Here is a 57,392-nt window from a genome sequence, read left to right as displayed (position 1 = left end):
AGACGCCGACGAGCGACATCCTGTACGGCACGCCTCAGAGCGTCCCGTCGGTGGTCGGCATGACCGAGTCGCAGGCCAAGGCCGCGATCACCGCGGCAGGCTTCAGGGCTGAGGCGAGCACCGTGTACTCGACCATGTACTCCGTGGGCACGGTCGCCGCGCAGTCGCCCGGTTCGTACTCGAAGGCGCTCCCAGGGTCGACGATCACGTACTACCTCGCGACCGACCAGCTGCCGGACTGGTGGTACAACTGGCCCGCCGGATGGGACCCGACGGTCGCTCCAAGCGACTACTGGGGCTCCACGTGGCCGCCGGCGTCCTTCGCCACCGACCCGCCGGCGGGGTGGCCGCTCACCAATGACACGACCAAGGACAACAACGGCAACAACGGCACGGGCTCCACGAGCACGCCCGGTTCGACGTCCACCCCTAAGTCAGGGTGACCTGATGGGTGACGGCTCGTCCTCGCGCGGTGCCGCGGCCATGATCGGCCGCGGCACCGTCGCGCTCGCCGCCACCGGCGCGGCAGCGCTCGCGTGGGGCCTCATCGAGGCCCATCGCTACGTCCTGCGCCAGGTGGAGGTCCCCGTGCTGGCGCCAGGGGCGACCCCGCTCACCGTCCTGCACGTCTCCGACATCCACCTCACTCCGACCCAGCGCGACCGCATCGCATGGGTGCGCGACCTGGCGACCCTGGAACCCGACCTCGTGGTGGACACCGGCGACAACCTGGGACACGTCGACGCCGTGCCCCCGCTGCTCGAGGCTCTGACGCCGCTGCTCGCCCTGCCGGGAGCATTCGTCTTCGGCTCCAACGACTACTACGCGCCCAAGCCGCTCAACCCATTCCAGTACTTCGGGGGCCCGTCGCGCGTGCGCCACGACCGCGTCGAGCTGCCGCACGGGCGCCTGCGCGCCGCACTCAGCGAGGCGGGATGGGTGGACCTCACCAACACCCGCGGACGCGTGCACGCCGGCGGCAGGGACATCAGCCTCGTGGGCACGGACGACGCACACCTGAACCGCGACGTGATGCCGAGGCCCGAAGCCGACCATGCCGAGCTCCACGTCGGCGTCACGCATGCGCCGTACACCCGCGTGCTCGACGATCTGCGTACCGACGGATGCGACCTGATCCTCGCCGGTCACACCCACGGTGGGCAGGTCTGCGTCCCTGGGTACGGTGCGCTGGTCACCAACTGCGACCTGGACACGGGCCGAGTCAAGGGCCTGTCCGGTTGGCCGGGCGCGCGCCCGGACGAGCCCGGCAGCGAGTCCACCTGGCTCCATGTCTCCGCGGGGCTGGGGCATTCGCCGTATGCGCCCGTACGATTCGCATGCCGCCCTGAGGCGACGCTGCTCACGCTCGTTCCGCGCGCCTGAGACGACAGTCGGAGCGGATTTCTCAACACGGCCTGTCGTCGGCTATCCTGGGCAGGCTCAAATCACGGGGTGTGGCGCAGCTTGGTAGCGCGCCTCGTTCGGGACGAGGAGGTCGCAGGTTCAAATCCTGTCACCCCGACCGTGTGATGTCTCAGGACATCGTTGACAGATGTCTCTAGACATCGTTGACAGAGGCCCCTCCTTCGGGAGGGGCCTTCGTCGTTCCCCTGCGGTGGGGACGGATCCGCGAGCCTCACCTCCCGCGCACCGCCGGTCGCCCCTATGCTGAACGGGCTGAGCGAGGCCGGGGAGGACGCATGGCGGAGCCGGAGGTGGATCACTCTCCTGCAGGTTCACGGAACGAGGTCACGCGCCGTCACAACCTCTCCACCCTCCTGCGTTACGTGCATCACCACGGCGACACGTCTCGGGCAGACCTGACGCGCATCACGGGGCTCAACAGGTCGACCGTCGGAGTGCTCGTCGGGGAGCTCGTCGCGCTGGGCCTGGTGAAGGAACGCGAGCCGCACTGGGAGGAACCGCGTGCCGGCCGCCCCAGCCCCATGGTCCATGCCGACGCTGACGTCGTCGCGCTCGGGATCAACCCGGAGACCGACGGCGTGCGGATGGGCGTGATCGGGCTCGGGGGCGTGGTCCACGAGCTTCAGCAGCGTTCCGTCGATTCGCCCCCGACCCTTCCCACCATGATGAGCCTGGTAAGTGACATGGTCGCGTCGTCGGCGGCGCTCGTAGGCAGGCGTCTCGTGTGCGCGGGAGTCGCCGTGCCGGGACTGGTCGACGAGCACAGCCAGGTGGTCGCGGTGTCGCATCACCTGGGCTGGCGGAACGTGGCGGTCGCCGCCGCGCTCGAGGACGCGTTGGGCGTGCCGGCTGCTGCGGCGAACGACGCCAACGTGGGCGCGGTCGCGGAGGCGCTGTTCGGCGCGGGACGCGGTGAGCGGAACCTGGTCTACCTGAACGGCTCGGCCTCCGGCGTGGGAGCAGGCGTGATCATGGAGGGCCGGCTGCTGAGAGGAGAACGGAGCTTCGCGGGGGAGCTGGGGCATCTCACCGTCAGCCCCGGCGGCGCCGCGTGCGGCTGCGGCAGGCGCGGCTGCCTCGAGGCATACGTGTCCATGGCACGGATGCGCGCCGCGTCGGGGCGTCCCGACCTCGCGCTCGACGACCTGGACGCCCTGCTCGCAGACCCCGCTCTGCCCGTCCTCAGGGAGCTCGAGAGGCAGACCGAGCGGCTCGCGCAGGGCATCGCGACGATCGTCACGATCCTCGCGCCGCGCAGGGTGGTCCTGGGAGGCCTTCCCGGCGCGATCCTCACCGCGCGCGGGGAGGAGCTCGTTGCTCGCGTGGGCGCCCTGGCCATGCCGGACCTGGCCCTCGATGTACCGATCGTGCGCAACGAGCTGCGCGAGCACATGATGTCGGTGGGTGCAGCCGAGGTCGCATTCTCCGGGCTGCTGGAGGACCCTGCCGGTGCGCTCTCGGCACTGGCGGGCGTCGGGTTGTCCCACCGAGGGTCCGTCTCCCGCGCGACGGCGCGGCAGGTGTGAAGAGGGGCCGGATCCCGAAGGATCCGGCCCCTGATCGCAGAGGTGAGGCTCCGGCGGCTACGCCTTGGTCGCCAGCCGAGCCGCGACGAGCTCCGCGAGCTGCACGGCGTTGAGGGCAGCGCCCTTGCGCAGGTTGTCCCCGGACACGAACAGCGCGAGGCCGTGGTTGCCCTCGGCCGCACGGTCCTGGCGGATGCGGCCCACGAGCGACAGGTCACCGCCCGCTGCGTCGAGCGGAGTGGGAACCTCCTGGACCTTCACTCCCGGGGCGGAGGCGAGGATCTCGTACGCCTGCTCCGGTGTGATGTCCTTCGAGAACTCGGCGTTGATGGAGAGCGAGTGACCGGTGAACACCGGCACGCGCACGCAGGTACCGCTGACGCGAAGGCCCGGGAGGCCCAGGATCTTGCGCGACTCGTTGCGCAGCTTCTGCTCCTCGTCGGTCTCGTTCGAGCCGTCGTCCACCACGGAGCCGGCCATGGGGAGCACGTTGAACGCGATGGGCGCGACGTACTTCACGGGGGCAGGGAAGTCGACCGCGGAGCCGTCGTGAGCGAGCGCCTTCGCGCCGTCGACCACGGCAGCGGCCTGGCCGTGCAGCTCCTCGACGCCGGCGAGGCCCGAGCCGGACACGGCCTGGTAGCTGGAGACGACGAGGCGCTCCAGGCCGGCGGCCTCGTGCAGCGGCTTGAGGACGGGCATGGCGGCCATCGTGGTGCAGTTGGGGTTGGCGACGATGCCCTTGGGGATGTCGTCCAGCGCCTCGGGGTTGACCTCCGAGACGACGAGCGGCACCTCGGGGTCCTTGCGCCACGCGGACGAGTTGTCGATCACGATCGCGCCGGCAGCAGCGAACCGCGGGGCGTACTCCTTGGAGGCGCCGCCACCGGCCGAGAAGAGCGCGATGTCGATGCCGGAGTAGTCGCCCGACGCGACGTCCTCCACGACGATGTCGCGGCCGAGGTGGGGGAGCACCTTGCCCGCGGAGCGCGACGACGCGAAGAACCTCACGTCGGCCTGGGGGAAGCGCTCAGCCACGAGCTCACGCATGACGGCGCCCACCTGACCGGTAGCGCCCACGACTGCGAGGGAGAGTGTCATCGTCCGGTACCTCCGTAGACCACGGCCTCACCCTGGGTCGAGTCCAGGCCGAATGCGGTGTGGACCGCGCGAACAGCGTCGTCCACCAGCTCGGCGCGCGTGACGACCGAGATCCGGATGTCCGAGGTGGAGATCATCTCGATGTTGATGCCCGCGTCGCGCAGAGCCGAGAAGAACTTGGCGGACACGCCCGACGATGACCGCATCCCGGCACCGATGAGCGAGATCTTGCCGATCGTGTCGTCCACCACGAGCTCGCGGAAGCCGATCGCCTCGTGGTCCGCCTCGAGGGCGGCGCGTGCGGCGGCGACCTGCGCCGTGGGGAGCGTGAAGGAGATGTCGGTGACGCCCGTGTGCGTCGCGGACACGTTCTGCACGATCATGTCGATGTTGACATCCGCCGTCGCGACCGCCTCGAACAGGCGCGCAGCGGAACCCGGGATGTCGGGGACCCCGATGACCGTGATCTTGGCCTCGGAGACGTCGTGGGCGACGCCTGCGATGATCGGCTGCTCCATGGTTTCCTCACCTTCGGTTCCTTCGGGATGTCCCACCACCATGGTGCCTGTCAACCCTGAGAACGACGAGCGGACGTGGATCGGCACGTTGAAGCGGCGGGCGTACTCGACGCAGCGAGGCATCAGGACCTTGGCGCCTGAGGCGGCCATGTCGAGCATCTCCTCGTACGTGATGACGTCCAGCTTGCGCGCGGACGGGACGACGCGGGGGTCGGCGGAGAAGACGCCGTCCACGTCGGTGTAGATCTCGCACACGTCGGCCTCGAGCGCGGCGGCGAGCGCGACGGCCGTCGTGTCGGAGCCGCCGCGGCCCAGGGTCTGCACGTCCTGCGTCTCCTGGTTGAGGCCCTGGAAGCCGGCGACGATCGCGACGTCGCCGTCATCGAGGGTCTGGCGAAGGCGGCCGGGCGCCACGTCGATGATGCGAGCGCGGCCGTAGGCGCCAGACGTGATGACGCCCGCCTGCGGGCCGGTGAAGGACTGGGCGCCGACGCCCAGGTCGCGCACCGCCATCGCGAGCAGCGCCATCGAGATGCGCTCGCCGGCGGTGAGGAGGATGTCCATCTCTCGCGGGTGCTCGCGGCCGGAGACCTCGTTGGAGAGGTCGATCAGCTCGTCCGTCGTGTCGCCCATCGCAGACACGGTGACCACCACGTCGTGCCCGGCCTGGCGCGTCTCCGCGACGCGCTTCGCGACACGGCGGATGGCGTCGGCATCCGCGACGGAGGATCCTCCGTACTTCTGCACCACGAGGGACACAGCGCGCTCCTTCGACTCGATCGTGGGGTGCCACGCGCGCGTGCGTCGCGGCACCTCATTCTAGACGGACGCCCGGTGCCGCGAGCACGGGTCCAGAGGCCCCCGTCGGGCCACGCGGAAGCCTCCGCATCTCGGAGCGCACACCCAGGTTCCTCTCAGCGTTCTCCCAGGGTCGCGGACGTAACGTGAGGGCATGGACACGGCAACCGGATACGGCGCCAGCCGCATCGTGCGTGCATCGCAGGAAACACCTTTCCTCCATGCCAGAGCTGCGATGCCCGGTGCAGGCCGCGCCGAGCACCCCCACCTGGGTGCCGCGTCCTATGGCGAGGGCCGCTGGTTCCCGGCCCGTCGCCGCACCGCTCCCGGGACCGCCGCCGTGCCGAACCGCATGATGCGGTCGGCGGCGGTACCCGGGTGCCATAGCTGAACAGACCCCGGACCGTCGCACCCCCCCGAGGCGGATCCGGACCAGACCACAGGCTGACACCCCCCTGGGCCGCGTGGTCGCACGGTACGGCCGCGCGTTCGATCCCTTCGGCGCGCGGCCGTCGCCGTCTGCGCGGCGGCCGTCGCCGTCTGCGCGGCGGCCGTCGCCGTCTGCGCGGCGGCCGTCAGCTGACTCGCCGACGCCCCTCGAACGCCCGACCCAGCGTCACCTCGTCCGCGTATTCGAGGTCGCCGCCGACGGGCAGGCCTGACGCGAGCCGGGACACCACGACGCCCATGGGCAGAAGCATCCGTGAAAGGTAGGTGGCGGTCGCCTCGCCTTCGATGTTGGGGTCGGTGGCGATGATGACCTCCTGGATCCGGCCGTCTCCCAGGCGTCCCATGAGCTCGCGGATCCTGAGGTCGTCCGGGCCGATGCCGTTCATCGGATCGATCGCGCCGCCCAGCACGTGGTAGCGGCCTCGGTACTCCCGAGTGCGCTCGATCACGACGACGTCCTTGGGCTCCTCCACCACGCACAGCACGTCCTCGGCGCGCCGAGGGTCGGCGCAGATGCGGCACTGCTCGGACTCGGCGACGTTGCCGCAGGTGTCGCAGAAGCGCACGCGCTCCTTGACGGTGGTGATCGCGTCCGCGAGCCGTCTCACATCGGCCGCGTCGGCGGAGAGCAGGTGGAAGGCGATGCGCTGCGCGCTCTTGGGACCGATGCCGGGCAGGTGCCCCAGCTCGTCGATCAGATCCTGCACTGCGCCGTCGTACATGGGTTCAAGAGTAGGCGGCGGCGCTGACCGCGGCGTTCACCGACGCGTCGACGGACTTCCGACGTCAGCTCTCGACGATGCGGCCGCCGAGGAGCTTCGTGACGACATCGATGCCGGCGGTGCCGCCGTCGTCGGCCGACACGTCGTCGTCCGAGATGTCCTCGTAATCGTCCTGAGGCGCGCGCGGCGCGGGGGCCTGAGCGCTGGGCGCGGAGGGAGCGGTGGCTGCGCTCCGCGCGGACATGGACGGCGCGGTCGGGGCGGAGTCTGCGGGCGGCGCGGCGCTGATGCTCACGCCGTGCGCGCCCTCCACGCGGACCTTGAGGCCGAGCGTCTCGCGGACCGCCAGCGCGACGTTCTCCGCGTGCGGGCCGGTGGCGAAGCGTCCTGACAGTGCGGGCGAGTCGAAGGCGAGGTGGAGCACGCCGGCCTCGAGGCGCGCCACCTGGGCGCTCTGGCTGACCATGGCCCACGTGACCCGGTGGCGTTCGAGCGTGCCGAGCACCTCGGGCCAGCGCCGACGCACGAGCTCGGTGTCCTCGGCGCCGCCCGCGGCCGCGGGGACGGTCGAGGCAGGAGGCGCTGACGCAGGAGACGCTGACGCAGGAGGCGCTGAGGGTGCGGTGGCGGGAGCCTGTGACGCGGCGGGCGGTGCGGCGCTGACCGCGGGCCGCGACGGTGGTGCCACGGACTCGGCCCGCACGACGGGCGTGGCGGAGGTCACGGGCGGCGGCGCGTCGTCCCAGGGAGCGGGCTCCTCGTCCCACGGTGGCGGTTCTTGGGACGCTGCGGGTGCGGCTGCGGGTGCGGCTGCGGGGACGCGGTCAGCGGGAGGCGCAGTGGGCGCAGCCGCGGGGGCGCCAGCCGGAACGACGGCTGGCGCCGGACGGGTGGCAGGCCTCTCCGCGCTGGGACGCTCGCGCCCGGCTCGCACGGCCGCCATGGCCGCCTCGACACCGGAGGCGCCGGACGCACTGGAGCCCGCGGCAGACGTCGGGGGCTCGCCGGCGGCGGCGTGGATACCCGGTGCGGGGGCGACCGGCGACGCGGCAGGGGTGGTCGGCGACGGCGAGGTGACGGGCGCGTGGGCGGCGACGGCGGGCGTGGGCGCCTCGGCCGCAAGAAGCCGTGCGCACAGCAGCTCGAGATGGAGGCGCGGCGAGGTGGCACCGACCATGCGGGTGAGCGCCTCGTTGACGAGGTCGCCCGCGCGTGACGCGCGAGCGAGCCCCAGAGACCGGGCCTGCTCCTTCATGGCCTCGAGCTGATCGACGGGGATCTCGCCGAGAGCCTTCTCTCCAGACGGCCCCGCTGCGGCGAGCACCACGAGGTCGCGCAGACGCTCCAGCAGGTCCTCGACGAACCGGCGAGGCTCATGACCGGTGGAGATCACGCGGGACACCACGTCGAAGAGGCTGGCACCGTCTGCGGCGGCGATCGCGCCGACCGCGTCGTCCAGGAGTGTCGCGTCCGTGAAGCCCAGGAGGGAGATGGCCCGCTCGTAGGTGACGCCCTCAGGACCCGACCCCGCGATGAGCTGGTCGAGCACGGACAGCGAGTCGCGGACGGATCCGCCGCCTGCCCGCACCACCAGAGGCAGCACGCCCGACTCGACCGTCACGGACTCCGCCTCGCAGAGCCTTCCCAGGTAGTCGACCAGGACGGGGGGCGGTACCAGCCGGAACGGATAGTGGTGGGTGCGTGAGCGGATGGTGCCGATCACCTTGTCCGGCTCGGTGGTGGCGAAGATGAACCGGATGTGCGGAGGCGGCTCCTCGACGAGCTTCAGCAGGGCGTTGAAGCCCTGTGGCGTCACCATGTGCGCCTCGTCGAGGATGAAGATCTTGTAGCGGTCGCGCGCCGGAGCGAAGGCGGCGCGCTCGCGCAGCTCGCGGGCGTCGTCGACTCCGTTGTGGCTGGCCGCGTCGATCTCCACGACGTCGACCGATCCGGCCCCGCCGCGCGCGAGCTCGACGCAGGAGTCGCACGTGCCGCAGGGCGTGTCGGTGGGGCCAGCCGCGCAGTTGAGGCAGCGGGCCAGGATGCGCGCAGAGGTGGTCTTGCCGCACCCGCGGGGGCCGGAGAAGAGGTAGGCGTGGTTGACCTTGTCCGCCCGCAGCGCCTGCATGAGGGGCACGGTGACATGCTCCTGGCCGACGACGTCGGCGAACGAGTCGGGACGGTAGCGGCGGTACAGGGCGGTGCTCACGGGTATGAGCCTAACCGGCGGGCCTGACGCGTCGCTCCGGGGTCGCGACGGGTGGTGCGTGGGCGGGGATCATGCCGGCCTGGGGACGCCCGTGGCGGCGGCGAGGGGCGGGCATGGAAGGACCCCCCACGCACCCGCAAGAGCCCGCTTACCCTTGCTTCATTCCTGACCTGGGGGAGTTGGGCGGGATAGCGCCACGTGGGGGGTCTGCGCACAAGCCTATCGCGTCGGCGCCGGCCCTTTCATCCCCGGAGCTCCGGGGCGGAGGAGAGCGGGCGGCGCCGACGCGCGGCCGTCAGCCGAGCGAGATCGCGGTCCAGGAGACCGCGGGCAGGGTGACGGTGAGCGTGCCGTCGGACAACGCCGCGGTGCCGTTGGGGGACACCCCGACGCGCTCGGGCTCGGCGAGCGTGTTCTTCGCGTGCAGGTCCTCGTCCGCGAGCGTGTGCGTCTCGAGCAGGGCGACCTCGCCGAGCGCGCTGACGTCGACCGTGACGGTGACCGGCGCGTCCACCGACCGGTTGACCAGGAACACGGCTGCGTGCCCCGACTCGGCGTCGTGCGTCGCGACGGCGTCCACCAGCGGGACCTCGCCGTACTCCTTCGTGGAGTACCGCTCGACGTCCACGCGGACGTCGAGCGCGGTGCCGCGCGCCAGCCTCGAGGTGATCGAGAACGGGAAGAAGGTCGTCTGCCTCCACGCCGGCCCGCCGGGCTCCGTCATGATCGGAGCGATGACGTTCACCATCTGCGCGAGGGACGCGCTGGTGACCCGGTCGGCGTGCTTGAGCAGCGAGATCATGAGCGAGCCGAACACGACCGCGTCCGCCACGGAGTAGACGTCCTCGAGGAGGCGCGGGGCCACCGGCCAGTTGTCGATCCCCTCGATCTTGTCCACGCCCTCGAAGCGCGTGATGTACCAGACGTTCCACTCGTCGAACGAGATGTCGATGGTCTTCGACGACCCCTTCACGGCCTTGACATGGTCCGCGGTCGCCACGACCGTCTCGATGAACGCGTCCATGTCGACGGCCGATGCGAGGAACGATCCCAGGTCGCCGTCCCGCTCCTCGTAATACGCGTGGCAGGAGATGTAGTCGACGTCGTCGTACGCGTGCGTGAGGACCGTGCGCTCCCATTCGCCGAACGTCGGCATGTGCGCCGACGACGAGCCGCATGCGACGAGCCTCACCGAGGGGTCCATCTGCCGCATCGCCTTGGCGGTCTGCGAGGCGATCTTCCCGTAGTCCTCCGCCGATCGGTGCCCCAGCTGCCAGGGCCCGTCCATCTCGTTGCCCAGGCACCACATGCCCACCCCGAACGGTGCGGGATGACCGTTGTCGATCCGCTGCTGCGACAGGGTCGAGCCGCCGGCGATGTTGCAGTACTCGAGCAGGTCCAGCGCCTCGAGGGTGCCTCGGGTGCCGAGGTTCACCGCGAGCATCAGGTCCGACCCGATCTTGTCCAGCCAGGAGGCGAACTCGTGCAGCCCCACCTCGTTCGTCTCCGTCGAGTGCCACGCGAGGTCCAGCCGACGGGGACGTCCCTCACGGGGCCCCACCGAGTCCTCCCACCTGAAGCCGGAGACGAAGTTGCCCCCCGGGTATCGGACGGTGGACACGCCGAGCTCCTTCACGAGCTCGATGACGTCGGTGCGGAAGCCCTCGTCGTCCGCCGACGGGTGGCCGGGCTCGTAGATGCCGTCGTACACGTGGCGGCCCAGGTGCTCGACGAAGGATCCGAAGAGCCTCCTGTCGATGCGGCCGACGACGAACTGCGGGTTGACGGTGAGTCGAGCGGAGGTCATGACGCCTTCCTGAGGTGGTGGGAGAGGAGCGAGGGGACGACGTCGCGGCTCACTTGAGCGCACCGAGGGACAGGCCGCCCCTCCAGTAGCGCTGCATCGTGAGGAACGCGATGACGAGCGGGATGATCGAGACGAACGATCCGGTGACGATGAGGTTCCACACCTGCTCACCGCCCGAGCCCGCGTTGGACAGCGCCTGCCAGTTGTTGAGGCCGACGGTGACTGGCAGCAGGTTGGGATCGTTCAGCACCGCCAACGGGAGGAAGAAGTTGTTCCACGTGGCGACGACCGACAGCAGCAGGACGGTGACGATCGCGGGCTTGAGCAGCGGCAGCGCGACGCGCACGAAGGTGCGCAGCTCTCCCGCGCCGTCGACGCGCGCGGCGTCGAGCAGCTCGTCGGGCACGGCGTCCTGGGTGTACACGCGCATGAGGTACACGCCGATCGGGCTGAGCAGGCTCGGCAGGATCACGGCCCACCGTGTGTTCGTGAGGTGCATGTTGCTGAGCAGGATGAACGTGGGGATGACGAGCGCCGTGAGCGGCACCATCACGGCGCCGAGCAGCGTGGAGAACAGCGCGTTGCGGCCGGGGAAGCGGTACTTCGCGAACCCGTACCCTGCGAGGACCGCGACGAGGGTGGCGCCGATGCCGCCCGTGAGCGCGTACAGGAACGAGTTGCCCAGCCACGTCCAGTAGATGCCGTTCTGGTGCTCGAACAGGCCCTTGATGTTGTCGACCAGGGCGAACTCGTCGTTGAACCACAGCGGTCCGCCTGAGCCGACGAACAGGCCCGAGTTCGACTTGGTCGAGCCGACGATGAGCCACCACAGCGGTGTGAGGAAGTAGACGACGAGCACGATCAGGAAGAGGTGCGAGCCGACGTTTCGCTTGCGCCCGGCCGCGCGACGGGCGTCGCGCTCGCGGATCCTGTCGGGGGAGTCTGTCAGCAGCGCCATGTCACTTGAGTCCGCTCTGCTTGCGCGTGAGAAAGAGGAAGAGGTACGAGCCGATGAAGACCACGATCCCGAGCGCGAAGGAGATCGCGGCGGCGTAGTTGAACTGGCTGTACGAGAACGCCAGCGTGTAGGCGTACATGTTCGGGGTGTAGCTCACCGGGATCGCGCCCTGCGCGACGCCCCGCAGCACCTGCGGCTCCGTGAAGAACTGGAGGGTGCCGATGAGCGAGAAGATGACGACCATCACCATCGAGGACGAGATCATGGGCAGCTTGATGCGCAGCGCGACCTGCCACCCGTTGGCGCCGTCGACGCGGGCCGCCTCGTAGATGGACGAGTCGATGCCTCGCAGCGCCGCGTAGATGATGATCATGAAGTAGCCGGACCACTGCCACGTGACGATGTTCACCAGCGAGTAGAAGACGGTTCCCTGGGCCAGGAAGTCCGGGGGCGTGGCGCCGAACAGTCCGAAGATGTCGGTCGCGGGCCCGAACCGGGGGCTGTAGAGGAAGCCCCACATGATCGCGCCGATGACCACGGGGATGGCGTAGGGGATGAAGATCATGAGCCGCGAGAAGCGGGACAGCCAGGTGGTGAGGTTGTCGAGCACGAGCGCGGCCGAGATCGCGACGAGCATCTGCGCGGGGATCATCACGACGACGAACGCGGCGACGCGCTTGAGGCCGTCGAGGAACAGCGGGTCGGTGAACGCCTTGACGTAGTTGTCGAGCCCCGTGAAGGCGTTGCCCGAGGCGAGCGTGTTGGTGTGCAGGCTCATCCAGAAGGCGACGACCAGCGGCACGATCAGGAAGAGGATGAACACCAGGGTGAACGGCGCGACGAACAGCCAGCCCCACCATTGGCGGCGGTGCTCGATGCTCCGGTACTGCTTCGGCTGCTTGGTGGGCGTCGGCTCGGGCGGCGCGGGTGCCTGCTCCGGCTCTGTGAGGGTTGACATGGGTGCGCTTCTCCAGGGGTGGGCCGCGGCGGTCGGCGGAGAGGGTGCCGACCGCCGCGACGTCTGCTACTCGGTGACGGTGAAGCCCTGCTCGGTCGCGTACTGGACCAGGCTGGACTGCAGGTCGTCGAGCGCCTGGGAGGCGTCCTTCTGACCCTGGGTCATCGCGTAGACCTGCTCGGTCATCTGGTCGTACGCGTAGTTCTGGAAGGGGCTGAAGGTGAAGCCCTCGTAGCCTGCGGCGGCGTCGAGGAACACGTCCTTGTTGATCTGCTGCCCGCCGAAGAACGGGTACTCGAGGTTGGTGAAGTAGTCGGACTCGAGGATGGGCTTCCACAGGGGGAACAGCGCGCCCTGCTCGATGCCGATCTTCCATGCGTCCTCGGTGCCGAAGACCTCCTTGGCCACCTCGGCCGCGGCGGCGGGGTCCTTGGCCTGCGACGTGACCGCGAACGTCGAGCCGCCCCAGTTCACCTGGACGGGGTTGTCCGGGTCCCACTGGGGCAGGGGTGCGGCCTGCCACACGGCGTCCGTGTCTGCGTCGCTGAGGCCCGACAGGTAGCCGGGGCCCCACGCGGCCGCGAGGTAGATGGCGTACGAGCCGTCGACGAGCTTGGTGTTGTAGTCGGCGGTGAACGCGTCGTCGACGGCGACGAGCCCGTCGGCGGCCAGGTTCTGCCAGTAGGCGAGGACGTCCTTGGAGGCGTCGTCGTTGACGTGGATGCCGATCTGCGTGGGGTTGGCGTTGTCGTAGTCGAACGGCGTGTTGCCCACCTGGGCCAGCAGGGCCTGGATGTATGCGCGGCCGTTCGTGGGGAAGTCGGCGAGCACGCCTGCTGCGCCTGCGTCCTTGAGCGTCTGTGCCGCGGCCGCGAACTCGTCCCACGTGGTGGGGACCGCGATGCCGTACTGGTCCAGGATGTCCTTGCGGTACAGCATGCCCATGGGGCCGCCGTCGACCGGGATCGCGTAGACGGCGTCTCCCGAGGACACGTCCTTCCATGCGCCGTCCGTGTAGTCGCCCTTGACGTCGTCGGCTCCGTACTCGGTGAGGTCCACGAGCGCGTTGCGGATCGAGAAGGAGGAGAGCACCTCGGACTCGAGCATGATCACGTCGGGCGCTCCGGAGCCGGATTCGATCGCCGTGGAGAACTTGGTGTACTCGTCGTTGCCCTGGCCGGCGTTGGTCCAGCAGATCTGGACGTCGTCGTGGGTCTGGTTGAAGAGGTCGACGACCTGGTCGAAGGCGGGGTACCAGGCCCAGACGGACACCTGGGTGGCGTCGGGCTGGAGGATCTCGTTGGTGCATGTCTCGTTGGAGGAGGATCCTCCGCTCGAGCATGCCGTGAGGGTCGATGCGGCCAGTGCGAACGCACCGGCGGCGGCGAGATGGCTGCGCTTCATCTGTGCTTTTCCTTTCGCGGTGTCAGACACCCTTGTCAGCTGCGAAATGGCCTCGGCTCGCGCCGAGGTGCACAGACGCTCCTCGGTGAGCTCCGATCGTTACAACGTTGGAATCCAACGTTGTAACGACATGATGCACGGGCCTTGGGAGCATGTCAACGGATGAGGACGAATCGAGGAGGTCACGATTCGGTCAAGGTCCGGCGACCCTCCCGACGGGCCGGCCGCGCGAGCAGCGCGCGCCGGAGGCGTCGCGTCCATGGACCGCGGCAGGCCGGGCGCGCACGTCGCCGGTGGGGGACCGCAGGTGCTCAGCGGCGCGGCGCGGACTCCCGCTCGACGATCCTGAACTGCGCGAGGGTCAGCTCGGGCTCCGGCGCGCCCGCCCCCTCCGCGATGCGCTTGACGAGGGTCTCGACCGCCGTGGACGCGATCCACTCACGGCCCGGATCCACGGTCGTCAACGAGGGGATCGTGTACGCCGTCTCCTCGAGGTTGTCGAAGCCGATGACAGCGACATCCTGCGGCACGCGCAGACCCGCCTCCTGCAGCACGCGCATGGCTCCGAGCGCCAGGTTGTCGTTGAACGCGAACACCGCATCGAACGTCGCGCCGGACGCCAGCAGCTCCCGCATGACCATCGCGCCGTTCCAGCGATGCCACAGGCCCGTCGTCCCCACGAGGCGTCGGTCGAAGGGGATCCCGGCCTCCTCGAGTGCCTGCAGGTAGCCCTTCATCCTCAAGCCGGCGGAGCCGATCTCCTCGCCCTCATGGTGGCCGACGACCGCGATCCGCCTCCGCCCTGACGCGATCAGGTACTCCGTCGCGGCCTTCGCGGCCTCCGTGTTGCGCATCGTCACGTGATCGCAGCGCGCGCCGAACACCCGCTCGCCCAGCAGCACCAGGGGATAGTCGACCTCGAGATGGGCCCTGTCGTCGTTGTCCATGCCGAGCGGCGAGAAGATCAGCCCGTCGGTCATCTGCAGACGAGGGCTGGTCAGGAGCGCGAGCTCGCGCTGCCGATCGCCGCCCGTCTGCTCGACCAGCGTCACCAGCCCCGCCTTCTCCGCCGCGGTGATGACCGCGTCCGCGAGCTCCGCGAAGTAGCTCAGGCTGACCTCGGGGACCGCGAGCGCGATCGCGCCGGTGCGCCCCGAGCGCAGCGAGCGCGCGGTGAGGTTCGGCCGGTAGCCGAGCGCGTCGATCGCCGACTGCACCCTCGCGCGCGTCTCGGGCCGCACGTGAGGATGGTCGTTGATGACGTTGGAGACGGTCTTGATGGACACCTCTGCCATCTGAGCAACGTCGCGCAACGTCGCCGCCATCGTGCCCTCCTCCGTGCTGACAACGTTTCCCATAGTTGTACCGGAGATCTGCCCTCACAGCGCCGTTTTCGCCCCTGAGCATTGCTCGGGTATCATCGTCGGGCACTGGAGGATTCGCCTAGCGGCCTATGGCGCACGCCTGGAACGCGTGTTGGGTGCAAGCCCTCGGGGGTTCGAATCCCCCATCCTCCGCCAGTACGCGCCACATCACGTGGCGGCCCGATCCGTCGGCGAGAGTGGGGCACGTGAGCGAGAACAGGGGCGGCCGCCTCCGTACCCGCCGTGAGGTCGTGCGCCGTCACCGGCGCGAACGCCAGGTCGTGGTCTTCGGCCTCCTGCTCATCCTTCTCTCCGCGGTGTCCGTGGGCGCCGCCGCCGTCTACCGCGGCGAGGCCCAGGGGCCGTTCGACTCGACCTTCAAGACGTCGGCCGCAGACTTCTCGTCGGACATCACGCTGGTGTGCCCGCCGGCCTCGACCCTGCCGCTCGACCCGAGCACCGTCGTGGTCCGCGTGCTCAACGGCACCAGCACGTCCGGCCTCGCCGGAGATGTCGAGAGCGACCTGAGCGGCCGCAGCTACGTGACGGTGGGCGCTGCCAACTACGCGCTGACGTACGACGGCGTGGTGAAGATCCTCTTCGGGTCCGACGGGATCGCGGCGGCGTACACGCTGGCGCGCAACTTCGTGGAAGCCGAGCTCGTGCTCGACAACAGGACCGGACCGACGGTCGACGTCGTGGTGGGCACCGGCTACGACCCTGCCACGTCGCTGCGCAGCGCGTCCTCCGCCGAGCTGGACCCGGATCGGGACCTCTACACGGACGAACCGTGCCTGCCCTGGACGCAGATCGTGGCGCAGCAGGCGCCCCGCACCCTTCCTGACAACCCGCTCGCGACCGACGAGCCGACGACGAGCGCGACTCCCTCTCCCTCCGCCTCCTGAGACGCCGCCACCGCGCGGTCACCGCGCCTGATCGACGGGTCCGCGTGCGTATCCCTCACCAGCGGCGCTCGGCGGACGATTCTTCCTGACGACACCGTCTGGAAGGACACCCCCCATGAGCCCCTCCGCCCCGCTCGCCACCGCAGTCCCGCCCGCAGGCTCCTCCCGCGGCGGGAAGAGTCCCGTCGCACTCTTCAGGAACGCAGGGATCCGCGCCAAGATCATGTCGATCGTGACCGCCCTCGCGGTCGTCGCGCTGGTCGTGGCGATCGTGTCGATCTACGCCATGCAGCAGATCGCCGGCGACGCCCGCGCGCTCACCTCGCTCCAGAACGACGTGTCGTTCAACATCGGCGCGGTGCATCAGGAGGAGCTGAAGTCGCGCATGCTGATCGGCACCGCCGCCGCCATGCCGCTCGCCACCGACCAGGAGGTCGCGGACTGGCAGGCGAAGATGGCGGCCACCGATGGAGACCTGGACGCCGACGCCGCCGCCTACGAGGCCGGCATCGCGGAGCTGGGAGACATCACGGCCACGCTCGGCGGCGCCGACTGGGCGGCCTTCACCAGCGCCTGGGCCGACTGGAAGAACGAGCGCGACACGGCGATGCTGCCCGCTGCTGCGAGCGGTGACCGTGCCGCGTTCCAGGCGGCCTACGATGCCGCGTCCGCGCACCTCAACGACGCCATCGACGCGCTCGAGGCGGAGGAGACCCTCGTGGCGGACGCGTCGAGCGCGCTGTCGGCGAAGGCAGCGTCGGAGGCCACGTTCTACACGACGCTCGCGATCGTCGTGCTCGCGCTCGGCCTTGCGCTCGTGCTGAGCATCGCGCTGTTCGCGGCGGGCACGATCCGCACGCAGGTGCGCGACGTCCACAAGGTGGCGGAGGCGCTCGCGAAGGGCGATCTCACCGTGACGTCGGGCGCGGTGACCCGTGACGAGCTGGGCCGCATGGGCCAGGCGCTGGACGCCGCCACGCTCGCCCTGAGGCAGACCATGGAGAGCGTCGCCGAGTCCGCCACCCAGGTGGCAGGGGCCTCGGAGGAGCTGTCCGCCTCGAACCGCCAGGTGACCGCAGGCGCCGAGGAGATGACGGCGCAGGCCGACAAGGTCTCCGGGGCGGCCGACGAGGTCTCCCGGAACCTGGGCGACGTGTCGAAGGGCTCCGATGAGATGACCGCGTCGATCCGTGAGATCGCGCACTCCGCCTCCGAGGCGGCACGCGTTGCCGCGCAGGCTGCGACCGCGGCCGACGCCGCCAACTCGCAGATCGGGCGCCTGGGCGTCTCCAGCCAGGAGATCGGCAACGTCGTCAAGGTCATCACGAGCATCGCCGACCAGACGAACCTGCTGGCGCTCAACGCGACGATCGAGGCGGCGCGTGCCGGAGAGGCAGGTCGCGGGTTCGCGGTCGTCGCCGGCGAGGTGGGCGAGCTGGCGCGTGAGACCTCCCGTGCCACCGAGGACATCTCGAACCGGGTGCGCGCGATCCAGGCGGACGCCGAGGGGGCTGTCGCGGCAATCGAGGAGATCGGCCAGATCGTCGAGCGCATCAACGAGTTCCAGTCGACGATCGCCTCTGCCATCGAGGAGCAGACCGCCACGACGAACGAGATGGGACGTGGCGTGTCCGACGCCGCGAGCTCGTCCCACGACATCGCCACGAACATCAGCGGCGTGGCGCAGTCGGCATCGACCTCCGCCGCGGTGCTGAGCGAGATGCACGCGGCGGTCGTCGAGCTGGCGCAGCTCGCCCAGCGCATGCACGACAAGGTGGAGACCTTCACGTACTGACGGTGACGTTGCCGGAGGGGCGGGTCCTTGGGGCCCGCCCCTCCGCGCGTCCGAAGGCCCGCCTACGGCTCCATGACCAGGCGCCGCACCCGCGCGGTGCCTTCGCCCACGGCGACGGGTCCCCACCAGGAGCCCATGAACCAGCCTGGGCGGCCGGTCGCGAGCGGCGTGACGTCCACCGTGGCCAGCGCCTCCTCATCGACGAGGATGTCGAGCGTGTGGCCCCGCAGGCGCATCGTGAGCGTCACAGGCGCGGAGCCATGGGCGCGGTGCGCCACCTGCTGGGTCTCCGACTCGTCGACCGTGGTGACCCGAAGCTCGCCCTCGCGGTTCGTCGAGACCTCGACCATGGCGCTCTCCGACGTGCGCAGGAGCAGCCCCGCGCGCAGCTCCGCATCCCCAGGGGTGAGGGAGACGGTCGCGGTGAGGGTGCACTCGTCGGTGGGCACACGTCGGCCCAGGAAGGCCGTGCGACCCACCGCGGTGGGCTCGTCGGGGGTGGCGGTCAGGACGACGGCGTCGCCCTCGAGCGTCGCGAACTCCCCGGGATGCCACCGCACGCCGTTCCAGCCCGGGTCCAGGCGCGACCCCGCGAGGAGGTCGACCGGCGACGAGTCGCGCGCAGCCTGATCCGGCACCCCGTCCGCGGTCACCTGCCGGTGCACGCGGCCGCTGCCAGGAGCGATGACGAGCCGCCCGTCCTCCCACGTGGCGGGCACGAGCTGCGTCTGACGTCCGCACAGGCTGTTGGCTCCGTCGGGGAGGACGCGGGTCGCGAGCGCGACCACCCACCAACGCCCGTCGATCGCCTCGAAGGCGTCGGCGTGGCCGACGTTCTGGATCGCCTCCGCGGCGCCGAGGTGGCGATGCGTCAGACGGGGGTTGCCGGGGTCGCCCGCATACGGGCCCTCGATCGTGTCGGAGTACGCGACGCAGACGGCGTGATCGCGATCGGTGCCGCCTTCGGCCGCCACCAGCATCCAGCCGCCGTCGGGACGCCTGACGAGGTGCGGTCCCTCCGCCCAGCCTGCGCCCTGCAGCGCCCCGCGCCACAGCACGGTCGGCTCGCCGATCGGCAGCAGCGAGTCGGGGTCGAGCCGGGTGAGCCACACGTCGCATTGCCCGTCCCACAGGCCGTCGTCCTGGAGCGCGGTGCCGCACAGCCAGATGTCGTCGCCGTCGAAGGTGAGGGACGGGTCGATCCCGGGAAGACCAGGAAGCCAGGTGGGGTCGCTCCATGGACCGGCCGGGTCCGTCGCGGTGCACACGAAGTGGCCCGCTTCGCGCGGCTGCTCGCGGTCGCCGGGGACGTGGGTGCACACCACGTACCAGGTGCCTCGGTGGTGACGGATCGTCGGCGCGAAGAGGCCCTTCGAGCCGGCGATCCCCGTGAAGTCGATCTGTCCCGGACGGTCGATCACGTGGCCGATCAGCTCCCAGTCGACGAGGTTCGTCGACCGGTGGATCGGCAGTCCCGGGAGATGCTCGAAGGTGGACGTCACCAGGTGGTAGGCGCCGTCTACCACGCAGACGCTCGGGTCGGGATGACATCCGTCGAGGATCGGATTGGCGTACGTGCCCACGGAAGGGCTCCTCTCTGAGGTCGTGCCGACGGCTACTGCGGTGGGGCCGTCGTGTGGCGTGTCACAAGGCGTGTCGGAAGCAGCCGGTGAGGCTCCTGGAGCTCCTCGCCGCTCATGAGCGTGGCGAGCATCTGCACGGCCTCCTCGCCGAGCCGACGCATCGGCTGGCGCACCGTCGTGAGCGCAGGGCTCCATCGCGAGGCCTCGGGGACGTCGTCGAAGCCGACGATCGACAGGTCGCGTGGCACCGACAGCCCCAGCTCGCTCGCGACCTCGCCGATCGCGATCGCGGAGAGGTCGTTCGCCGCGAAGACCGCGGTCGGCCGGTCGAAGGACGTGAGGAGCTCGTGCGCCATGCGGCGCGCGGCCTCCTGGTCGTAGAAGCCGGTGCGCGTCAGCTGCGGCCTGAACGGGATCCCCGCGTCCGAGAGCGCCCGCCGGTAGCCCGCGTCGCGCGCGCGTGACGAGCGCAGGTCGGGGCGGCCCGCGACGAACCCGATGCGACGGTGGCCCAGCTCCACGAGGTAGCGGGTCGCGGTGACCGCCCCGCCGAAGCTGTCGGACTCGATCGTCGCCCCTTCCGCGGGTCCGGCGTGCGGATCGATGGCGACGATCGGGATCTCGGACGAGGGCACGTGGGCCGTGGGCGTCACCAGGATCGCGCCGTCGATCAGGTTGCTTCCGAGGCGTCGCAGCGACCGCGACTCCCAGCCTGACGACGCGGATCCGTAGGCGCCGGAGTAGGCGAGGATGTCGAGGTGGCGGCCGTGGGCCTCGGCGCTGATGCCCTTGAGGATCTCCGCGCTGAACGGCTCGAACTCGGCGACGAGCACGCCGATCACGCCGGTGCGGATCCCGCCCATGCGCCGTGCCGCGAGGCTCGACTCGTACCCCAGCTCCTCGACGATCCGCATGACGCGGTCCGCCGTGTCCGGGGCCACGCCGTAGCGGCCGTTGACAGCCTTCGACACGGTCGCGACGGACACTCCCGCCGCCGCGGCGATGTCCCTGATGGTCGGACCTGCGCTCATGAAGCCGACTGTAAAGCAACGAAAACAGTTTTCGAAACCGTTTGACACCCTATGGCGGCCTGCCAAGACTGTGCGGGACGACTCGACCGACCTTCGGGGGAGCAGTCACCGCAGCACACGCCGCCTGGCGGCACCGATACCGAAGTTCGCGCCAACGGCGGCGGCGAACGCTCAATGACGAGAGGTAGGCATCACACGATGAACAGGCGCACGATCTTGGCGGGCACGACCGCCCTGGTGACAGGAGCACTCCTGCTCACCGCCTGCTCCAGCGACCCAGGCACCGACGGTGCCTCCGGCGATGGAGCCGTCACCCTCACCCTGTGGCAGAACTCCACGACCGGCGACGGGATGCAGTACTGGCAGGACATGGCCGACGCGTTCCATGAGCAGTACCCGAACGTCACCGTCGAGGTGCAGTCGATCCAGAACGAGGACATGGACGGCAAGCTTCAGACCGCCCTGAACTCGGGCGACGCGCCCGACATCTTCATGGCGCGCGGCGGCGGCAAGCTCGCCGACGTCGTCACCGCCGGCCAGGTCATGGACCTCACCGACAAGCTCAGCGACGCCACGACCAGCGCGATGGGCGCCGCGATGTCCGCGTTCACGATCGACGGCAAGGTCTACGGCGTGCCGACCGCCGTGCTCCCCGAGGGCTTCTTCTACAGCCAGGACCTCTTCGACGCCGCCGGGATCACCTCGACGCCGACCACGCTGTCCGAGCTGTCGGACGACGTCACCGCGCTGAAGGCCAACGGCACCGATGCGATCGCCGTGGGCGCCAAGGACGCGTGGCCCGCCGCGCACTGGTACTACAACTTCGCGCTGCGCGAGTGCTCGCAGGACACCATGAACAAGGCCGCGAGCGACCGCACGTTCGACGACGACTGCTGGCTGCGCGCCGGCGAGGACCTCCAGACCTTCGCCGCCACGGAGCCGTTCAACAACGGCTTCCTCACCACCTCCGCGCAGCAGGGCGCCGGCTCGTCCGCCGGCCTCGTGGCCAACCACCAGGCCGCCATGGAGCTCATGGGCGCATGGGACCCGGGCGTCATCGCGTCGCTCACGCCCGACGAGCAGGCACTGCCTGACCTCGCATGGTTCCCCTTCCCCGAGATCGACGGCGGCGACGGCACCCCCGGCGCCATGATGTCCGGCGCTGACGGGTACTCCTGCTACGTGAACGCCCCCGCCGAGTGCGTGGACTTCCTGGACTTCATCGCGACGAAGGCCAACCAGGAGGCGTACGCCGCCGCGTTCCAGACCATCCCGGCGAGCTCCGAGGCTCAGGGCGCGGTCACGGACCCGGCGCTCACCAAGCTGCTTGAGGCCTACAAGAGCGCCCCGTACGTGATGCTGTGGCTCGACACGATGTACGGCCAGAACGTCGGCAACGCGCTCAACGTCGCCGTGGTGAACATGCTCGCCGGCTCGGGCACGCCGCAGGACATCGTGGACGCCGTCAACAGCGCGGCTCTCAAGGGCTGACCGGCACCACCACGATGACTCCCACCAACGACAGCGTCGTGCAGACGCAGGTCGCGAAGGCGGAGTCCGCACAGGGCGGGGGCGATGCCGTGGCATCGCCCTCGCCTGCCCGCGGGCACGCCAGGCGCCGATGGGCGCTGCGCACCGAGATCGCGTTCCTCGCCGGCCCTGCGCTCCTGGTGTTCCTCACCTTCGTGATCCTCCCCGTGATCATCGCCGCCTACTACGGGTTCTTCAGCTGGAGCGGCTACGGGCCTGCCACCGACTTCGTCGGGCTCAGGAACTACGTCGTCATCCTCCAGGACGAGGCGTTCCAGGCCGCGCTGCGCCACAACGCGATCATCGTGGTCCTGTCGCTCGTGATCCAGGGGCCCATCGCGTTGGGCCTCGCGCTGCTCCTCAACCGCAAGATGAGGTTCCAGTCCGGCCTTCGCGTCCTCATCTTCGCGCCGTACGTCATCTCCGAGGTGGTCGTCGGCACAGGGTGGAGCCTGATCCTCGCCTCCAACGGCGCCCTGAACGGTCTGCTCGACAAGCTCGGGCTCGCGGGGCTCCAACAGGACTGGCTCTCCAACCCGAGCCTCGCCATCTGGACCCTCATGGCGATCATCACCTGGAAGTACATCGGCTTCGCCGTGATCCTCTTCCTGGCGGGCCTCCAGGGAATCCCGGAGGAGATCCTCGAGGCCGCCGCGATCGACGGCGCCAGCTACTGGCAGATCCAGCGGCGGATCACCCTGCCGCTCATGGGCCCGACGCTGCGCATCTGGGCGTTCCTGTCGATCATCGGATCGCTGCAGCTGTTCGACCTCGTCTACATCGTCTGGGGTCAGTACGTGGCCGAGACCGCGGGGACGTCGACCATGGCGACCTACATGGTGTCCTCCGGACGCAACGCCGGCAGCTACGGGTACGGCAACGCCGTCGCCGTCGTGATCTTCCTCATCTCACTCGCCGTGGCGCTGCTCTACCAGCGCTTCGTGCTGCGTCGCGACACCGAGGGCGCCGTCACCGGAGGGAACGACAACTGATGTCCACATCCACGCTCACCCGGCCCGGCGCCCGGGCAGCCGTCCCGTCCAAGGGCGGCGACCGTCGTCCCAGGTACGGGATCTACTTCATCGCGCTGCTGCTGGTCGGCGTGATCGTCGCGCCGATCGCGTACATCATCATCGGCGGCTTCCGCTCCAACGCGGAGATCACGCAGGACCCCGCGGGGTTCCCCACGCAGTGGCGCATCGAGAACTACGCGAACGTGCTCGGATCCCCGGTCTTCTGGCGCGAGGTGGGGAACTCGACGATCGCCGCCGTCGCGACCACGCTGCTGGTCGTGGTGCTGGGAGTCATGGCCGCCTACGTGCTCGCCCGCTACCGGTTCAAGGGCCGCAACGCGCTGTTCTCGGTGTTCACCGCCGGGCTCATGTTCCCCATGACGGTCGCGATCACGCCGCTGTACATCCTTGTCAGAAGCCTGGGCCTCATGAACTCGCTGGCCGGCGTCGTGATCCCCCAGGTGGGCTTCCAGCTGTCCATGACGATCATCATCCTCGTGCCGTTCCTCAGGACGATCCCGACGGAGCTCGAGGAGGCGGCCTTCATGGACGGCTGCAGCCGGCTCGGGTTCTTCTGGCGGATGGTGATCCCGCTGTCGATGCCCGGCGTCGTCACGGTCGGCATCCTCGCCTTCATCGCCAGCTGGAACAGCTACATGCTGCCGCTGTTCATCCTCAACAGCGAGTCGAGCTACACCCTTCCGCTCGGCGTCCAGGCCTTCGCCTCGCAGTACTCGGTCGACACGGCGAAGGTCCTCGCCTTCACCTCGCTGTCGATGATCCCCGCACTTGTCTTCTTCAGCCTCTTCGAGCGCCGCATCGTCGGCGGCCTCACAGGAGCCGTGAAGGGATGACCCCCGCGGGACCGAGGTCTTCGCGCCGCACCAAGCCTAAGGACCAGCCTTGAACCACCAGCACGAACCCGTCGTGTCAGCGCGCGTCCGCGCGCTGATCGACACGATGACCACCGCCGAGAAGATCGCCCAGATCTCGGGCTACTGGGTGGATCGCGGTGACGAGATCGTCGCGCCGATGCAGGGCGAGATGGCGGACTCCGAGGCGTACACGGTGGCCACCGAGCACGGCATCGGCCACCTCACACGGGTCTACGGGACCCGACCTGTGGACCCGGTGCGGCGAGCCGAGTGGCTGTGGGCCGAGCAGCGCCGCCTGAAGCAGGAGACGCGCCTCGGCATCCCCGCCCTGGTCCATGAGGAGTGCCTCACCGGCCTCGCCGCGTGGAAGGCGGCCACCTACCCTGCGCCTCCCTCGTGGGGTGCCTCCTTCGACGACGCGCTCGTGGAGCGGATGGCGGGCGCGATCGGCAGGACGATGCGCGACCTGGGCATCCATCAGGGCCTCGCACCCGTGCTGGACGTGGTCCGCGACGCACGCTGGGGCCGGGTCGAGGAGTGCATCAGCGAGGACCCGTACCTGGTGGGCACGGTCGGCAGCGCATACGTCCGTGGCCTCCAGTCCGCCGGCGTCGTGGCCACGCTGAAGCACTTCGTCGGGTACTCGGGATCTCAGGCAGGGCGCAACCACGCGCCGGTGCACGCCGGCCCTCGCGAGCTCAACGACGTCTTCCTGGTGCCGTTCGAGATGGCGCTGCTGGACGGCGGCGCGCGGTCCGTCATGAACTCCTACGCGGAGATCGACGGGGTGGCGACCGCATCCAACCGTGCGCTGCTCACGGACCTGCTGCGCGGCACGTGGGGCTTCACTGGGACGGTCGTGGCCGACTACTTCTCCATGGCGTTCCTCCACACCATGCATCAGGTGGCGGCGTCGAAGGCCGAGGCCGCGAGGATCGCGCTCCGGGCAGGGATCGACATCGAGCTCCCCGCCGCCGACGTCCTTCTTGACGTCGAGGAGCCGGATGCAGAGCTCGCCGAGCTGCTCGACATCGCAGTCGCCCGCGCCCTGGCGCAGAAGGAGGAGCTGGGCCTGCTCGACGAGCAGTTCGAGGCTGCTCCCACCGAGCTCGACCTCGACGACTCCGAGGCGCACGAGATCGCGCTCGCGCTCGCGACCGAGTCCGTCGTGCTGCTCCGCAACGACGGCGCGCTGCCGCTGCCTGCGCCGGCCACGATCGCCGTCGTCGGCCCGAACGCCTCCGGACATGAGGCGCTCATGGGCTGCTACTCGTTCGCGAACCACGTCATGGCGCACCACCCCGAGGTGCCGCTCGGCATCGAGGCGCCCGACCTGGTGACGAGCATCACCGGGCAGTTCGCAGGTGCGCACGTGCTGCACGCGCGCGGATGCGAGGTCGAGGGCGACGACCTGTCGGGCCTCGACGAGGCGGCCGCCGTGGCGACCGAGGCCGACGTGGTCATCGTCGCCGTGGGCGACAGGGCCGGACTGTTCGGGCGTGGCACCGTGGGTGAGGGCAACGACGCGGAGTCGCTCGACCTGCCCGGTCGGCAGCGCGCCCTGGTGGAACGGCTCGTGGCCACCGGCACGCCGGTCGTCATGGTCGTGCTCAGCGGGCGCCCGTACGACCTCTCCTGGGCGCTCGACGGGCCCGACGCGCCTGCCGCCGTGCTCCAGTCCTTCTTCCCCGGCGAGGAGGGCGCCACCGCGATCGCCCAGATCATCGCCGGCGAGCGCTCCCCGTCGGGACGCCTTCCCCTGTCGCTGCCGCGGTCCGCGGGCGCGCAGCCGTACGGCTACCTGCATCCGCCGCTGGGCGGGTCCACGGAGATCACGTCGGCGGACTCGACCCCCGTGCGCCCGTTCGGGTTCGGCCTCGGCTACACGACGTTCGCGCACGAGGACCTGATGCTCGACTCGGACGCCAGCACCGTCGACGGGGTGCGCGCGACCGTCCGGGTGCGCAACACCGGCGACCGGGCGGGCACCGACGTGGTCCAGCTGTACGCACACCTGCCCTACCGGTCGACCACGCGTCCCGTCGCCCAGCTGGTGGGGTACGCCCGCGTCGACCTGGCAGCCGGTCACGCAGCGACCGTCGCGTTCGACGTTCCGGCCGCCCGGTTCGCTGGGAGCGACGTGCGAGCGGTCCGCGCGGTGGAGCCTGGACCGTTGGAGCTCTGGGTCGGCGCGCACTGCTCCGACAAGGAGACGGTGGCGACCACCGTTCTCGAGGGGCCGGTGCATGAGCCGACCACCAGCGCGCGCCGCGTGACGGTCGCGGAGGTGCGCGCCTCCTGAAGCGGCAGACGTCGATCCATGAGGGCAGGCGCCACGGGTGAGGGCGGCGCCTGCCCTCAGGAAGACGTCCGAGCAGGCCATGATGGGTCCATGCCCTCCGCCCGCGACGAAGCAGCGCCACCGACGATGAGCGACGTGGCGCGACTCGCCGGCGTGTCCGTCATGACCGTCTCCAACGTCGTCAACGGGAAGGACGCCCGCGTCAGCCAGGCGATGCGCGACCGGGTCCACGAGGTGATCTCCGAGCTCGGATACCGCGTCAACATGCCCGCGCGGGCGCTGCGTCTGGGCCGCATCGGAGTGGTGGCGCTGGCCGTGCCCATGCTGGACGACCTCTACTACGGCGAGGTGGCGCAACGGTTGGCGGACCGATTCGAGGACCACGGCCTGAGGCTCGCGGTGGAGTCGACCAGGGGCGCCCTCACGCGTGAGCTCGCCGTGCTCGACGACTCCAGGCTCACCACGTACGACGGCGTGGTGCTCGCGGCCGCCGCAGGGGACGCCTCCGTCCTCGAGGGCCTGCAGCCGAGCACCCCGCTCGTGATCCTCGGCGAGCGCTCCGTCCCCGATCGCTTCTCGCAGGTGAGCATGGACAACCGCGGGGGAGCGCTGCGCGCGACCATGGACCTCCTGCGGCTCGGCGCGCGGCGCATCGCGCTCATCGGAGGGGCGACCGACGGCGGCGAGGGCATGGCGGCCGGACGCACCGCAGGCCATCTGGAGGCGCTCGACGCGGCCGGCGTGGCGCGCGTCGCGGAGCTGATCGTCCCGGCGGGCGTGCGTCCGCAGGACGGGTACGCCGCCGCGGCCTCGCTGCTCGATGCCGGCGTCGCGTTCGATGCGCTGCTGTGCGTCACCGACGCGCTCGCGTTGGGCGCCATGGCGGCGGTGGCCGCGCGCGGGCTCCGCATCCCTGAGGACGTCCAGGTCATCGGCTGGGACGACACCGCCGTCGGTGCGATGGCCACACCCGCGCTGTCGAGCGTGGCTCCCGACAACGCCGCTGCCGCGGAGGCCACGGTGCGGCTCCTGATGGGGCGGATCGAGAGTCCGAGCTTCCCTCCCGAGCATGTCGTCGTGTCCACAGAGGTCAGGCATCGAGGTACCACCCGGCGCTAGCGTCGCGAGCGTGGCCGACCTTCCCACCCGGGCGGGCTGCGCCATGCATGATCCGCGCTCAGTCGCGGTCCAGCGTCACGTGCACCGTCGCGAAGGAGTGGGGAGGCATGGTCACCCGTACCAGTGCGCCGTCCACGTTCACGTCGAGCTGGCGCGGCGCGACGACGTGCGGCTCCGCAGCCGTGTTGTGCGCCGTCAGCGAGCCGGAGGCCAGCACTCGTGCGGTCGTGCCGGTGATCGTCGCGCCACGGACGTCGAGCACGACGTCGAGCGAGTCGTCCGGATCAAGGTGCGAGAGCGAGACGAGCAGCGCACCGTCCTTGACGGAGGCCGAGGCCGACAGCGCTCCGAGCGGCGTGCCTTCGACGTCGATCACGGGCGCGGCTGTCACAGCGGACTCGACGCTCGTCGCGTCCTGGTGTCCCTTGCTCATCTCGAACACGTGGTACGTCGGGGTGAGCACCAGCGCACCGTCGTCGCCGGTCAGCAGCATGGCCTGCAGCACGTTGACGGTCTGCGCGATGTTCGCCATGCGCAGGCGGCGGGCGTGCGCGTGGAAGGCGTCGAAGTGCACGCCCGCGACGAGCGCGTCGCGCATGGTGTTCTGCTGGTGCAGGAAGCCGGGATTCGTGCCGGGCTCGGGCTGCCACCAGGTGCCCCACTCGTCGCAGACCAGCGCGACCTTGCCGTCCGGGTCGTAGCTGTCCATGACCGCGACGTGCGCGCGGATGGCGCGCTCGATCCCCGTGGCGCGCAGCATGGTCCGGAGGTAGTCCGTGGTCGAGAACTCGGTGGCCGACTCGGTGTTGATGCCCTGCGACGCGTACGTGTAGTAGTGGAACGAGACGCCTTGGAAGATGGGCGAGTCGGGGGACGTCTGGCAGTTGACGCACGCGACCGCCTCCATCAGGGCGCGGGTCCACGACAGGTCGTCGTCGGCGCCGCCCGCGGCGATCCGCGACACCGTGTTGCCGCCGTGGTCCTTGCAGAACGTCGCGTACCTGCGGGCCTCGTCGGCGTACGCCTGCGGGCGCATGCTGCCTCCGCAGCCCCATGCCTCGTTGCCGAGTCCCCAGAAGGGGACGAGCCATGGCTCGTCCCTGCCGTTGTCCCGGCGCAGGCGCGCCATGGGGCTGTCGTCGGCGCGGGTGAGGTACTCGAGCCACTCGCTCATCTCGCGAACGGTCCCGCTGCCCAGGTTGCCGTTGACGTAGGGCGCGGCGCCCAGGAGCTCGCACAGCCGCATGAACTCGTGGGTGCCGAAGCTGTTGTCCTCCACCACGTCGCCCCAATGCGAGTTCACCATGGCGGGCCGGTCCTCGCGTGGGCCGATGCCGTCCCGCCAGTGGTACTCGTCGGCGAAGCAGCCGCCGGGCCAGCGCAGGTTCGGCACCTCGAGCCGTCGGAGCGCCTCGACCACGTCGGCGCGGATCCCGTCGATGTGCGGCAGGTCGGAGTCCTCCCCGACCCAGAAGCCCCCGTAGATGCACCGGCCCAGGTGCTCGGCGAAGTGACCGTACAGATGCCTGCTGATGCGGGCCCTCTCGACGTCGGTGCTGATCGCTACGCGGGCGTGGTCCATGGCGACTCCTTCGTGACCTCGGAAGGTTTAACGATACACCTATACCGCGTCCGCTCCAAGGGACCCATGCAGGTGGACCTCAGGACGCGTCGCCGCCGGCGCGTCCTCGCAGCGGCGAAGGCAGCAGCACCGCGCACACGCCGAGCGCGGCGCCGACCGCTGTGTCGACGATCCGCTCCTGCGCGAGCACCGACCCAGGTGCGCCCCCCGCGTGCGAGACGAGCAGGAGCACGAGCGGCGTGATCAGGACCAGCGCGAGCGCGTAGTGCCGGATCACGATCAGCTCGGTCGTCATCTGGAGCGCACCGAGCACCACCGCGAGCCCCACCGTGCTCCACGGGACCTGCGCGAGCCCGGCGAAGACGAGCACGCCGACCACCGTGCCGACTACCCGATGCAGTCCTCGCGAGACCACGGACCGGCGAGGCGCCTGCACGCCGACGACGGCCACGCCCGCGCACACCACCCAATAGGCGCGATCCGGGTCCACCGCGAGCGCGCCGAGCATCGCGCCGACGAGCGCGACAGTGCAGACGCGGAGCGCCACTGCGGCGCCCCCGACGGACAGGGCAGGGCCGGGCGCGACGACGCGCAACGGAGTGGGATCCGCGCGGTGCCGGGCGCGCACGAGCGGCGCGGCGGCGACGAGCCACGTGAACGCCAGGCCGGCGGCGAAAGCGAGCAGGAACCCGAGCGGCTCGACGGCCCTGACACCGTCCGTCGCCCGCGTGATGTGGGCCGCCGACCCGTACACGAGCACGAGGAAGAGCGGACCGGGCGGTCCGATCGAGAACGCCTGACTCCCGAATCCCGCGAGCACGCCGACGGCGACGAGTCCGACGCCGGTGGCGAGCGCCGACGCCCCCGCCACGGCACCCGCAGCCGCGCATGCGAACAGGACGAGGCCGATGAGCGGCACGAGCCGCGCGCGGTCGATCGGTCTCGCGCCGCCGAAGTAGAGCAGGGCGAACGCGCTGGTCGCGGCCTGGAAGCCGAACGCCGCATGGCCCGTCGCCGCCCCGACGACGATCGGCACGGCGAGCGCAGTCGCGGCCTGGAGCCCGAGCGGCCACCGCGGGTGAGGGTTGGGCCGCACGTGCGCGAGACTGCCGACGGCGTGGCGGGAGGCGGCGAATGCGCGGCTCAGCGGGGTCCCGTGCCGTCCCATGTCCTTCTGCACTCGACCTCCTCGACCCGCAAGGCGGTCCGTCCAGACATGAGACGAGGAAGCCCCCGACGCTCGGCGTCGAGGGCTTCCTCAGTGGCGGTGACGGTGGGATTTGAACCCACGGTGGACTTGCACCCACACACGCTTTCGAGGCGTGCTCCTTAGGCCGCTCGGACACGTCACCGCGGAAGAGAATACCCGGTGTTCGCGCGCCGACCTAATCGGCTGGGGACGGCGGAGGGTTGATGCTGGGACGTCCCGCCGGACCCGGCGGGTGGATCAGCGCGGTCAGGACTGCCACGCCCGAGCCGACGAGCGTGTCGAGGATCCGCTCGCCCACGACGGCGGGCGTGCCGAAGTCCCCGACGGCGGTCGTCACGATGATGAGCGCCAGCGGGGTCACCGCCGTCACCGCGATCGCGTAGTGCCGCGTGATGGTCAGCTCGGTGATGAACTGCAGCGTGCCCAGGATGAGCGCGAGCAGCCACGGGTTGGGCGGCAGCTCTCCGATGCCCATGTAGATGAGGGCCCCGGCGACGGTGCCCACGGTGCGGTGCAGGCCACGGTTGACCGCCACGCCGCGACCGGGCATGACGCCCACGACCACCACGCCCGCCGCCACGGTCCAGTAGGCGCGTTCGGGATCGGTGTAGAGCAGGCTCACGGCCGTGCACACGGTGGCGACGATGGCGGTGCGGATCGCGAGGTCGCGCGCCCCTCGGTCCCACTCGGGGCGGGCCAGCAGGACCCTCAACGGTCGGGGGGTGACCTGCCTGTGCACCCGGCGGATGAGCGGGACGATGCTGGCGAGCACCGCGAAGGTGCAGCCCGCGGCGACCCACCCGACGAGCACCAGGGCGGACTGGCCCTCGGCGACGGCGTGGGCGGACATCCCGTAGACGATGACGGGGAACAGCGGCCCCGGGGGCCCGAGGCGGTAGCCGTGGACGGCCGCGCCGACGGCGCTCGCCACGACGATCAGGCCCATCGCTGCGGCGCCAGGGTACGGGCCGACGAGGGCGCCCAGCAGGGACGACGCGACGAGCACCAGGCCGGCGAGCGGGCGGAGCCGCAGCCGCTCCAGGCGCGGGAGGGCGGCGAAGTAAGGGACGGTGAAGGCGCCCACGCACGCGATCAGGCCGATGTCGAAGCGGTCGACGGCGGCGCCGAGCAGCAGCGGCACCATGATCACCACCGTCGCCTGGAGGGCGATCGGCCAGCGGGGCGCTCCCGGCGGTGCGACGGTGCCGAGGCTCGCGACGGCGCGCCTCATCCCGTCGACCCAGATGTCGCGCCTGCGCGCCTCGGTGTTCACGGCCTCACCGTCGCGCCTCGAAGAAGTCGCGCAGCACCGCAGCGCACTCATCGCCACGCACGCCGGCGATCACCTCGACCTTGGCGCCCACGCGAGCGTCGCGCACCACGTCCCACTGGGAGCCCGTGGCGCCCGCCTTGTCGTCCCACGCGCCGAGCACGACGCGCGGGACCCTGGCCTGCAGGACCGCCCCCGCGCACATGAGGCACGGCTCGAGCGTGACGACGAGCGTGCACCCGTCGAGCCGCCACGAGCCACGCTGGGCGGCGGCCTCGCGCAGCGCCAGGACCTCGGCGTGGGCGCTCGGATCAGAGTCGACCTCACGCCGGTTGCGGCCCCGACCGACCACGATGCCGTGCTCGTCGAGCACGACCGCGCCGACGGGCACGTCGCCGTCGGCCGCCGCCTCCTGGGCGAGCGCCAGGGCGGCCTCCATCGCTTCGCCGTAGGCCGTGTCGTTCAGGCTGCTCATGGCGGCCACGCTAGCGCCCCTGGACGCGCTCGTGCCGGATAGGCTGTGCGCCATGGAGCTCCACGTCGCGAACCACCCCCTCATCGACCACAAGGTCACGATCCTGCGCGACAAGGACACGACGTCGCCCGTGTTCCGTCTGCTGGTGGACGAGCTGGTGACGCTGCTGGCGTACGAGGCGACCCGGCACGTGCGCGTCGAGGAGCGTGAGGTGGAGACGCCGCTGACGCGGACGGTGGGCACGCGGATCTCAGACCCGCAGCCGATCATCGTCCCCATCCTCCGTGCAGGGCTCGGCATGCTCGACGGGATGACGAGGCTCATGCCGAACGCCGAGGTGGGCTTCCTGGGCCTCAAGCGCGATGAGGAGACGCTGGAGGCGATCACCTACGCGAACCGCCTCCCCGACGACCTCACGGGCCGGCAGGTCTTCCTGATCGACCCCATGCTCGCCACCGGTGGATCGCTGATCATGGCCATCGAGTACGTCCTGGAGCGTGGCGCGACGGACGTGACGTGCGTCTGCCTTCTCGCCGCGCCGGAGGGCATCGAGAACGTGCGCAGGGCGGTCGGCGACCGTGCGAACGTGAACGTCGTCGTCGCCTGCGTGGACGAGAAGCTCAACGAGGTCGGATACATCGTGCCTGGTCTGGGTGACGCTGGCGACCGCCTGTACGGCATCGTCGACCACTAGCGCTCAGCTGCGCGGCCGCGCCGCAGATCAGCGCTCACTCCCCCCGCGCCCCTTCCGGGGCCGCTCACGCCCGGTGTGATGCTCCGCACGTGCGCCCGCCGACCCCGTGACTCTTCGCGACAGGTGGAATACACTGACCCGGTTGGCCGTTGACGTCCGCGGCTCGTGAGCGCTGTGGAACCGCAGCAGCCCACCCCTCCCGCGCGATCGCCCTCCTTCGTTGGATGAGAACGACGCCGCACCTCAGTCACGACGTCGTGAGCCACCGCTTGTCCCTGCAAGGAGCATCTGCGCCCGTATGACCGCCGACCTGAACGCCCGCCCCGTCGCCGCCGCCACCGCCCGCACGGTGCCGACCGCCGCAGCCGAGGCGCACCCCGGGGATGCGCTGTCCCGGCGCCAGCGCGGAGTGCTCATCCTGCTGCTCGGCGCGGCGGTCGCTCTCGGCCCGTTCACGGTCGACATGTACCTGCCGGCGTTCCCGCAGGTGGCCGCCGACCTGGACACCACCGAGTCCGCCATCCAGCTGACCCTCACCGCCACCATGATCGGGTTCGGTCTGGGCCAGCTGATCATCGGGCCGCTGAGCGACGCCGTCGGCCGCCGGTGGCCGTTGCTGATCGCGACGTCGGTGCACGTGCTCGCCTCCGTGTCGATCATCTTCGCCCAGAACGTCGAGGCGATCATGATCGGCCGCATCTTCCAGGGACTCGGCGCCGCAGGGGCCGCCGTGGTGTCCATGGCGATCGTCCGCGACCTGTTCTCCGGTCAGAAGCTGATCCGGACGCTCGCCCGCATGGCGATCGTGACCGGGCTCGCGCCCGTGCTGGCGCCGATCGTCGGCGCACAGGTCCTGCAGTTCGTGTCCTGGCGCGGAGTGTTCGGCGTGCTCAGCGTGCTGGGACTCGTCATCACCATCCTCGCGTCGATCCTCCTGTTCGAGACCCTCCCGGCCGAGCGCCGCGGACGCTTCGAGCGTCGCGTGGTCCTGCAGCGGTACAAGGCGCTGCTCGGCGACCGCACCTTCGTGGGCGTGCTCGTGGTCGGCTCCATGGCGTTCTCGTCGCTGTTCTCCTACCTGTCGTCGTCGACCTTCGTCCTTCAGGACATGTACGGCCTGAGCTCGCAGCAGTTCGCGATCGTGTTCGGCACGAACGCCGTGGGAATGGTGCTGTTCAACCAGACCGGGGCACGCCTCATGCGCCGGTACCCGCCGCGCATGGTCATGACGATGGGGCTCACGATCGTCGCGATGGGCGCCGTGGGGCTGCTCGCGGTCGGGCTGCTGGATCTGGGCCTCGTCGGCCTGATCTCTGCGCTGTTCTTCTGCGTGGCCCCGCTCGGCTTCGTGATGCCTGCCGTGCAGATCCTCGCCCTGGCGGATCACCCGCGCGAGGCGGGCACCGCCGCGTCGCTGATCGGCGCGGTCAACTTCGGCCTGGCGGGCGTCATCTCGCCGCTCGTGGGCATGCTCGGAATCTCGGTGCTCGCCATGGCGACCGTGATGTGCGTGACGCTCGCCGTCGCTCACCTCAGCCTGTGGCTGATCGTGCGTCCCGGCGTGAGCCGCGAGGTGCTCGTCTAGCAGCTCGCGGGTCCGGGGCGTCGCTGCGCGGAGCCGGAGGGACGGCGGTGGCACCCCGCACGGTGCCTACGCTGGGCCCATGAGACGCATCGGCATCCTGCTCTACCCCGACTTCGATCTGATCGACGCGGGCGGACCGTACGAGGTCTTCCTCACGGCGTCGCGGCTCGCAGTCAGGGACGGCGAGCCGCCCCTGTACGAGGTGCTGCTGATCGCGCCCGATGGCGCCGACGTGGTCGCGTTCGGCGGCATGACCCTCACAGGCCTGACGCGTCCTGAGGATGCCGGCCCGCTCGACGTGCTGCTGGTGCCTGGGCTGGTGGATCTTGCCGCCGCGCGTGCCGATGCGCGGATCGCCGACGCGGTGGCCACCCTTGCGGCCGACTCGCGGACGGTCACGTCCGTCTGCACCGGCGCGTTCCTGCTCGCGGACGCAGGCCTCCTTGAGGGGCGTCCCGCGACCACGCATTGGGAGGACGTCGCCGAGCTCGGCGCGCACGCGTCCGTGGCGTCGGGCATCGCAGGGGTGCGATGGGTGGACGACGGCGACGTGGTGACCTCAGGCGGCCTCACCTCCGGCATCCACATGGCGCTGCATCTCGTGGCCCGGCACCATGGCACACCGTTGGCGCTGCGCACCGCGCGCCAGCTGGATCTCGACTGGAGCCCCGAGCCGGCGCGTTGAGCGCGGACCGAGGAGCTCAGCACGCGCCGTGCTGCCGGTTCTGCTGCGCTGTGCGCTCGGTTCAGCTGCGCTGTGCGGTGAGCGTGAACGTGCCGATCAGCACGGCGTCTGAGGACGTGCCGACGGTGAGGGTGTGCAGCCCGGCGCCCACCGTCTTCGGACGGAAGGCCTTGGCGTCGACGCCCAGCGTGTTGGGGTGCTCGTAGCCGAACGCGGTGGAGTCCATCGCGTTCCCGGAGTCGGCGGTGGACACGGTGCCGTTGTTCCAGTGCAGAGGGGCCAGCGTGTCACCGTCGATGTCGACGCGGTCGCCGACGGTGCCGCGGTCGCCACCCCACGCCACGGTGCCCACGGTGACGGACGACGCCTGGGAGGCGTAGAGGTCGAGCGCGGCCTGCCCTCCGGCCGCGAGCGGCTGGGACCCGGTGTACACGGCGACGTCCGCGTCCGGCAGCGAGGAGTCCTCGTAGACCACCGTGAGCGCGAATCCTGCGAAGTAGGCCCGGACGGCGGGGCCGTCGGAGTAGTCGGCAGCGAGCGCGACGTCAGCGAGCCCGTAGACCCCGGGGCCTGCCGCCGCCACCAGGTCGGTGACATCGGCACGCGCCTGGTAGACGGCACGGCCCGCGGCGTCGGTGGTGAGCGTGACGTCGGCGGTGGTCAGCGTCGTGACGTCGCTCGCGCCAGGCAGCAGCAGGCTCACGGTGCCAGGCGCCGTGGTGAAGGTCGGGTCGTCGACCGAGCTGTTCGCGGCCCACTCGAGCGTCGCGTACTTCACGGTGGCGCCGGCGGGGAGGGTGAGCGTCGTCACGTTGGACGCCTCCTGACCCGCGATCCCTTCAGCGGGCACCAGCGCGTATGCGCTGCCGTTGAGCGAGGCCTGTGCGGCGTTGCCGTTGAAGTCGATCGCATGCTTGCAGGCGTTGTCGCCGGCGGCGCAGGTGAGGAGCGGTGCGCCCGCCTGTGCGACGGCCAGCCGACCTGACGCCGAGTACGCGGGCGTGAGCACGGTCGACGCCTGCGAGAACCCGGTCCGGACCGTGTACTCGGTCGCGTCGTCGCCTGCGGAGACCCGGAACGAGGTCACCGCGTCCGATGCGAGCGCGCCGGTCACCGTCAGGTCCAGGTCCAGGGTGGCGCGTCCGCCTGCGGAGATCGACGCGAGCGTGCAGGTGGCGGTGGCGCGGTCGTCGGAGAGCGAGCACGTCCAGCCGCCGGCCGTGAACGTGCCCTGGGCTGCGAACAGCATGTAGTCGTCGAGCGCGCCGGGAATGGTCGCAGAGAACTGGCCCGCATCGCCGCTCGGGGTGGTGAAAGTCAGCCCCGCGGGCAGCGCGATCACGGCGGTGACCTCGTCGGCCGCGCCCTCTCCCGTGTTCGACACCGTCACCGGGACGGAAGGCGACAGGGACGACAGCGCGAGGAAGCCCATCGGCGCGCGGGCGATCGACAGGCTCGAGGCGAGCACCACGGGCGGCACGGGCGGGACCGTGGGCGCGATCGTCACAGGCGGCTGAGCTGTCCCCGTCGTGGTGGTCCCGTCGCCGGGGTCGGTCGTGGAACCGGGGTCGGTCGTGGAACCGGGATCCGTCGTCGTGCCCGTGGTCGGCGCGGACGACTCCTCTGTGGTGCTGCCGGTGCCGGCACCGGGGTCGCTCGTCGCGCCGGCACCCGCGTCCGTGGTCGAGCTGTCCGTCGTGCTGCCGGTCGTACCGCCGGACACGGTGCCGGCGAGCACCGTGACAGGCGCCGCCTGCGCAGACCCTGCCGAGGGCACGTCCGTGCCGTCGGCCCCGTCGGCCTGGTCGGACGTCGCGGCGTCGGCGGGCGTCGTCTCGGCAGCGGTGCCCGTGCCCGAGTCGGCAGTGGTCTGCGTGATCGCGGCGGGCGCGTCGCTCGTCGTCTGAGCCGCGGGCTCGCCACCCGAGTCGAAGAGGCCCAGGAAGGAGGCGCCGGTCGCGGCGAGCGCGACGATGCCGATCGTCGCGCCCACGGGCAGCGCCAGCGCGGCGACGGTGCCGAGGAACGAGGAGACGGCACCCGCAGCGGTCGCCGCTCCCGCCGCTCCCGACGAGGCGAGCGCGCCCGTACCGGCCGCGCCAGCCGCGATGCCGGAGACCGAGGTCGCGGAGGCCGCAGTCGCGCCACCGGCGCCCGCGCTCGCGGTCGACGCTCCAGCGCCTGCTGCTCCACCACCGGACGCGGCCGCGCCTGCGCCCGTGCCGAGAGCGCCGCCGATCGGAAGGCCGCCCTCGAGCGCGCCCACCCCGAGAACGCCCATCACAAGAGGGGCGATGATGCCTCGCATCCCTCGATTGACATCCTCGAGCTCCGCGACCAACGCCTGACAGCGTTCGCATGTCCTCACATGCGCGTCCACCCTCGTGGACTCCCGCTTGCTCAGGCCGCCTCGCACGTAGGCGCCGAGCTGCGTGTTCGCCTCCAGGCAGTCCACCTGCTCCGACGTGGTCAGATGCTGCTGGAGGTACGCCTGCCGCAGCGCCTCGCGGGCACGGTAGGCAAGGGCCGCGACACCGTTGGCGCTGAGGCCAAGCAGCGGAGCGATCTCCTTGGGAGCCTTCTTCTCCACCTCCGTGTACCAGAGGACTGCCTGCCATCGCTCGGGGAGGGAGCGGAACGCGTCGGCCACCATGCCGTGCTCGAAGCCGGCCATGGCGGGCTCGTCCGAGGACGCCTCGTACCCCATGGACGACTCGTACTCCGACATGTCGTCGCGAGGACGGGTGCGGATGCCTCGGTTGATGACGTCCATGCCGGTCCGGCGGACGATCGTGAACAGGTAGGCGCGGAACGCGAGGTCGGGACCGTCACCGCGCTGCAGCGCGCGCAGCACGCGCGAGAAGGACTCCGCCACCACGTCGTCCACGTCGGAGGCCGAGTTCGTGTACTGCGAGGCCACCTTGCGGGCCGCGTCCACGTGACGCTCGTAGAGCACGCCGAAGGCCGCCGCATCGCCGGCGCGTACGCCGGCGATGAGCTCGGGATCGCTGGACGAATCCGTCCATAGTGCGATGGCCTCGTGACTCATTGCTTCCTTCGTCGCCGCGTCATGGGTTCGGCGGGTACCACACAGTTTCCCGTGCGCGGAACGGATCGGACAAGACAGAACGATGCGTAATTGCTCACATGGGGAGAATTCGGACGTGACCCAGGTTACCTGCAACTGTTCCGGAGAAAATCTTCCAAGAACCTGCGTCATAGCTCTCATCGGCCTCCCTCTCATGGGGCATGAGCAGCGATGTGAACATCCCGAGCGTCACCGGCCGCTCGCTCCTGCGCCAGTGGGAGTCGGCCTCGGTGAACACGGTGTGGCTGCGCCCCGGCGACTGGTACACGCCAGCCGCCGAGGCCCTGGTCGAGGCGCTCGAGGCGCGTCTCGACACCGCGCCTTCGGCGTACCGTCTCGGTCAGGCTCGCGCTGCTGCCGGCGTCGGCATCACCGAGGCGATCGACGACATGGCGGTCCTCTTCCGCGCTGCTGGCTACGAGTCGGCACCGATCCGCTCCATCCGCGCCCTCTGCGAGGGTTGGACCGAGGGTGATGCGACGGCACACGTCGCCACCCAGATGCACGACCCGGAGTCCGGGCTCGGCACCACCGAGTACATGATCCAGCGCCTCGCAGAGGTCTACGGCGCGGCCGAGCGCACCGGTCTCAAGGTGATCGACACCCACGCTCTCGTGATGGTCGACGTCTCCGTCGACGACAACGACCCGTGGCAGCGGATGGCCCGCAACGCGGCCGTCGGCCAGGCGCTCACCGGCGCGTACGGCGCCGGTCACCCGATGGCACGCATGGGTGACGGCCTCTACGCGGTTCTCGTGGAGCGCGGCGCCGGGCTGGGCATCGGCATCGCCGAGCTGCGCGACCACATCGGCGCGAAGGCCGTGGCCATGCGCGTCGCGAACCTGGTCCGCCAGCCCCCGCGCGTGTGGATCGAGTCGCTTCCCGGTACCCACCGGTACGCGCAGGAGCTCCTGGAGTCCCTGCAGCGATAGGTAGGGAGACCGCACACAGGTTTGCGGCGCGTGACGAGCTGAGGGCGTCACGCGCCGCAATCGTCTTCCCAGCCCGTACGGCCCGCGCCACGCCGGGTGGGGCCCACCCTCGCCCGGACGCGCACGTACCGACCGTCGAGCCGACCGCGCACTGTGAGCACCGTCGCACACGGCAATGGTTGACGCCGGCCCTCGCATGTCGATAGGAGAGGCATGACGACACGCCCCGCCTCGCCTCGCGGTGAGGCGCGCGTGCGCGACCCCGGGCGCATCCCCAGCACTGTCGTCGTGGCACTGATTGTGCTGTGGGCCGGCTGGCTCGTGGAGCTGGGATGGCTCGACATCGCGGGTCCTGGCGACTTCCCTGCCCGGGACACGGGCCTCTACCTGAGCCTCGTGCTCGGTGCGGCCGCGCTCACGTTCACGAAGGGCGTGGTCGCGCGGGGGGACCGGGCCACGTGGCTCCTCCTGGGCGCGGCGATGGCTGTCTCCGCCGTCGGTGACGTGCTCTACGCCGCGGTGGTGGCCGGGCACGACGCTGAAGCGTTCCCGTCGATCGCCGACCCGTGGTACCTCGCGTACTACCCGCTGGCGACCGCCGCAGTCGTGTCCTATGTCCGCCAGCGGTCCCGCAGCATCCCGCGCGTGGTGTGGGTCGACGCAGGCACGCTCGCCATCGCCGTCGGCGGGTTGGTGGGCGCGGTCGCGCTGGCGCCTCTCACCGGCACCCTGTCCGGCGGGCGCCTCGCCGCCGTCGTGGGTGCCGCATATCCGCTCGGCGACACGATCGTGATGCTGATCGCCCTCGTCGGCGTGGTCATCCTGGGCCTGCGTCGCTCCGAGGCGCTCGTCCTCATCGCCGTGGCCATGGTCATGTCGGGGGTGGCAGACCTCCTGTACTGGAACCTGCTCGCCGCAGACGCCTACGTCGAGGGCACGTGGATGGACTCGCTGTGGCCGCTGGCCAGCATCCTGCTGGCCACCAGCGCGTGGCTGCGAGCCCCGGTAGGGAGCGCGGCGGCGCCGACCTCACGGGGACTGCTCGTGGTGCCCGCAGCGACGCTCGTCGCGGCGACCGCCACGCTCACGATCGGAACGGTGTCCACGATCCCGACGCTCACCATCGTGATGGCGCTCGCCGCGATGGGGGGCGTGCTCAGCCGGCTGAACGCGACGGTGCGCCAGACCCTGCAGATGATGGACGCGTGGCAGGACGCCAGGACGGACGACCTGACGGGGCTGCTGAACCGACGAGGCTTCGCGGTCGAGGCGGCGCGAGTGCTGTCCGACGAGTCGACAGGCCCTCATGTCGCGCTGCTGCACGCGGATCTCGACGGGTTCAAGGAGGTCAACGACAGCCTGGGACACGAGGCGGGTGACGAGGTGCTGCGTGCAGTCGGCCAGCGTCTGAGGGCGGCGATCCATCCGACGGACGCCCTCGTCGGCCGGCTTGGCGGTGACGAGTTCGCGGTGATCCTGGCTCGCGCGGGCGCCGCCGAGGCGTCTCATGCCGCATTCAAGATCCGGTTCGCGCTCGTGAGGCCGTTTGACGTGGAGGGCACCGAGGTGACGCTCGGCATCAGCGTGGGCATCGCGCTCTCGCCGGCTGACGGCGACGACCTGTCCGTCCTGCTGCGACGTGCGGACATCGCGATGTACCGGGCGAAGGCCGAGGGCCTGGGGTCGGCGGTCTTCGATCCGTCCATCGACATGGCAGGGGAGGACCTCCTGCAGCGGGTCGCCGAGCTGCGCGCGGGGATCGCCGCGGGCGAGCTCACGTTGCACTTCCAGCCGAAGATCGCCCTTGCCAGCGGCGCTGTCGAGGGCGTGGAGGCGCTCGTGCGGTGGGAACGTCCCGGCGGCGCCATGGTCCTCCCGCAGGATCTTCTGCCGTTGGCGGAACGCGCAGGGCTCATGGGCGATCTCACGGACGCTGTGCTCGAGGTCGCCGCCGCGCAGGCCGCGCGGTGGCGCGCGCAGGGCATCGACCTTCCCATCGCAGTGAACATCCCCGCGTCCGCGATCTCCGACGACCGGCTCCCGCGACGCATGAGCAGGCTGCTCGCCGAGCATGGCCTGCCGGGATCGGCGCTCCAGGTGGAGATCACCGAGCAGGCGCTGCTCACCGATCCGGACGGAGCGCAGGAGGTGCTGACCGCACTCCATGACCTCGGCGTACGTGCCGCGATCGACGACTACGGCACCGGCTACTCCTCGCTGGTGCGGCTCCGGGAGCTGGACGTGGACGAGGTGAAGATCGACCGTTCGTTCGTGGTGCCGCTGCTGCTTGACGAGCGATCAGCCTCGATCGTCCGCTCCACGATCGACCTGGTCCATGCGCTCGGGCTGCGGGCGGTCGCGGAGGGCATCGAGGAGGCTCGCGTCGCTGACGCGCTCACCGACCTGGGGTGCGACGCCGCGCAGGGCTACCACTGGACCAGACCATTGCCCGCTCCTGAGCTCGAGGCGTGGTTCGTCGAGCATCGCGGGCTCGTCGACGCTCAGGCGGGCGAGGTGCTCGCCGCCTGGGAAGGTGGCCTGCCCGTCGTCCCGTAGGGGTTCAGCGGTCCCTGCGCCACACCACCAGCGACCGGCCCTCGTCGCGACGCGCGCGCTTGCCGCGCTCGACGATGACGACGTTGCCGCTGGGGCCCGTGGTGAAGATGCGGGAGCCGACGTCCGCGCGCGGACGCAGTCGTTCGACCTCCCGCTCGAGGCGCTGAACCTCGTGGGCCAGGTGGAGGATGCGCTTGATCCCCGCGAGGTTGATCCCCTCGTCCTGGCTCATCCGCTGGATCTCTCGCAGCGTCGCCACGTCCCGCAGGGAGTAGCGGCGGCCGCCACCCGGGCGGCGCTGGGGGATCACCAGGCCCAGGCGGTCGTACTGACGGAGGGTCTGCGGATGCATGCCTGCCAGCTCCGCGGCGGCGGAGATCAGGAAGACCGGCTCATCGACGTCCGGTTGCTCCATGGTGGCCCTCCCTCAGGTCAGCGTGCGGCGTCCTTGTAGAGGTCCTTGCGAGGATCCTCGGCGGCCGTCTCGATCGCGAAGGCCTGGAGGACCTCCTTGGCGGCCTTGGACAGCTTGGACGGCACGGTGATCTCGATCGTCGCGAGCAGATCGCCCACGCCGTCCTTGGTCTGCAGGCCGCGGCCCTTGACGCGCAGCACGGTCCCGGAGGACGTGCCGGCGGGCACCTTCACCTTGACGCGCTGGCCGTCCAGCGTGGGGACGTCGACGGCCGCGCCTAGCACCGCCTCGTCGTACGAGACCGGCACGCGGACCTTGAGGTTGCGTCCGTCCATGCTGAACACGGGGTGCCTGGCCACGTGGACGGTCAGGAGCAGGTCGCCCGCCGGTCCGCCGTTCGCGCCGGGGCGGCCCTTGCCGCGCAGGCGGATCTTCTGGCCGTCCTGGACGCCGACGGGGAGCCGCGTGGAGAACGATCCCGTGTCCATCCGCAGCTGCACGGTGGCGCCCTCGGCGGCCTGGCGGAACGTGACCTCCGTGGCCGCGGCGACGTCGTTGCCCTTCTGGGGTCCGCGCCGCCCGCCCCCGAAGAGGTTGCCCAGGATGTCCTCGAAGCCCTGAGCGCGGTACTGGCCTCCGGCCTGGCCGCCGTTGAACATGCCGGAGAACATGTCCTCGTAGCCGCCGCCGCCCGGGCCCCCGGCCGTGAAGCGGGCACCTCCGCCCATGGCGCGGACCTGGTCGTACTGCCCGCGCTGCTCGGCATCCGACAGGACCGCGTAGGCCTCGCCGACCTCCTTGAAGCGATGCTCGGAGGCGGCGTCGCCGGGATTGCGGTCGGGGTGCAGCTCCTTGGCGAGCTTGCGGTATGCCTTCTTGATCTCGTCGGCGGAGGCGTCCTTGGACACGCCGAGCACCTTGTAGAAGTCCTTGCTGAACCAGTCCTGGCTCGTCATGCCTCGCCTCCTTCCTTGAGATGAATGGACGTTACGCCTGGTCCTCGGGCTGCGCCACGATCACCCGCGCGGGCCGCACGACGCGGTCGCCGATGCGGTGGCCGGGCTGCGCGACCGTGAGGATGGTCGGCTCGGTGACGTCGGTGCTCGGCTGCGACAGCAGCGCCTCGTGGTGGACCGGGTCGAAGACCTCGCCGACGGCGCCGAAGCTGGACCAGCCCAGGCGGCCGAGCGCGGTCTCGAGCTTGTCCGCGATCGAGGCGAACGGACCGTCGGCCAGGTCGCCGTGCTCGCGCGCGGCGGCGATGTCGTCGAGCACGGGGATCAGCGCCTCGACGGCCTTGGCGGTCGCGTTCGAGGTGATGAGCTCGCGGTCGCGGTCCACGCGCTTGCGGTAGTTGACGTACTCGGCCTGCAGCCGCTGAAGATCGGCGAGGTGCTCGGCGGCCTTGCGCTCGGCGGCGTCGAGCGCATCGTCCGCGCCCGCCTCGTCGGTGCGCAGGTCGTCCCTGCCGTCGGCGTCCTCGTCGAGGAACGTGCCTTCGGGGATGTCGGACGCGGCGTCCTTGAGGATGCGCTCGGCGGCTGCCAGCGGATCCTCCGGCTCGGGGGTGGGGTTCTGGTCGGTCATGGGGTTCTCCTTGGGACGGGTGGGGGAAGCACGGACGGCGGGCGCCGCAGCCGGAGTGCCGGGCGCCCGCCGTGGCGCGTTACTTCTTGTCGTCCTCGTCGTCGACGATCTCGGCGTCGACCACGTCGTCGTCGGAGGCGCCCGGCTGGCCGGAAGCGGTCTGCGCGGCCGAGTCTGCGTCGACGTCCACGCCGGCGGACTGGTCGGCGGCGTAGATGGCCTCGCCGATCTTCTGGGCCTTCGTGACGAGCGCCTCGTGGGCGGTCTTCACTGCCTCGGTGTCGTCGCCCTCGAGCGCGGTCTTGACCTCCGCGATCGCAGCCTTGACGTCGTCGGCGATCTCGGCCGGGACCTTGTCCTCGTTGTCGGACAGGATCTTCTCGGTCGAGTACGCGAAGGTCTCGGCGTTGTTGCGGGTCTCGGCGTCCTCGCGGCGCTTCTTGTCCTCCTCCGCGTGCTCCTCGGCGTCCTTGACCATGCGCTCGATGTCGTCCTTGGACAGCGCCGAGCCGCCGGTCACCGTGATCGACTGCTCCTTGCCGGTGCCGCGGTCCTTGGCGGACACGTGGACGATGCCGTTCGCGTCGATGTCGAAGGTCACCTCGATCTGCGGCATGCCGCGGGGGGCCGGGGCGATGCCGGACAGCTCGAAGGTGCCGAGCAGCTTGTTGTCGCGGGCGAACTGACGCTCACCCTGGTAGACCTGCACCAGCACGGACGGCTGGTTGTCCTCGGCGGTCGAGAAGACCTCGGAGGACTTGGTGGGGATCGCGGTGTTGCGCTCGATCAGGGTGGTCATGACGCCGCCCTTGGTCTCGATGCCCAGGCTCAGCGGCGTGACGTCGATGAGGAGGACGTCCTTGCGCTCGCCCTTGATGACGCCGGCCTGGAGGGCCGCGCCCACGGCGACGACCTCGTCAGGGTTGACGCCCTTGTTGGGCTCCTGACCGCCGGTCAGCTCCTTGACGACCTCGGTGACGGCAGGCATGCGGGTCGAGCCGCCGACGAGCACCACGTGGTCGATGTCGGACAGCTTGATGCCGGCGTCCTTGATGACCTGGTGGAACGGCGCCTTGGTGCGCTCGAGGAGGTCCTGGGTCATCTGCTCGAACTGCGCGCGGGTGAGGCGGGTGTCCAGGTGGACGGGGCCGTTCTCGCCGATCGACAGGTACTGGAGGGAGATCTGCGTGGACTGCGCCTGCGACAGCTCCTTCTTGGCCTGCTCGGCGGCCTCACGGAGACGCTGCAGGGCCGCCTTGTCCTTGGCGAGGTCGATGCCCTCGTTGTTCTTGACCTCCTTGACGAGGTGGTCCACGACGCGCTGGTCCCAGTCGTCGCCGCCCAGGCGGTTGTCGCCCGCGGTGGCCTTGACCTGGATGGTGGAGAACGCGTCCTCGTCCTTGCCCACCTCGAGCAGGGAGACGTCGAAGGTGCCGCCGCCGAGGTCGAAGACCAGGATGAGCTCGTCCTCCTTGCCCTTGTCCAGGCCGTAGGCGAGCGCCGCGGCGGTGGGCTCGTTGACGATGCGCAGCACGTTGAGGCCGGCGATCTCGCCGGCGTCCTTGGTGGCCTGACGCTCGGCGTCGTTGAAGTAGGCGGGGACGGTGATGACGGCGTCGGTCACCTTCTCGCCCAGGTACTCCTCGGCGTCGCGCTTGAGCTTGCCGAGGATACGCGCGGAGATCTCCTGCGGCGTGTACTTCTTGTCGTCGATGCTCGTGGACCAGTCGGTGCCCATGTGGCGCTTCACCGAGGAGATCGTGCGGTCGACGTTGGTGACCGCCTGACGCTTCGCGATCGCGCCGACCAGGACCTCGCCGGTCTTGGAGAACGCGACCACCGACGGGGTGGTGCGGGCGCCCTCGGCGTTCGCGATGACGGTGGGCTCGCCGCCTTCGAGGACGGCGACGCACGAGTTCGTGGTGCCCAGGTCGATTCCCACTGCACGGGACATGGTGTTCCTCCATCTGCGGCCGGGTGCCGCGACGTGTGACTGCTCGCTCGATAGTTGAGCGACCTGCACTCAAGTTATCCACAGGCTCGCGACGTGTCAAGCCGTCCCGGTCAGAGTTGAGCGAAGTCTGCTCAACTTCTGCGGGAAGCTGTGGGTCGCGGTGAGCACCCTGCGGCTCGACCCCTGGCAGACGCATGAGTTCGCATATGTGGGAACGCGGAGCACGATCAGGGCGTTGATCGGGCAGTCGCAGTGCGGATGCCTGGTCGTCACGACCGCATCCACCAGCGCCACGCCGGGCTCCCGGACGTGCCCCTCTCCCCCCGGAGCGCGGCGCTGTCACCTACGGAGAGGCCGCCGTGCGTCCTCCCGCGGAGCGCCGACCGACCCTCGCGCACGCCTTCACATGACCTTCCTCTCCTCACCTCTGCGTCGGATCGCGGCCGCCTCGGCAGTCGCCTGCCTCGGACTGGGGGCCGGCGTCGCCGGCGCCCACGCCGCCACCGTCGAGTCCGCACTCCTCCAGGCCCGCGCGGCGGCGAAGGCCGTCGAGTCCAAGCGCGAAGGGCTGGTCGAGTCGATCGACCTGGCGAACACCGTCGCCGGGGACGCCGAGGCGCACCTGTCCGAGGGCGCCGTCTCGTCGGCCGTGGACCAGCTCGACAGCACCGTCAGCGCCGCAGAGTTCACCGCAGCGGCTCACAACGTCGTCCTCGATCCCGGCGACAGCGAGGCCCGGCCGACGTTCCTCGCGCCGGCCGCGGAAGGCTTCCTGCTCGCGTCGGCGCCGCAGGCGCAGAGCGTCGCGGACGTACCCTCCGGGGGGCTCGCGCTCGCAGTCTCCGAGCTCGACCGCCAGGTCCCGACGCTCGACGTGGCGAGCATCGAGGCGATCGACGCCTCCACCGGCGTCGTCACCGCCACCGGGGACTCCGTCTCCCAGGTGATCGAGGATCCCGACGTCCAGGCCGTGCTCGACCGCCAGGAGCGGGACCTCACCGCCGTGCGCGCGGCCACCGAGGAGCTGCAGCGCACCGCGGACGCGCTCGACGCGGCCGCTGCCGAGGTGACGCGCGTCGCAGACGAGGTCAGCGGAGCCACCGCCGTCGCCGCGCACGTGGCCGCCCTCACCAGCCTCGACACGCAGATCGGCACCGCCGACGGCGACCTCGCCTCGACGTTCGACGCGCTCGCCGCCGTCGGCGACCACGTGACCGATCCGGCCGTGCTCGAACACGCCGCGACAGCCCGCAACGTGCTGAAGGCCGCCCTCGTGTCGTCCGCCGACCGTGGCGACGTCGACTCCGTCAGGACCCTCACCGACACCATCGACGCCGCCTCGACCTCGCTGGACGAGGCGATGGCCGCGGTCCGTGCCTCCCACCTCGCATGGGTCGACGCCGAGAACACCCGAATCGACGCCCAGAACGATCAGACGATGCGCGACTACGAGGCCGCGCAGGCCGAGGCTCAGGCGGCGCTCACCGAGCAGTACCGCGCCGCCGTCGCCGCGCATCAGAACGGCTGGACCGGCGCGCCCACCGGAGTCACCTATGCGAACGGACGGGTACCCGCGTCGCAGCTGTGCTCCATCTCGTTCGCCCCGGGGCAGATGCTCCAGTGCGACGCCGCCCAGGCGCTCGAGCGCGCCGACGCCGCGTACATGGCGGAGACAGGCCAGCACCTGTCCTTCACCGACACCTACCGCTCGTACGCCAGCCAGGTGGCGACCCGCGCCGCCAAGCCGACCACCGCCGCCGTTCCCGGCACGTCCAACCACGGGTGGGGCATGGCGGTCGACTTCGACCCCGCGTCGGCCGCGTGGATGACCGCGCGCGGCGCCGACTTCGGCTGGGTCCACCCCGCGTGGGCTCGCTCCGGCGGGGCCAAGCCCGAGTCGTGGCACCTGGAATTCGTGGCGCCCGGCGTCGCGGACGCCGCAGCGACGGCCGCACCCGAGCTGATCCCTCACGTCGCGAGCGCCCTGCCCGACGCGGCCTGACCGCGGGTCCGCGTGCGGCGGGTCGCTGCGCCCGCGCGAGGTCCGCGGTGCGGTGCGGTGTGGTGAGGTGAGGTGAGGTGAGGTGAGGTGAGGTGAGGTGAGGTGAGGCGCGGTGCGGTGCCACGCCGGGCTGGACCGGCCCGGCGTTGACGGCCTACCGTCGGGCCATGGAGTCCCCCACACCTGCCGAGGCCGCCGCGCACTTCGCCGCGCGCCTTGCCTTCGAGACCGACTGCTCCGACGTCCACGCCGCGCTCGAGTCGGGCGATCCCGGGTTCGTGCTGATCGACACGCGCAGCCTCGAGGCGTGGGAGCAGGGGCATGCGCGCGGAGCGGTCCACATGCCGAAGCCGGACATGCAGGAACGGATCCCGGCGTACCCCGAGGGCACGTCATTCGTCGTCTACTGCTGGGGTCCTGGCTGCAACGGCGCGCAGCGCGCGGGCCTGATCATCGGCACCCTCGGCTTCGCGGTGAAGGAGATGATCGGCGGCTTCGAGTACTGGGCGCGCGAGGGGCTCCCCGTGGACCGCGTGGTCCGTGATGCGGCGACGGGCGTGGCGGTCACCGTCGGCGCGACCCGTGCTCCCGACCCGTTGACCGCGCCGGTCGGCGAGCCCGGCCACCGGATCGCCTGCGACTGCTGACCAGCCCGCGCGGCCCGACGCCCGCCAGGTCCGGCTCCTGCGGCCCGACGGCCGCCTGTCCCGACTCACGCGGCCCGGGCCGGTCCGGCTCCCGCTTGGCACGTCAGTACACGCATCGGCCCTGATCTGTGCACTGACGTGCCACTTGCGCGCCTATAATCGGGCGGACGGCACCGGAGGGAGGGCGCGCATGACGATCGGCTACTCGGCGATGCTCGCCCAGCTCGCCCCGCGTGAGGCCGTCGAGCTCAGCGCCCACGCCGAGAGCCGCGGCTTCAGCGGGGTCATGGCGGCCGACCACTTCCAACCGTGGACACCCACGCAGGGGCAGGCGCCGTTCGTCTGGAACGTGCTCTCCGTCATAGGCGAGCACACGCGGGGCGACCTGGGGCCCGGAGTGACCACGCCCACGTTCCGGTGGCATCCGGCGATGGTGGCCCAGGCGTCAGCCACGCTCGCGGCCCTGCACCCCGGGCGGCACTGGCTGGGGCTCGGCAGCGGCGAGGCCATCAACGAGCACATCGTCGGCGAGTACTGGCCCGAGCCTCCCGAGCGGATCAACCGCATGTTCGAGGCGCTGGAGATCATCCGCAAGCTGTTCGACTCGTCCCTTGCGGGTCGCGACACCCGCTACACCGGCACCTACTACAAGCTCGAGTCCACCCGCCTGTGGACCATGCCCGACGTCCCGCCGCCGATCATGGTCGCGGCCGCAGGGCCCGTAGCGGCCCGACGCGCCGGGCGCAGCGCGGACGGGCTCATCACCGTCGGCGCGCCCGCGGCGCGTCTGGAGCAGCTGCTCACGAGCTTCGCGAAGGGCGCGCGCGAGGGCGGCAAGGACCCCGACTCGAGGCCCAAGGCGCTGCAGCTGCATCTGTCCTGGGCGCCCACCCGCGACCAGGCGCTCGCGAACGCGCTCACCGAGTGGCCCAACGGCGCGATGCGCTTCCCGCACGGCGACATCCGCTCGCCCTACGAGATCGAGCAGATGACGCGCCTGGTACGTCCCGAGGACTTCACGGACAGGGTGCTGATCAGCGAGGACCTCGACGTGCACCGGCGGGAGATCCAGCGGCACCTCGACATGGGCTTCGACCGGATCTACCTGCACCAGGTGGGGCGGAACCAGCGCGAGTTCATCGACGCGTTCGGTGCCGAGGTGCTGCCGCGTCTGTCACGCTGACCTGTCGAAGGCGATGACCGGCCGCCCGTCTGCCGGGTGCGTGAGCACGGTGGCGTCCACGCCGTAGACGGCGGCGAGCGTCTGCCCGGTGAGCACCTCCGCCGGCGCTCCCTCCGCGGCCACCCTGCCATGGCTGAGCACCACCACCTTGGTGCACCACCGTGCCGCGTGGTTGAGGTCGTGCAGTGCCGCGACGACGGTGACCCCGAGGCGGGAGACCAGGTCGAGCGTGTCGAGCTGCGCCGTCACGTCCAGGTGGTTGGTGGGCTCGTCGAGCAGCAGCACGCCGGGCCGCTGGGCCAGCGCGCGCGCGACGCTCACCCGCTGACGTTCGCCGCCGGACAGGCTCTGCCACGCCCGGTCGGCGAACGCTCCGGCGCCCACGGAGTCGAGCGCAGCGCGCGCCTCAGAGTCGCGCTGGGCGTGACCGCCACGGAACGCACGGTGGTGGGGGAGCGAGCCGAGCTCGACGATCTCGACAGCGGTGAGCGGGATGCTGCGGTCCGCCTGCTGCTCCATCAGGGCGAGCCGCCGGGCGATCTCCCGACGCGGGGCACGATGCGCGACGAGCCCGTCGACCATGACCTGTCCAGACGACGGGGCGAGCATGCCTGCGATGGCCCCGAGCAGGGTCGACTTGCCCGCGCCGTTCGGCCCGAGCAGCCCGACGAACTCGCCGGGCCCGGCGCTGAAGGAGACGTCGGTGAGGACCTCTCGGCGGCCGCGCCTCACGGTGACATGCTCGACGCTCAGCTCCACGACGACCTCCCTGACCGCCACAGGACGACGACGAAGACCGGGACGCCGATGAGCGCGGTGATGACCCCGACGGGCAGCTCGCGCGGGTCGAGCACGGTGCGGGCGAGCGTGTCGGCCCACACGAGGAACACGGCCCCGCCCAGCGCGGCGGCGGGCATGACGTGCCGATGAAGTCCGCCCGTGACGGCCCGGACCACGTGAGGCAGCACCAGGCCGACGAAACCGATCGCGCCGCTGGTGGACACCATCGCGCCCGTGAGCGCGGCGACCAGCACGAACAGCACCACGTAGGTGCGTCGGACGGGGATGCCGAGCGCCGCAGCCGCGGACTCTCCGAGGGCGAACGCGTCGAGCCGCGAGGCGTAGGCGCGCAGGGCGGGGTAGAGCAGGACGAGCGCGACGGCGGCGACGGTGACGGTGGACCAGGACGATCCGGCGAGGGAGCCGAGCAGCCAGCTCAGGACCTCCCGGTACGAGTCGCCCTTGGCCGACACGACGATCACGAGCGATGTGGTGGCGGCGAACAGCTGGGACATGGCGAGGCCCGCGAGCACCGCCGTGGTGGGCGTGATCGCCCCGGCAAGCCGTGCGACGCCGAGCGCCGCGACCAGCGCCACCAGCGCGCCGACGAACGCGGCGAGCGGCAGCGCCACCGTCGCGGCGATCGCGGATCCGACCCCGAGCAGCAGCACCGCGACGGCACCGAGCGACGCCCCGGACGACAGCCCCAGCAGGTAGGGGTCGGCGAGCGGATTGCGGGTGACGCCCTGCATGACGACGCCCGCGGTCGCGAGGCCGGCGCCCACCAGGGCGGCGGTGAGGACGCGAGGCAGGCGGATGCCCCACACGATCGCGTCGGTCGTGTCCGACGGCTGCGTTCCCGGGTTGAGGCCCAGATGCATCGCGACGACGTCCCACACCTGCGCAGGGGTCAGGCCCGCCACGCCGATCGACACGGCGACGAGCGCGGACGCGACGAGCAGGACCGCCAGCGCGACGGTGACCGTCGCGGGAGACCTGAGCCGACGCGTCCGCATGGATCAGCCGAGCTGCAGCTGCGAGAGCTGGTCGACGATAGACAGGACGGCGGCGGCGTTGCGCACGCCCGCCTCGCCTGCGGCGAACGGCACGATCACGTACCGGTGGTTCTGGACGGCGGACAGGCTCGCGGTCGCCGTATTCGCCTCGAGCGCCGCGATCTTGCTGTCCGCGGTGTTCCAGCTGGCGTCCACGAGCACGATCACGTCGGGGTCCGCGGCCACGACCGACTCCCAGGTGACGGACGTCCAGGTGTCGTGCACGTCGACCACGTTGGTCAGGCCTGCCGCGTCCATCATCATCTGCGGTGCGCCGATGGCGGCACCCACGTACGGCTCGTCGTCGCCGGAGCTGTACCAGAGAGCGGTGAGACCGCGGGAGTCGGGCACCACGGAGTCCAGGTCGGCCTGCATGTCGGCGACGAGCTGCGCCGCGGCGTCCTGCGCCCCGAACACGGCGCCTGCCTCCTCGATCTCCGCGAACACGTCGTCGAACGTCAGCGGGTCGGGCTGGTAGCCCTCCTCCTTGCACGCTGACGGTGCGACGTAGGAGGCGATGCCGCGCTCCGCGAGCACGTCGCGCTCTCCCACGCCCTCCGCGCTGAAGTTCGACTCCCAGCCGCCGAAGATCATGTCCGGCTCGAGCGCCAGCGTGGCCTCCTGTCCGGGCAGGAAGTCGGACAGCACCGGCACGTCGGGTGCGTCGACGGGGTAGGGGAGGTCCACGGGGCCGTCCAGGAATGCGGAGCCGACGATGCGGTCGCCGAGCCCCAGCTCGAGCAGCAGCTCGGTGGCGGTGGACTTCACGGTGACGATCCGCTGCGGGTCGGTGCCGAGCGGGACAGTGAAGCCGCAGTTGTCCACGGAGGTGGCGGCGCTGGCGCTCGTGGGCACAGATGGGGTGGACGGCGACTCCGAGGTGCTCGGGGTCTCCGCCGGGGAGGCGCTGGAGCAGGCGGCCAGGGTGAGCGCGCAGACGGCGGTCGTGGCGACGACGGGGATCAGGGGCAGGGTGCGGCGGGGCATGGGTGTGTCCTAGGTGAGCGGCGACGATGGCGGGGATCGTGGGCCTGCCGTCCCATCCTGGACGGTCCACCTAGCCACACCCGGCTGGGACCCTGGGTCACAAGATACACAAGCTCGGCGGTCGTGGGATCACCTGGCCTGTGCCGAGCGCGGCCCGCGGCGAGCCGGCCGCGTGGCGCGTCGTCCGCGGTCAGCGCTCCTGCGCCGCCTGCGCGATCGCGACGGCGAGGCCGGGGAAGCCGTCGGGAAGCAGGCCCACGCTCACCCTGATGTGGTCCCCCCGGTGAGGCCCGGGGACCGAGGCGAGCGGCCCGTCGGGCTGGCCCACCTGGAAGGCGCTGCCCAGGCTGACCCGGATCCCGTGCGCCGCGAGCGTGATCTGCGCGGCCCGTTCGTCGGCCACGGGGACCCACACGTTGAGCCCGTCGGCGGGCTCCACTGCGATGCCGTGCGCGCGCAGGCCGGCCGTGAGCTCACGCTGGCGTGTGAAGTACGCGTAGCGGGCGCGCCGGACGGTGGCGACGGCGGTCCGGTCCTCGATGAGGTGGTGCAGCATCGCCTGGGTCATGCGGGACGTCCAGCCGGGTCCCAGCACACGGTGGCCGACGATCCGGTCGATCGCGCCCTGCGGCCCGCCGAGCGCGGCGATGCGCAGGTCGGGCCCGTGGGACTTGGAGAACCCGACGATGTGCAGGGTGCGATGCGGCAGGTGCTGGCCCAGGCTCACCTTGGGGGCGGCCGTGATGAGGCCGCTGTGGTCGTCCTCGATGACCACGGCGTCGCGTCCGTAGCGGTGCCGTTCGAGCAGTGCGGCGAGCTCGGCCGCCCTGCCCGCGTGGAGCGACGCGCCGGTGGGGTTGTGCGCGCGGGGCTGCAGGACCACCGCCGCGGGTCGCGAGTCGAGCGCAGCCTCGAGGGACTCGGGCCGCATGCCGTGACGGTCCATGACGACGGGTACCGCCATGAGGTGCAGGTGCTCGAGCAGGTCGAGCAGCACGGGGAAGGTGGGAGTCTCGACCACCACGCGGTCGCCGAAGCGGACGACGGCGCGCAGGGCGCGTTCCATGCCGTCCATGGCGCCGTCGACCACGGTGAGGGCCTGGGGCGAGTAGGGCCACATGCCTCGCAGCGGCGCCTCGAGCTCGGGGATGAGCGGCGGCTGCAGGTAGGTGCTGACGCTGGCGTGCCGGGGCAGTGCGCGCTCGAGGCTGGCCTTGATGTCCGGCAGCAGCGCGGGGTCGGGCATGCCGGTGGCCAGGTCGAGCCGCTGGGCGGTGCCTTCGGGCGACGGCTCGCGTGCGGCGAGGCGATGCGACCGCGGGGTGAGCCACGGCGTCGGCTGCTCGCGCACGAAGGTCCCGGCGCGCCCGCGCGGGGCGATCAGGCCCGCGGTGATGAGGCCGTGCCACGCGTTGCTGATGGTCGCGGGGCTCACCGAGAGCGCGGTCGCGAGAGTGCGGACGGTGGGGAGCCGGGCGCCGGGGGGAAGCTCGCCGGTGCGGATCAGCATCGACACCGCCGCGGCGATGCCCTGTGGGGTGCGCTCCTCGATCTCCCGGACCAAGGTCCCGACTTCCATGCGCGCCCCTCCGTGCCGTGCTCATCTCGTGTCCGCGCCGTAACGAGATCTTCACGGGCGGAAACCCAAGAGAAATGTTCAAGCCCCAGGATAACAGTCATCGCAGCAGGGAACGCTGACTCATCAACATCTCAGGGGAGCAGGACATGACGGTCATCAAGGCGGCCATCACCCAGACCACATGGACCGGTGACAAGGAGTCGATGCTCGACAAGCACGAGCAGTTCGTCCGCGACGCGGCCGCCCAGGGCGCACAGGTCATCTGCTTCCAGGAGCTCTTCTACGGCCCCTACTTCGGGATCACGCAGGACAAGAAGTACTACCGCTACGCCGAGCCGGCCGACGGTCCCATCGTGCAGCGCTTCGCGGCGCTCGCGAAGGAGTTCTCCATGGTGATGATCCTCCCCATCTACGAGGAGGACATGACCGGCGTGTACTACAACACCGCGGTCGTGGTCGACGCGGACGGCACCATCAAGGGCAAGTACCGCAAGAACCACATCCCCCACGTGGACAAGTTCTGGGAGAAGTTCTACTTCCGCCCCGGCAACATGGGCTACCCCGTCTTCGACACCGCCGTCGGCAAGGTCGGAGTCGTCATCTGCTACGACCGTCACTTCCCCGAGGGCTGGCGCGAGCTCGGCCTGAACGGCGCACACCTCGCCTTCAACCCGAACGCGACCAAGCCCGGCCTGTCGAACCGCCTGTGGGAGATCGAGCAGCCCGCCGCAGCCGTCGCCAACGGCTACTTCGTGCTCGCCCCCAACCGCGTGGGCCTCGAGGACAACGAGTACGGGGACGAGGCCGTCAACTTCTACGGCAACTCGCAGATCGTCGACCCGCGCGGCAACTACGTCGGCGAGCTCGGCTCCGGCACCGACGAGGAGCTGATGATCCGCGAGCTCGACATGGACCTCGTGCAGCAGATGCGCGACGACTGGCAGTTCTACCGCGACCGCCGGCCTGACAGCTACGGCGAGATCGTCGCGCCCTAGCCCGCGACCGCGTCGTCCCTTCCCCTCCCACTCAAGGAGCACCCATGAGCACCACGCTGATCAAGGGCGGGACCGTCGTCTCCGCCACCGGCCGCGTCCTCGCGGACGTCCTCGTCGACGGCGAGAGCATCGTCGCCGTCCTCGCCCCCGGCTCCACCTCGCTCGGGCACGACCTCGCGGCCACCGTGGACCGCGTCATCGACGCGACAGGCAAGTACGTCATCCCCGGCGGCGTCGACGCGCACACCCACATGCAGCTCCCCTTCGGCGGCACCTCCGCCTCCGACACGTTCGAGACCGGCACCAAGGCCGCCGCCTGGGGCGGGACGACGTCGATCATCGACTTCGCCGTGCAGCGCACCGGGGAGAAGGTCCAGGACGGGCTCGCCGAGTGGCACGGCCTCGCGAACGGCGAGTGCTTCGTCGACTACGGCTTCCACCAGATCATCGGCGGCGCCGACGCCGATGCGCTCGCGTACCTGCCGAGGCTCGTCGACGAGGGCGTCACGTCCTTCAAGATGTTCATGGCCTACCCGGGCGTCTTCCACTCGGACGACGCGCAGATCCTGAAGGCCATGCAGGTCTCCGCCGACACGGGCCTCATGACGATGATGCACGCCGAGAACGGCCCCGTCATCGACGTCATCGCCGAGCAGCTCGTCGCCCAGGGCAAGACCGACCCGTACTACCACGGCATCGCCCGCGTGTGGCAGGCCGAGGAGGAGGCCACCCACCGCGCCATCATGCTGGGCAACATCACCGGCGCCCCGCTGTACGTGGTCCACGTCTCCGCCAAGCAGGCGCTCGCGCAGATCGCCACCGCCCGCGACGGCGGCCAGAACGTCTTCGCCGAGACGTGCCCCCAGTACCTCTACATGTCGCTCGAGGAGCACCTGGGCGCCACCAGCGAGGAGTGGGGTGCGTTCGAAGGCGCCAAGTACGTCTGCTCCACCCCGGTCCGCTCCCGCGAGGAGCAGCACCAGGACGCCATGTGGAACGGCCTGCGCACCAACGACCTCCAGATGGTCTCCACCGACCACTGCCCGTTCTGCATGAAGGACCAGAAGGAGCTCGGCCTGGGCGACTTCCGCGCCATCCCCAACGGCATCGGCTCCGTCGAGCACCGCATGGACCTCCTGTACCAGGGCGTCGTCACCGGCGAGATCACCCTCGAACGCTGGGTCGAGCTCACCTCGACCACCCCCGCGCGCATGTTCGGCATGTACGGCAGGAAGGGCGTCATCCAGCCGGGCGCCGACGCCGACATCGTCGTCTACGACCCGAACGGTCACACGTCGATCGGCGTGGGCAAGACCCACCACATGAACATGGACCACTCCGCCTGGGAGGGCTTCGAGGTCGACGGGCACGTGGACGTCGTCCTGTCGCGAGGCACCGTGCTCGTCGAGGACGGCGAGTTCCACGGCAAGAAGGGCCACGGCTCGTTCCTCAAGCGCGGCCTGTCGCAGTACCTCATCTAGCCGCAGCGCAGCCCAGAGCCGCCCCCATCCCCGAGAGGAACGACCCATGGACTTCGGAGTGGTCCTCCAGACCGACCCGCCGGCGCAACGGACCGTCGCGCTCGCCAAGCTCGCCGAGTCGTACGGCTTCGGCTACGCCTGGACCTTCGACTCGCACCTGCTGTGGCAGGAGCCGTACGTCATCTACAGCGCCATCCTCGCCGAGACCCACCGCATCAAGGTGGGTCCCTACGTCACCAACCCGGCCACCCGCGACTGGACCGTCACCGCGTCGACCTTCGCGACGCTCAACGAGATGTACGGCAACAGGACCGTGTGCGGCATCGGCCGCGGCGACTCCGCCGTGCGCGTCCTCAACGGCGCACCCGTCTCCGTCAAGGAGATGCGCCAGTCGATCGAGGTCATCCGCGAGCTCGCGAACTGCCGACCCGTGGAGCACAACGGGGCCACGCTGAGGTTCCCCTGGGCCAGGACCTCCGAGCTCGAGGTGTGGGTGGCCGGCTACGGACCGCTCGCGCTCAAGGCCGCAGGCGAGGTGGGCGACGGCTTCATCCTGCAGTGCGCCGACGTCGACATCGCCAAGTGGATGATCGACACCGTCAAGACCAACGCCTCGAACGCAGGCAAGGACCCCGAGAGCCTCGAGTTCTGCATCTCGGGCCCCATGTACATCGGCGACGACTGGGCGCACATGCGCGAGCAGTGCCGCTGGTTCGGCGGCATGGTCGGCAACCACGTGGCCGACATCGTCGAGAAGTACGGCGACGAGGGCTCGATCCCCACCGCGCTGTCCGAGTACATCGCCGGGCGTCAGGGCTACGACTACAACGAGCACGGCCGGGCAGGGAACTCGCACACGGAGTTCGTGCCCGACGAGATCGTCGACCGGTTCTGCGTGCTGGGCACCGCCGACGAGCACATCGCCAAGCTCGAGGCCCTCCGCGACGTGGGCGTCACCCAGTTCGCCGGCTACCTGCAGCACGACAACAAGGAGGAGACCCTCCGCGTGTACGGCGAGAAGGTCATCCCGGCCCTGTCCGAGTCCGTCACGGCCAAGATCTGATCGGGGGAGCGACGATGTCCAAGCGCGCGAGCGGGATCCTGTGGGGGATCGCCGGCGTCGTCGCCGCCCTGGTGCTCTGGGAGCTCTACAAATGGCTGGGCCCCGACGACGGAGTGAAGGTGGGCAGCCTCACGATCCTGCCCCGCACCACGGACATCGCGATGCCCCACACCTGGGACGTGATCACCCGCCTC

The 57,392-nt window shown here is 70.7% G+C and carries 46 protein-coding genes, 3 tRNA genes and 1 other RNA gene (2 of these 50 only partly in view); 24 read left to right on the top strand and 26 right to left on the bottom strand.

Annotation, left to right across the window (positions count from 1 at the left end; translation table 11 throughout):
• From RN607_RS12990 to RN607_RS12975, 4 genes are all read left to right on the top strand, one after another.
• On the top strand, window positions 1-443 hold the 3' portion of the coding sequence (locus tag RN607_RS12990; protein WP_313543040.1) for a penicillin-binding protein. Its footprint begins 2,155 nt before the window's first position; only the last 443 of its 2,598 coding nucleotides appear in the window; the start codon falls outside the window, past its left edge; its stop codon occupies window positions 441-443.
• Window positions 444-447: 4 nt separating this feature from the next.
• Window positions 448-1,383 (top strand): metallophosphoesterase, encoded by a 936-nt coding sequence (locus RN607_RS12985; protein ID WP_313543038.1) that lies wholly within the window; start codon window positions 448-450, stop codon window positions 1,381-1,383.
• A 65-nt stretch (window positions 1,384-1,448) separates the two neighbouring features.
• Window positions 1,449-1,522: transfer RNA gene (locus tag RN607_RS12980), tRNA-Pro, on the top strand.
• Between the two features lie 178 nt (window positions 1,523-1,700).
• Window positions 1,701-2,951, top strand: a complete 1,251-nt coding sequence (locus tag RN607_RS12975) for an ROK family protein (protein WP_313543036.1) — start codon at window positions 1,701-1,703, stop codon at window positions 2,949-2,951.
• A gap of 57 nt (window positions 2,952-3,008) precedes the next feature.
• Here the strand turns inward: RN607_RS12975 and RN607_RS12970 are convergent, their stop codons facing one another.
• From RN607_RS12970 to RN607_RS12925, 10 genes are all read right to left on the bottom strand, one after another.
• On the bottom strand, window positions 3,009-4,052 hold the full coding sequence (locus tag RN607_RS12970) for an aspartate-semialdehyde dehydrogenase (RefSeq protein ID WP_313497826.1): 1,044 nt from the start codon (window positions 4,050-4,052) through the stop codon (window positions 3,009-3,011).
• A complete protein-coding gene (locus RN607_RS12965) occupies window positions 4,049-5,329 on the bottom strand; it encodes an aspartate kinase (protein WP_313497824.1) in 1,281 nt (426 codons plus the stop codon). The genes RN607_RS12970 and RN607_RS12965 overlap by 4 nt, the downstream gene beginning before the upstream one ends.
• Before the next feature lie 614 nt (window positions 5,330-5,943).
• Complete coding sequence (recR, locus tag RN607_RS12960) at window positions 5,944-6,540, bottom strand: recombination mediator RecR (protein ID WP_313497822.1); 597 nt, start codon at window positions 6,538-6,540, stop codon at window positions 5,944-5,946.
• Window positions 6,541-6,604: 64 nt separating this feature from the next.
• A complete protein-coding gene (locus RN607_RS12955) occupies window positions 6,605-8,749 on the bottom strand; it encodes a DNA polymerase III subunit gamma and tau (protein WP_313543034.1) in 2,145 nt (714 codons plus the stop codon).
• Between the two features lie 114 nt (window positions 8,750-8,863).
• Window positions 8,864-8,960, bottom strand: an RNA gene (gene ffs / locus RN607_RS12950) — signal recognition particle sRNA small type.
• A gap of 84 nt (window positions 8,961-9,044) precedes the next feature.
• Window positions 9,045-10,556, bottom strand: a complete 1,512-nt coding sequence (gene arfA, locus RN607_RS12945) for an arabinosylfuranosidase ArfA (protein ID WP_313543032.1) — start codon at window positions 10,554-10,556, stop codon at window positions 9,045-9,047.
• Between the two features lie 49 nt (window positions 10,557-10,605).
• On the bottom strand, window positions 10,606-11,514 hold the full coding sequence (locus RN607_RS12940; protein ID WP_313497816.1) for a carbohydrate ABC transporter permease: 909 nt from the start codon (window positions 11,512-11,514) through the stop codon (window positions 10,606-10,608).
• 1 nt (window position 11,515) lies between these two features.
• The gene (locus RN607_RS12935) at window positions 11,516-12,472 is read right to left on the bottom strand and encodes a carbohydrate ABC transporter permease (RefSeq protein ID WP_313497814.1); all 957 of its coding nucleotides are present in this window, start codon (window positions 12,470-12,472) and stop codon (window positions 11,516-11,518) included.
• 66 nt (window positions 12,473-12,538) lie between these two features.
• Window positions 12,539-13,876 carry an ABC transporter substrate-binding protein gene (locus RN607_RS12930; RefSeq protein WP_313543030.1) on the bottom strand — a complete coding sequence of 446 codons (1,338 nt, stop codon included), beginning with the start codon at window positions 13,874-13,876 and terminating at the stop codon, window positions 12,539-12,541.
• Window positions 13,877-14,187: 311 nt separating this feature from the next.
• Entirely contained in the window at window positions 14,188-15,201 is a 1,014-nt protein-coding gene (locus RN607_RS12925) for a LacI family DNA-binding transcriptional regulator (RefSeq protein ID WP_313497811.1), read from the bottom strand.
• Window positions 15,202-15,308: 107 nt separating this feature from the next.
• Here RN607_RS12925 and RN607_RS12920 point away from each other — a divergent pair.
• From RN607_RS12920 to RN607_RS12910, 3 genes are all read left to right on the top strand, one after another.
• Window positions 15,309-15,396, top strand: a tRNA-Ser gene (locus RN607_RS12920).
• A 50-nt stretch (window positions 15,397-15,446) separates the two neighbouring features.
• Complete coding sequence (locus tag RN607_RS12915; protein WP_313497809.1) at window positions 15,447-16,145, top strand: LytR C-terminal domain-containing protein; 699 nt, start codon at window positions 15,447-15,449, stop codon at window positions 16,143-16,145.
• A gap of 115 nt (window positions 16,146-16,260) precedes the next feature.
• Complete coding sequence (locus RN607_RS12910) at window positions 16,261-17,940, top strand: methyl-accepting chemotaxis protein (protein WP_313543028.1); 1,680 nt, start codon at window positions 16,261-16,263, stop codon at window positions 17,938-17,940.
• 62 nt (window positions 17,941-18,002) lie between these two features.
• Here RN607_RS12910 and RN607_RS12905 read toward each other — a convergent pair whose 3' ends face one another.
• Window positions 18,003-19,523: a glycoside hydrolase family 43 protein gene (locus RN607_RS12905; RefSeq protein WP_313543027.1), complete on the bottom strand. Its 1,521-nt coding sequence runs from the start codon at window positions 19,521-19,523 to the stop codon at window positions 18,003-18,005.
• A 32-nt stretch (window positions 19,524-19,555) separates the two neighbouring features.
• Window positions 19,556-20,554: a LacI family DNA-binding transcriptional regulator gene (locus RN607_RS12900; RefSeq protein WP_313497804.1), complete on the bottom strand. Its 999-nt coding sequence runs from the start codon at window positions 20,552-20,554 to the stop codon at window positions 19,556-19,558.
• A 198-nt stretch (window positions 20,555-20,752) separates the two neighbouring features.
• Between RN607_RS12900 and RN607_RS12895 the strand changes: the two genes are divergently transcribed.
• From RN607_RS12895 to RN607_RS12875, 5 genes are all read left to right on the top strand, one after another.
• On the top strand, window positions 20,753-22,045 hold the full coding sequence (locus tag RN607_RS12895) for an ABC transporter substrate-binding protein (RefSeq protein WP_313497802.1): 1,293 nt from the start codon (window positions 20,753-20,755) through the stop codon (window positions 22,043-22,045).
• 14 nt (window positions 22,046-22,059) lie between these two features.
• A complete protein-coding gene (locus RN607_RS12890) occupies window positions 22,060-23,076 on the top strand; it encodes a carbohydrate ABC transporter permease (protein WP_313543024.1) in 1,017 nt (338 codons plus the stop codon).
• A complete protein-coding gene (locus RN607_RS12885) occupies window positions 23,076-23,951 on the top strand; it encodes a carbohydrate ABC transporter permease (protein WP_313497799.1) in 876 nt (291 codons plus the stop codon). Before RN607_RS12890 ends, RN607_RS12885 begins: the two co-directional genes overlap by 1 nt.
• Before the next feature lie 106 nt (window positions 23,952-24,057).
• Entirely contained in the window at window positions 24,058-26,274 is a 2,217-nt protein-coding gene (locus RN607_RS12880; protein WP_313545442.1) for a beta-xylosidase/alpha-l-arabinosidase, read from the top strand.
• 90 nt (window positions 26,275-26,364) lie between these two features.
• Window positions 26,365-27,393 (top strand): LacI family DNA-binding transcriptional regulator, encoded by a 1,029-nt coding sequence (locus RN607_RS12875; protein WP_313543022.1) that lies wholly within the window; start codon window positions 26,365-26,367, stop codon window positions 27,391-27,393.
• Between the two features lie 58 nt (window positions 27,394-27,451).
• Here RN607_RS12875 and RN607_RS12870 read toward each other — a convergent pair whose 3' ends face one another.
• From RN607_RS12870 to RN607_RS12850, 5 genes are all read right to left on the bottom strand, one after another.
• On the bottom strand, window positions 27,452-28,975 hold the full coding sequence (locus RN607_RS12870) for an alpha-N-arabinofuranosidase (RefSeq protein WP_313543020.1): 1,524 nt from the start codon (window positions 28,973-28,975) through the stop codon (window positions 27,452-27,454).
• Window positions 28,976-29,054: 79 nt separating this feature from the next.
• The gene (locus RN607_RS12865) at window positions 29,055-30,155 is read right to left on the bottom strand and encodes an FUSC family protein (protein ID WP_313497793.1); all 1,101 of its coding nucleotides are present in this window, start codon (window positions 30,153-30,155) and stop codon (window positions 29,055-29,057) included.
• Window positions 30,156-30,237: 82 nt separating this feature from the next.
• Window positions 30,238-30,327, bottom strand: a tRNA-Ser gene (locus tag RN607_RS12860).
• Window positions 30,328-30,360: 33 nt separating this feature from the next.
• Window positions 30,361-31,458 carry an FUSC family protein gene (locus RN607_RS12855; RefSeq protein ID WP_313497791.1) on the bottom strand — a complete coding sequence of 366 codons (1,098 nt, stop codon included), beginning with the start codon at window positions 31,456-31,458 and terminating at the stop codon, window positions 30,361-30,363.
• Between the two features lie 4 nt (window positions 31,459-31,462).
• Window positions 31,463-31,930: a nucleoside deaminase gene (locus RN607_RS12850; RefSeq protein WP_376784179.1), complete on the bottom strand. Its 468-nt coding sequence runs from the start codon at window positions 31,928-31,930 to the stop codon at window positions 31,463-31,465.
• Window positions 31,931-31,982: 52 nt separating this feature from the next.
• Between RN607_RS12850 and upp the strand changes: the two genes are divergently transcribed.
• The 3 genes from upp to RN607_RS12835 all read left to right on the top strand — a co-directional run bounded on the left by upp (window position 31,983) and on the right by RN607_RS12835 (window position 34,894).
• A complete protein-coding gene (gene upp, locus RN607_RS12845) occupies window positions 31,983-32,624 on the top strand; it encodes a uracil phosphoribosyltransferase (protein WP_313497789.1) in 642 nt (213 codons plus the stop codon).
• Between the two features lie 298 nt (window positions 32,625-32,922).
• Complete coding sequence (locus tag RN607_RS12840) at window positions 32,923-34,209, top strand: multidrug effflux MFS transporter (RefSeq protein WP_313497788.1); 1,287 nt, start codon at window positions 32,923-32,925, stop codon at window positions 34,207-34,209.
• A gap of 79 nt (window positions 34,210-34,288) precedes the next feature.
• On the top strand, window positions 34,289-34,894 hold the full coding sequence (locus RN607_RS12835; protein ID WP_313543018.1) for a DJ-1/PfpI family protein: 606 nt from the start codon (window positions 34,289-34,291) through the stop codon (window positions 34,892-34,894).
• Between the two features lie 61 nt (window positions 34,895-34,955).
• On the opposite strand, the gene RN607_RS12830 is transcribed toward RN607_RS12835, so the two are convergent.
• Window positions 34,956-37,943 (bottom strand): sigma-70 family RNA polymerase sigma factor, encoded by a 2,988-nt coding sequence (locus RN607_RS12830; protein WP_313543016.1) that lies wholly within the window; start codon window positions 37,941-37,943, stop codon window positions 34,956-34,958.
• A 200-nt stretch (window positions 37,944-38,143) separates the two neighbouring features.
• Here RN607_RS12830 and RN607_RS12825 point away from each other — a divergent pair, with 200 nt between their 5' ends.
• Window positions 38,144-38,914: a hypothetical protein gene (locus RN607_RS12825; protein ID WP_313497782.1), complete on the top strand. Its 771-nt coding sequence runs from the start codon at window positions 38,144-38,146 to the stop codon at window positions 38,912-38,914.
• 213 nt (window positions 38,915-39,127) lie between these two features.
• Entirely contained in the window at window positions 39,128-41,470 is a 2,343-nt protein-coding gene (locus RN607_RS12820) for a putative bifunctional diguanylate cyclase/phosphodiesterase (protein WP_313543014.1), read from the top strand.
• 4 nt (window positions 41,471-41,474) lie between these two features.
• On the opposite strand, the gene RN607_RS12815 is transcribed toward RN607_RS12820, so the two are convergent.
• The 4 genes from RN607_RS12815 to dnaK form a co-directional block, all read right to left on the bottom strand.
• Window positions 41,475-41,885 carry a heat shock protein transcriptional repressor HspR gene (locus tag RN607_RS12815; protein ID WP_313497778.1) on the bottom strand — a complete coding sequence of 137 codons (411 nt, stop codon included), beginning with the start codon at window positions 41,883-41,885 and terminating at the stop codon, window positions 41,475-41,477.
• A 17-nt stretch (window positions 41,886-41,902) separates the two neighbouring features.
• On the bottom strand, window positions 41,903-42,841 hold the full coding sequence (locus RN607_RS12810) for a DnaJ C-terminal domain-containing protein (RefSeq protein ID WP_313497776.1): 939 nt from the start codon (window positions 42,839-42,841) through the stop codon (window positions 41,903-41,905).
• A gap of 31 nt (window positions 42,842-42,872) precedes the next feature.
• Window positions 42,873-43,472, bottom strand: a complete 600-nt coding sequence (gene grpE / locus RN607_RS12805; RefSeq protein WP_313497774.1) for a nucleotide exchange factor GrpE — start codon at window positions 43,470-43,472, stop codon at window positions 42,873-42,875.
• Between the two features lie 79 nt (window positions 43,473-43,551).
• Window positions 43,552-45,426, bottom strand: coding sequence for a molecular chaperone DnaK (gene dnaK, locus RN607_RS12800; RefSeq protein ID WP_313497772.1), 1,875 nt, complete (start codon window positions 45,424-45,426; stop codon window positions 43,552-43,554).
• A gap of 406 nt (window positions 45,427-45,832) precedes the next feature.
• On the opposite strand from dnaK, the gene RN607_RS12795 reads away from it, so the two are divergent.
• From RN607_RS12795 to RN607_RS12785, 3 genes are all read left to right on the top strand, one after another.
• Window positions 45,833-47,428, top strand: a complete 1,596-nt coding sequence (locus RN607_RS12795) for a M15 family metallopeptidase (protein ID WP_313543013.1) — start codon at window positions 45,833-45,835, stop codon at window positions 47,426-47,428.
• Window positions 47,429-47,595: 167 nt separating this feature from the next.
• Window positions 47,596-48,075 carry a rhodanese-like domain-containing protein gene (locus RN607_RS12790; RefSeq protein ID WP_313543011.1) on the top strand — a complete coding sequence of 160 codons (480 nt, stop codon included), beginning with the start codon at window positions 47,596-47,598 and terminating at the stop codon, window positions 48,073-48,075.
• A gap of 190 nt (window positions 48,076-48,265) precedes the next feature.
• Window positions 48,266-49,258, top strand: coding sequence for a TIGR03557 family F420-dependent LLM class oxidoreductase (locus RN607_RS12785; RefSeq protein ID WP_313543009.1), 993 nt, complete (start codon window positions 48,266-48,268; stop codon window positions 49,256-49,258).
• Here RN607_RS12785 and RN607_RS12780 read toward each other — a convergent pair.
• The 4 genes from RN607_RS12780 to RN607_RS12765 form a co-directional block, all read right to left on the bottom strand.
• Window positions 49,250-50,017: an ABC transporter ATP-binding protein gene (locus tag RN607_RS12780; protein ID WP_313497764.1), complete on the bottom strand. Its 768-nt coding sequence runs from the start codon at window positions 50,015-50,017 to the stop codon at window positions 49,250-49,252. The genes RN607_RS12785 and RN607_RS12780 overlap by 9 nt on opposite strands.
• A complete protein-coding gene (locus tag RN607_RS12775; protein WP_313543007.1) occupies window positions 50,008-51,054 on the bottom strand; it encodes an iron chelate uptake ABC transporter family permease subunit in 1,047 nt (348 codons plus the stop codon). The genes RN607_RS12780 and RN607_RS12775 overlap by 10 nt, the downstream gene beginning before the upstream one ends.
• Before the next feature lie 3 nt (window positions 51,055-51,057).
• On the bottom strand, window positions 51,058-52,080 hold the full coding sequence (locus RN607_RS12770) for a putative F420-0 ABC transporter substrate-binding protein (RefSeq protein ID WP_313543005.1): 1,023 nt from the start codon (window positions 52,078-52,080) through the stop codon (window positions 51,058-51,060).
• A gap of 190 nt (window positions 52,081-52,270) precedes the next feature.
• On the bottom strand, window positions 52,271-53,659 hold the full coding sequence (locus RN607_RS12765) for an aminotransferase class I/II-fold pyridoxal phosphate-dependent enzyme (protein WP_313543003.1): 1,389 nt from the start codon (window positions 53,657-53,659) through the stop codon (window positions 52,271-52,273).
• Between the two features lie 146 nt (window positions 53,660-53,805).
• Here RN607_RS12765 and RN607_RS12760 point away from each other — a divergent pair, with 146 nt between their 5' ends.
• The 4 genes in view from RN607_RS12760 to RN607_RS12745 are tightly spaced (at most 46 nt apart) and all read left to right on the top strand, a layout consistent with a single transcriptional unit that may run on beyond the window.
• A complete protein-coding gene (locus RN607_RS12760; protein WP_313497759.1) occupies window positions 53,806-54,654 on the top strand; it encodes a nitrilase-related carbon-nitrogen hydrolase in 849 nt (282 codons plus the stop codon).
• Between the two features lie 44 nt (window positions 54,655-54,698).
• Window positions 54,699-56,135, top strand: a complete 1,437-nt coding sequence (hydA, locus tag RN607_RS12755) for a dihydropyrimidinase (protein WP_313497757.1) — start codon at window positions 54,699-54,701, stop codon at window positions 56,133-56,135.
• Window positions 56,136-56,181: 46 nt separating this feature from the next.
• On the top strand, window positions 56,182-57,198 hold the full coding sequence (locus RN607_RS12750; RefSeq protein ID WP_313497755.1) for a TIGR03842 family LLM class F420-dependent oxidoreductase: 1,017 nt from the start codon (window positions 56,182-56,184) through the stop codon (window positions 57,196-57,198).
• Between the two features lie 14 nt (window positions 57,199-57,212).
• A protein-coding gene (locus RN607_RS12745; protein ID WP_313543001.1) for an ABC transporter permease crosses the window boundary here: on the top strand, window positions 57,213-57,392 show its start. The gene runs 690 nt beyond the window's last position; only the first 180 of its 870 coding nucleotides appear in the window; it begins with the start codon at window positions 57,213-57,215; its stop codon lies off the right edge, out of view.

The sequence above is a fragment of the Demequina capsici genome (assembly GCF_032102965.1).
Lineage (GTDB): Bacteria > Actinomycetota > Actinomycetes > Actinomycetales > Demequinaceae > Demequina > Demequina capsici.
The sequence above is the reverse complement of the archived record's forward strand: the minus strand, read 5'-3'. Positions and strand labels throughout refer to the sequence as shown.

Excerpts from the sequence above, each read along its gene's own strand:
- RN607_RS12785 (WP_313543009.1), top strand. The coding sequence starts at position 48,266 with ATGACGATCGGCTACTCGGCGATGCTCGCCCAGCTCGCCCCGCGTGAG.
- RN607_RS12830 (WP_313543016.1), bottom strand. The coding sequence starts at position 37,943 with ATGAGTCACGAGGCCATCGCACTATGGACGGATTCGTCCAGCGATCCC.
- RN607_RS12890 (WP_313543024.1), top strand. The coding sequence starts at position 22,060 with ATGACTCCCACCAACGACAGCGTCGTGCAGACGCAGGTCGCGAAGGCG.
- RN607_RS12925 (WP_313497811.1), bottom strand. The coding sequence starts at position 15,201 with ATGGCGGCGACGTTGCGCGACGTTGCTCAGATGGCAGAGGTGTCCATC.
- hydA (WP_313497757.1), top strand. The coding sequence starts at position 54,699 with ATGAGCACCACGCTGATCAAGGGCGGGACCGTCGTCTCCGCCACCGGC.
- RN607_RS12770 (WP_313543005.1), bottom strand. The coding sequence starts at position 52,080 with ATGCCCCGCCGCACCCTGCCCCTGATCCCCGTCGTCGCCACGACCGCC.
- RN607_RS12795 (WP_313543013.1), top strand. The coding sequence starts at position 45,833 with ATGACCTTCCTCTCCTCACCTCTGCGTCGGATCGCGGCCGCCTCGGCA.
- RN607_RS12970 (WP_313497826.1), bottom strand. The coding sequence starts at position 4,052 with ATGACACTCTCCCTCGCAGTCGTGGGCGCTACCGGTCAGGTGGGCGCC.
- RN607_RS12750 (WP_313497755.1), top strand. The coding sequence starts at position 56,182 with ATGGACTTCGGAGTGGTCCTCCAGACCGACCCGCCGGCGCAACGGACC.
- RN607_RS12760 (WP_313497759.1), top strand. The coding sequence starts at position 53,806 with ATGACGGTCATCAAGGCGGCCATCACCCAGACCACATGGACCGGTGAC.
- RN607_RS12765 (WP_313543003.1), bottom strand. The coding sequence starts at position 53,659 with ATGGAAGTCGGGACCTTGGTCCGGGAGATCGAGGAGCGCACCCCACAG.
- RN607_RS12790 (WP_313543011.1), top strand. The coding sequence starts at position 47,596 with ATGGAGTCCCCCACACCTGCCGAGGCCGCCGCGCACTTCGCCGCGCGC.
- RN607_RS12985 (WP_313543038.1), top strand. The coding sequence starts at position 448 with ATGGGTGACGGCTCGTCCTCGCGCGGTGCCGCGGCCATGATCGGCCGC.
- RN607_RS12900 (WP_313497804.1), bottom strand. The coding sequence starts at position 20,554 with ATGAGCGCAGGTCCGACCATCAGGGACATCGCCGCGGCGGCGGGAGTG.
- RN607_RS12840 (WP_313497788.1), top strand. The coding sequence starts at position 32,923 with ATGACCGCCGACCTGAACGCCCGCCCCGTCGCCGCCGCCACCGCCCGC.
- RN607_RS12870 (WP_313543020.1), bottom strand. The coding sequence starts at position 28,975 with ATGGACCACGCCCGCGTAGCGATCAGCACCGACGTCGAGAGGGCCCGC.
- RN607_RS12975 (WP_313543036.1), top strand. The coding sequence starts at position 1,701 with ATGGCGGAGCCGGAGGTGGATCACTCTCCTGCAGGTTCACGGAACGAG.
- RN607_RS12895 (WP_313497802.1), top strand. The coding sequence starts at position 20,753 with ATGAACAGGCGCACGATCTTGGCGGGCACGACCGCCCTGGTGACAGGA.
- RN607_RS12930 (WP_313543030.1), bottom strand. The coding sequence starts at position 13,876 with ATGAAGCGCAGCCATCTCGCCGCCGCCGGTGCGTTCGCACTGGCCGCA.
- grpE (WP_313497774.1), bottom strand. The coding sequence starts at position 43,472 with ATGACCGACCAGAACCCCACCCCCGAGCCGGAGGATCCGCTGGCAGCC.
- RN607_RS12875 (WP_313543022.1), top strand. The coding sequence starts at position 26,365 with ATGCCCTCCGCCCGCGACGAAGCAGCGCCACCGACGATGAGCGACGTG.
- RN607_RS12810 (WP_313497776.1), bottom strand. The coding sequence starts at position 42,841 with ATGACGAGCCAGGACTGGTTCAGCAAGGACTTCTACAAGGTGCTCGGC.
- RN607_RS12820 (WP_313543014.1), top strand. The coding sequence starts at position 39,128 with ATGACGACACGCCCCGCCTCGCCTCGCGGTGAGGCGCGCGTGCGCGAC.
- dnaK (WP_313497772.1), bottom strand. The coding sequence starts at position 45,426 with ATGTCCCGTGCAGTGGGAATCGACCTGGGCACCACGAACTCGTGCGTC.
- RN607_RS12775 (WP_313543007.1), bottom strand. The coding sequence starts at position 51,054 with ATGCGGACGCGTCGGCTCAGGTCTCCCGCGACGGTCACCGTCGCGCTG.
- RN607_RS12880 (WP_313545442.1), top strand. The coding sequence starts at position 24,058 with ATGACCACCGCCGAGAAGATCGCCCAGATCTCGGGCTACTGGGTGGAT.
- RN607_RS12910 (WP_313543028.1), top strand. The coding sequence starts at position 16,261 with ATGAGCCCCTCCGCCCCGCTCGCCACCGCAGTCCCGCCCGCAGGCTCC.
- recR (WP_313497822.1), bottom strand. The coding sequence starts at position 6,540 with ATGTACGACGGCGCAGTGCAGGATCTGATCGACGAGCTGGGGCACCTG.
- arfA (WP_313543032.1), bottom strand. The coding sequence starts at position 10,556 with ATGACCTCCGCTCGACTCACCGTCAACCCGCAGTTCGTCGTCGGCCGC.
- RN607_RS12815 (WP_313497778.1), bottom strand. The coding sequence starts at position 41,885 with ATGGAGCAACCGGACGTCGATGAGCCGGTCTTCCTGATCTCCGCCGCC.
- RN607_RS12835 (WP_313543018.1), top strand. The coding sequence starts at position 34,289 with ATGAGACGCATCGGCATCCTGCTCTACCCCGACTTCGATCTGATCGAC.
- upp (WP_313497789.1), top strand. The coding sequence starts at position 31,983 with ATGGAGCTCCACGTCGCGAACCACCCCCTCATCGACCACAAGGTCACG.
- RN607_RS12850 (WP_376784179.1), bottom strand. The coding sequence starts at position 31,930 with ATGAGCAGCCTGAACGACACGGCCTACGGCGAAGCGATGGAGGCCGCC.
- RN607_RS12885 (WP_313497799.1), top strand. The coding sequence starts at position 23,076 with ATGTCCACATCCACGCTCACCCGGCCCGGCGCCCGGGCAGCCGTCCCG.
- RN607_RS12940 (WP_313497816.1), bottom strand. The coding sequence starts at position 11,514 with ATGGCGCTGCTGACAGACTCCCCCGACAGGATCCGCGAGCGCGACGCC.
- RN607_RS12825 (WP_313497782.1), top strand. The coding sequence starts at position 38,144 with ATGAGCAGCGATGTGAACATCCCGAGCGTCACCGGCCGCTCGCTCCTG.
- RN607_RS12935 (WP_313497814.1), bottom strand. The coding sequence starts at position 12,472 with ATGTCAACCCTCACAGAGCCGGAGCAGGCACCCGCGCCGCCCGAGCCG.